This is a genomic window from Thioclava sp. DLFJ5-1, from assembly GCF_002020115.1.
Classification (GTDB): domain Bacteria; phylum Pseudomonadota; class Alphaproteobacteria; order Rhodobacterales; family Rhodobacteraceae; genus Thioclava; species Thioclava sediminum.
Genome location: NZ_MPZU01000008.1, coordinates 111,810 through 166,627, shown reverse-complemented (window position 1 = coordinate 166,627; position 54,818 = coordinate 111,810). Strand labels below are relative to the sequence as shown.

General features: G+C 59.5%; 41 protein-coding genes and 1 pseudogene (1 of these 42 only partly in view). 16 read left to right on the top strand and 26 right to left on the bottom strand.

Translation table 11 applies throughout. The features are described from left to right. From BMI86_RS21405 to BMI86_RS21115, 3 genes are all read left to right on the top strand, one after another. Positions 1-218, top strand: a 218-nt coding sequence (locus BMI86_RS21405; RefSeq protein WP_210402744.1) for a hypothetical protein, incomplete at its 5' end; no start/stop codon positions are given. Between the two features lie 254 nt (positions 219-472). After that, positions 473-1,930, top strand: coding sequence for a site-specific integrase (locus tag BMI86_RS19970; RefSeq protein ID WP_078542885.1), 1,458 nt, complete (start codon positions 473-475; stop codon positions 1,928-1,930). 132 nt (positions 1,931-2,062) lie between these two features. Beyond that, a complete protein-coding gene (locus BMI86_RS21115; protein ID WP_143594890.1) occupies positions 2,063-3,679 on the top strand; it encodes a hypothetical protein in 1,617 nt (538 codons plus the stop codon). A 2-nt stretch (positions 3,680-3,681) separates the two neighbouring features. Here BMI86_RS21115 and BMI86_RS19960 read toward each other — a convergent pair whose 3' ends face one another. Both BMI86_RS19960 and BMI86_RS21110 read right to left on the bottom strand, forming a co-directional pair. Continuing rightward, complete coding sequence (locus tag BMI86_RS19960) at positions 3,682-4,476, bottom strand: hypothetical protein (protein WP_078542883.1); 795 nt, start codon at positions 4,474-4,476, stop codon at positions 3,682-3,684. Next, positions 4,469-4,801, bottom strand: coding sequence for a hypothetical protein (locus BMI86_RS21110; RefSeq protein ID WP_143594888.1), 333 nt, complete (start codon positions 4,799-4,801; stop codon positions 4,469-4,471). The genes BMI86_RS19960 and BMI86_RS21110 overlap by 8 nt, the downstream gene beginning before the upstream one ends. A 902-nt stretch (positions 4,802-5,703) precedes the next feature. On the opposite strand from BMI86_RS21110, the gene BMI86_RS19950 reads away from it, so the two are divergent. After that, on the top strand, positions 5,704-6,951 hold the full coding sequence (locus BMI86_RS19950; protein WP_210402743.1) for a multidrug effflux MFS transporter: 1,248 nt from the start codon (positions 5,704-5,706) through the stop codon (positions 6,949-6,951). 452 nt (positions 6,952-7,403) lie between these two features. Here BMI86_RS19950 and BMI86_RS19945 read toward each other — a convergent pair whose 3' ends face one another. Together BMI86_RS19945 and BMI86_RS19940 are read right to left on the bottom strand one after the other, a co-directional pair. Beyond that, positions 7,404-8,135, bottom strand: a complete 732-nt coding sequence (locus tag BMI86_RS19945; RefSeq protein WP_078542881.1) for a hypothetical protein — start codon at positions 8,133-8,135, stop codon at positions 7,404-7,406. 410 nt (positions 8,136-8,545) lie between these two features. Continuing rightward, positions 8,546-9,648 (bottom strand): IS3 family transposase gene (locus tag BMI86_RS19940; protein WP_143594887.1). Its coding sequence is split into 2 segments (ribosomal slippage): positions 8,546-9,387 and positions 9,387-9,648, totalling 1,104 coding nucleotides; the frame shifts between segments, so codons are not numbered across the junction. 97 nt (positions 9,649-9,745) lie between these two features. Here BMI86_RS19940 and BMI86_RS19935 point away from each other — a divergent pair. The 3 genes and pseudogenes from BMI86_RS19935 (at position 9,746) to BMI86_RS19930 (ending at position 11,286) form a co-directional block, all read left to right on the top strand. Beyond that, positions 9,746-10,313 (top strand): annotated as a pseudogene (locus BMI86_RS19935) (integrase core domain-containing protein). Positions 10,314-10,466: 153 nt separating this feature from the next. After that, positions 10,467-10,643: a hypothetical protein gene (locus BMI86_RS21355; RefSeq protein WP_168173897.1), complete on the top strand. Its 177-nt coding sequence runs from the start codon at positions 10,467-10,469 to the stop codon at positions 10,641-10,643. 64 nt (positions 10,644-10,707) lie between these two features. Then, entirely contained in the window at positions 10,708-11,286 is a 579-nt protein-coding gene (locus BMI86_RS19930; RefSeq protein ID WP_143594886.1) for a hypothetical protein, read from the top strand. A 288-nt stretch (positions 11,287-11,574) separates the two neighbouring features. Here the strand turns inward: BMI86_RS19930 and BMI86_RS19925 are convergent, their stop codons facing one another. The 3 genes from BMI86_RS19925 to BMI86_RS19915 are packed head-to-tail and all read right to left on the bottom strand — an operon-like array spanning position 11,575 to position 19,106. After that, a complete protein-coding gene (locus BMI86_RS19925) occupies positions 11,575-12,888 on the bottom strand; it encodes an HlyD family type I secretion periplasmic adaptor subunit (RefSeq protein WP_078542879.1) in 1,314 nt (437 codons plus the stop codon). Then, complete coding sequence (locus tag BMI86_RS19920) at positions 12,881-14,635, bottom strand: type I secretion system permease/ATPase (RefSeq protein ID WP_078542898.1); 1,755 nt, start codon at positions 14,633-14,635, stop codon at positions 12,881-12,883. Before BMI86_RS19920 ends, BMI86_RS19925 begins: the two co-directional genes overlap by 8 nt. 13 nt (positions 14,636-14,648) lie before the next feature. Continuing rightward, positions 14,649-19,106 (bottom strand): calcium-binding protein, encoded by a 4,458-nt coding sequence (locus BMI86_RS19915; RefSeq protein ID WP_143594885.1) that lies wholly within the window; start codon positions 19,104-19,106, stop codon positions 14,649-14,651. Between the two features lie 63 nt (positions 19,107-19,169). Between BMI86_RS19915 and BMI86_RS19910 the strand changes: the two genes are divergently transcribed. Continuing rightward, positions 19,170-19,886: a hypothetical protein gene (locus BMI86_RS19910; RefSeq protein WP_078542877.1), complete on the top strand. Its 717-nt coding sequence runs from the start codon at positions 19,170-19,172 to the stop codon at positions 19,884-19,886. A gap of 194 nt (positions 19,887-20,080) precedes the next feature. On the opposite strand, the gene BMI86_RS21520 is transcribed toward BMI86_RS19910, so the two are convergent. From BMI86_RS21520 to BMI86_RS19875, 7 genes are all read right to left on the bottom strand, one after another. Then, positions 20,081-21,376, bottom strand: coding sequence for an HlyD family type I secretion periplasmic adaptor subunit (locus tag BMI86_RS21520; RefSeq protein ID WP_246831778.1), 1,296 nt, complete (start codon positions 21,374-21,376; stop codon positions 20,081-20,083). Beyond that, the gene (locus BMI86_RS19900; RefSeq protein ID WP_246831776.1) at positions 21,376-23,061 is read right to left on the bottom strand and encodes a type I secretion system permease/ATPase; all 1,686 of its coding nucleotides are present in this window, start codon (positions 23,059-23,061) and stop codon (positions 21,376-21,378) included. Before BMI86_RS19900 ends, BMI86_RS21520 begins: the two co-directional genes overlap by 1 nt. 17 nt (positions 23,062-23,078) lie before the next feature. Beyond that, on the bottom strand, positions 23,079-23,600 hold the full coding sequence (locus BMI86_RS19895) for a toxin-activating lysine-acyltransferase (RefSeq protein ID WP_078542875.1): 522 nt from the start codon (positions 23,598-23,600) through the stop codon (positions 23,079-23,081). A 3-nt stretch (positions 23,601-23,603) separates the two neighbouring features. Continuing rightward, positions 23,604-29,594, bottom strand: coding sequence for a calcium-binding protein (locus BMI86_RS19890; RefSeq protein ID WP_078542874.1), 5,991 nt, complete (start codon positions 29,592-29,594; stop codon positions 23,604-23,606). Between the two features lie 1,096 nt (positions 29,595-30,690). Further along, positions 30,691-30,927: an anoctamin gene (locus tag BMI86_RS19885; protein WP_143594884.1), complete on the bottom strand. Its 237-nt coding sequence runs from the start codon at positions 30,925-30,927 to the stop codon at positions 30,691-30,693. A 39-nt stretch (positions 30,928-30,966) separates the two neighbouring features. Continuing rightward, complete coding sequence (locus tag BMI86_RS19880; RefSeq protein ID WP_078542872.1) at positions 30,967-32,058, bottom strand: AAA family ATPase; 1,092 nt, start codon at positions 32,056-32,058, stop codon at positions 30,967-30,969. A 334-nt stretch (positions 32,059-32,392) separates the two neighbouring features. Next, positions 32,393-34,657 (bottom strand): adenosylcobalamin-dependent ribonucleoside-diphosphate reductase, encoded by a 2,265-nt coding sequence (locus BMI86_RS19875; RefSeq protein WP_078542871.1) that lies wholly within the window; start codon positions 34,655-34,657, stop codon positions 32,393-32,395. A gap of 159 nt (positions 34,658-34,816) precedes the next feature. On the opposite strand from BMI86_RS19875, the gene BMI86_RS19870 reads away from it, so the two are divergent. After that, positions 34,817-35,242 carry a DUF1489 domain-containing protein gene (locus tag BMI86_RS19870; RefSeq protein WP_078542870.1) on the top strand — a complete coding sequence of 142 codons (426 nt, stop codon included), beginning with the start codon at positions 34,817-34,819 and terminating at the stop codon, positions 35,240-35,242. Here the strand turns inward: BMI86_RS19870 and BMI86_RS19865 are convergent. The 7 genes from BMI86_RS19865 to BMI86_RS19835 all read right to left on the bottom strand — a co-directional run bounded on the left by BMI86_RS19865 (position 35,239) and on the right by BMI86_RS19835 (position 41,857). Further along, positions 35,239-35,559 carry a hypothetical protein gene (locus BMI86_RS19865; RefSeq protein ID WP_078542869.1) on the bottom strand — a complete coding sequence of 107 codons (321 nt, stop codon included), beginning with the start codon at positions 35,557-35,559 and terminating at the stop codon, positions 35,239-35,241. The two genes, BMI86_RS19870 and BMI86_RS19865, sit on opposite strands and share 4 nt — an antisense overlap. 129 nt (positions 35,560-35,688) lie before the next feature. Beyond that, a complete protein-coding gene (pgi, locus tag BMI86_RS19860) occupies positions 35,689-37,296 on the bottom strand; it encodes a glucose-6-phosphate isomerase (protein ID WP_078542868.1) in 1,608 nt (535 codons plus the stop codon). A 16-nt stretch (positions 37,297-37,312) separates the two neighbouring features. Further along, on the bottom strand, positions 37,313-37,984 hold the full coding sequence (gene pgl, locus BMI86_RS19855) for a 6-phosphogluconolactonase (protein WP_078542867.1): 672 nt from the start codon (positions 37,982-37,984) through the stop codon (positions 37,313-37,315). Next, positions 37,981-39,435, bottom strand: coding sequence for a glucose-6-phosphate dehydrogenase (gene zwf / locus BMI86_RS19850; RefSeq protein ID WP_078542866.1), 1,455 nt, complete (start codon positions 39,433-39,435; stop codon positions 37,981-37,983). The genes pgl and zwf overlap by 4 nt, the downstream gene beginning before the upstream one ends. Positions 39,436-39,541: 106 nt before the next feature. Continuing rightward, positions 39,542-40,042, bottom strand: a complete 501-nt coding sequence (locus BMI86_RS19845; RefSeq protein ID WP_078520092.1) for a DUF2478 domain-containing protein — start codon at positions 40,040-40,042, stop codon at positions 39,542-39,544. Positions 40,043-40,106: 64 nt separating this feature from the next. Further along, positions 40,107-40,649: a PIN domain-containing protein gene (locus BMI86_RS19840; RefSeq protein WP_078542865.1), complete on the bottom strand. Its 543-nt coding sequence runs from the start codon at positions 40,647-40,649 to the stop codon at positions 40,107-40,109. Beyond that, entirely contained in the window at positions 40,649-41,857 is a 1,209-nt protein-coding gene (locus tag BMI86_RS19835) for a class I SAM-dependent rRNA methyltransferase (RefSeq protein ID WP_078542864.1), read from the bottom strand. The genes BMI86_RS19840 and BMI86_RS19835 overlap by 1 nt, the downstream gene beginning before the upstream one ends. Before the next feature lie 240 nt (positions 41,858-42,097). Here BMI86_RS19835 and edd point away from each other — a divergent pair, with 240 nt between their 5' ends. Continuing rightward, the gene (gene edd / locus BMI86_RS19830; RefSeq protein WP_078542863.1) at positions 42,098-43,903 is read left to right on the top strand and encodes a phosphogluconate dehydratase; all 1,806 of its coding nucleotides are present in this window, start codon (positions 42,098-42,100) and stop codon (positions 43,901-43,903) included. A gap of 133 nt (positions 43,904-44,036) precedes the next feature. Next, the gene (gene eda / locus BMI86_RS19825) at positions 44,037-44,678 is read left to right on the top strand and encodes a bifunctional 4-hydroxy-2-oxoglutarate aldolase/2-dehydro-3-deoxy-phosphogluconate aldolase (RefSeq protein ID WP_075775624.1); all 642 of its coding nucleotides are present in this window, start codon (positions 44,037-44,039) and stop codon (positions 44,676-44,678) included. 8 nt (positions 44,679-44,686) lie between these two features. Here eda and BMI86_RS19820 read toward each other — a convergent pair whose 3' ends face one another. Beyond that, positions 44,687-44,953: a hypothetical protein gene (locus BMI86_RS19820; RefSeq protein ID WP_078542896.1), complete on the bottom strand. Its 267-nt coding sequence runs from the start codon at positions 44,951-44,953 to the stop codon at positions 44,687-44,689. A 15-nt stretch (positions 44,954-44,968) separates the two neighbouring features. Next, positions 44,969-47,743: a glutamine-synthetase adenylyltransferase gene (locus BMI86_RS19815; RefSeq protein ID WP_078542862.1), complete on the bottom strand. Its 2,775-nt coding sequence runs from the start codon at positions 47,741-47,743 to the stop codon at positions 44,969-44,971. 123 nt (positions 47,744-47,866) lie between these two features. On the opposite strand from BMI86_RS19815, the gene BMI86_RS19810 reads away from it, so the two are divergent. The 5 genes from BMI86_RS19810 to BMI86_RS19790 all read left to right on the top strand — a co-directional run bounded on the left by BMI86_RS19810 (position 47,867) and on the right by BMI86_RS19790 (position 52,624). Beyond that, positions 47,867-48,334: a YbaK/EbsC family protein gene (locus BMI86_RS19810; protein ID WP_078542861.1), complete on the top strand. Its 468-nt coding sequence runs from the start codon at positions 47,867-47,869 to the stop codon at positions 48,332-48,334. Positions 48,335-48,461: 127 nt separating this feature from the next. Then, positions 48,462-48,917 (top strand): DUF2852 domain-containing protein, encoded by a 456-nt coding sequence (locus tag BMI86_RS19805; protein ID WP_078520098.1) that lies wholly within the window; start codon positions 48,462-48,464, stop codon positions 48,915-48,917. A 139-nt stretch (positions 48,918-49,056) separates the two neighbouring features. After that, positions 49,057-49,887 (top strand): arginyltransferase, encoded by an 831-nt coding sequence (locus BMI86_RS19800; protein ID WP_078520099.1) that lies wholly within the window; start codon positions 49,057-49,059, stop codon positions 49,885-49,887. A 234-nt stretch (positions 49,888-50,121) separates the two neighbouring features. Then, entirely contained in the window at positions 50,122-51,219 is a 1,098-nt protein-coding gene (locus BMI86_RS19795) for a TRAP transporter substrate-binding protein (protein WP_078520100.1), read from the top strand. A gap of 292 nt (positions 51,220-51,511) precedes the next feature. Continuing rightward, positions 51,512-52,624, top strand: coding sequence for a TRAP transporter substrate-binding protein (locus BMI86_RS19790; protein WP_078542860.1), 1,113 nt, complete (start codon positions 51,512-51,514; stop codon positions 52,622-52,624). 75 nt (positions 52,625-52,699) lie between these two features. Here the strand turns inward: BMI86_RS19790 and BMI86_RS21350 are convergent, their stop codons facing one another. The 3 genes from BMI86_RS21350 to BMI86_RS19785 all read right to left on the bottom strand — a co-directional run. Beyond that, entirely contained in the window at positions 52,700-52,867 is a 168-nt protein-coding gene (locus BMI86_RS21350) for a hypothetical protein (RefSeq protein ID WP_158522199.1), read from the bottom strand. 99 nt (positions 52,868-52,966) lie between these two features. Next, complete coding sequence (locus BMI86_RS21345; protein ID WP_098411498.1) at positions 52,967-53,137, bottom strand: hypothetical protein; 171 nt, start codon at positions 53,135-53,137, stop codon at positions 52,967-52,969. Positions 53,138-53,213: 76 nt separating this feature from the next. Further along, positions 53,214-54,818, bottom strand: partial view of a TRAP transporter large permease subunit gene (locus tag BMI86_RS19785; RefSeq protein WP_078542859.1) — the 3' portion only. The gene runs 147 nt beyond the window's last position; 1,605 of the gene's 1,752 nt are visible here — the last part of the coding sequence; its start codon lies off the right edge, out of view; it ends in the stop codon at positions 53,214-53,216.

Below are 54,818 nucleotides of genomic sequence, written 5' to 3'. Positions count from 1 at the left end.
CCGCCGCCGGTTGGGTGGGTTCAAGTCACCCGGAGATTACGCCGCCAAACAATTTCCACCACCCGCGCGACACGACCGTTCCGGAGTTTTACGACCTTGTGGGAGTAAACCTAAAAGCGTGGCAGGCGCCTCCACCCAAACCCGTCAAATCGCGCACTGCGCCGGACCCTGGAGAACTAGAACCAAATGATCTCGGCGATGCAGGCTCGCTGCCGTAAATCTAGGGCGTGCCCGCGAGGCGTGCTGGTCAACGAGGCTCCTGTTGCGCAAATCGCGTGAGGGTTTCATCTCCTGGCAGGCCAATGGCGACACTACGAATTAAGCTCAAATTGTGAAGATAAGCAGAAGAATATGCAGGAACCTACCCAGGCTGATACGGCGGAAGCCGTTCTACTCGACTATGTTGAGCGATATGGCTTAACGGAGAGAGCACGAAGATACTTCCTCAACCTTGGCCAAGAGGAAGCATCCGATGGATCACGCGCCGAAGCTCGACACCCAAAAGACGATCAAAGCTCTTCCTGAAAGACGGGAGCCCTACTGGAACATTCTCGAGTATTGCCGCCACATTGGCCTCGAGAAGAGACCAGCCAAACCTCTTCATTGGGTCGCTCGGATCCGCAAAACGGATGGCCGCTATAGGCAGCGGCGGCTCGGACCCGCAGCTTCGGAAAACTCAACGGGCCTTTCCTACGAAGCGGCGATTGCGCTCGCGCGCGCCTGGTTCTCCGAGCAGGAATTGCAGGGCATCGCCTCTGCGAGCTATCCGGTGGGAACCACACAGCATCTGCGATATTCGAAGAGCGAAACTGGCTTCACTGTGGGCGACGCCCTGATCGACTACGTGGAGTGGAAACGGATCGCTGCCACGAAGACGACATTTGAGACGCTTGTAGCGCTGATCAACTTTCATATCCTGCCGCACCTTGGAGCGGTTCAACTCGACGAGCTGACCGGCAACACAATCACCAATTTCTGTCGTGTCATCCTTGAGACGCCACCCAAGCGGGGGAACCAGGCGCTAAAGGCAAGGGTAAAGATTGAAAGCCTCGACCCGGATGCATTGCGCCGCCGGAAAGGAACACTGAACACGCTGCTGGGGATATTGCGAATTGCCATGCAGATGGCATGGGAGAACGGCCACACCGCCTCAGAGCGGTCTTGGCGCTGCATCCACCGCGTTCCGAATTTGGAAGTTCCTCGTCAGATCTTCCTCACACGCGCGCAGTGTCGTGAGCTTATAGCCGCATGCCGCCCAGATCTCGCGGACTTGGTGCGGGCAGCGCTTTACACGGGCTGTCGCGTGTCCGAGCTTTCAGCGCTTCGCGTGTGCGATGTCGGAAAAGACATCTTTGGCATTTACGTTTCCTCCCCCAAAGGCTGGCGACCACGCTATGTGTATCTCCCCGAGGAAGGGATGCGATTTTTCTTGGCCAAATGCGCAGGGAAAGCAGACGATGACATCGTCTTTCGCACTGGCGCAGGCCAAATCTGGAAAACCCGTCACAAACATCTCTTCAAAGCAGCTGTCGAGAAGTCCGGGCTGCCGAATGAATTCGTGTTCCACGGGTTGCGGCACACCTATGCCAGTCAGCTTGTGCAAGCCGGTGCGCCGCTTGCCATCGTCGCGCGTCAACTCGGCCACGCGAACACTGACACGGTGAGCCGGACCTACGGCCATCTGTCTTGCGAAAGCATCGAGCGTGAGCTCGCTCTACGATTTGCCGCGTTAGAAGATCAACCTCGTGAGCATGATGAGCGTATGCGCACTTTACGGAAATCGCTTCAAGCTGCGCCTCCCCCGGTCCCCGCCTCTTCGTGGCCGCGAAGCAACTTCGCGCGGTGCCGAGGCGACGAGCTTAAGTTCATGAGCAGACGTGCTCGTAAGTATACTTCTGCTATATCCACCCAACAATGCGCAGACACATAGGTATTCAGTGGTGCATAACGAGGGGCGAGCGAAAGTCTGCCCGTGAAAGCAAGGGACTCGGTCTCTGATAAATCCTACGAGCACGATAAAATCGGCAAGACGCGATAGACTGGTGAGTTGAGTTTCACTAGGTTGAAGCTGCCAGGGTTCCGTGAGGATGGAAGCCTTTGGGCGAAAGTCGAACTTCTGAATGTTGAGCGTATTAAAGTGAAAAAAAGAGTAATAATACATATCGGCCCGCACAAGACGGGAACAACATCTGTCCAGAAGTTCCTGCTTGGCAATAAGGATAGCTTATTCCAAGAAGGCTTTCTTTTTGTGCACGACGAAGACACCCACGAAGCGGCCATCTTGCTTGCGAAGGAGAAATTCGAAGACGCTGAAAGAAAGCTTGAGGAAATTTCTGAAACAATAACGAATTCAAGCTGCAACACGATTATATTAAGCCAAGAAGATTTTTGTGGGGACATCCCTGGCCGGTCTAAGAGACGAGAGGTATACTCAAAACTCACAAAGAACTTACGCATAATTATGCGTGCCCTGCGGCCTCACGATGTATGTTTCATTTTCTTCGAGCGCAACGAAGAAGATTGGTTGAAAAGTTGCTATCACCAGTCATTAAAATATCGCACGGACTTTCACGACTTCCGAGATTTCCACGCGAGGTTTTCGACGAACTTTTCCTGGGCGCAAAAACTCGAGAAACCGCGGAGCGTTTTTGGCGAGCGGCTCGTAGTAGAAGATTACTACAAAGATGTGGGCGACGGAATCAGCAAAGTTCTCAAACTTGCAGGAGCGTCGAATATACATCTGCCAACCCCCCCTCAAAGAGTAAATTCGGCACCGTCCATAGAAGCATCTCAGCTGTTGGAGCGTGTCAATAAACTCTCGAGCTTTAAGGCGACGGCTTGGTTCTCGAAGAAACTCATTTTGGCTAATTGGAAGCCACGCCCGTCATATGAAACATCGTCGCCGCCTGCTGCCAAGTCAAATGAGCTAGCTGCGGTAGCGTTTCCGGCACTTTCGATGAGATCTGCTTCTAGGTTCGCACCACAAGATGTTATCGATCTTCTCCCCGCACAGGATATCGACCTATCTCAATACCTATTCGATATCCTTCCAACTGAAGTCGAGCTTCCCTCGGAATCTCGTGTGAACATGGCAGATCAGTCACGAATTCTTGACTATCACCTCAGAGGAAAATCCAGACTCGCCAAAATCAACGCTCTTGCTATCAGCTATTTGCGCCGCGATACGCAACACACGCAAAAAGCTTCAGTGATTTTTCACCGAATTTGGCGCGAGCATGGAATTCAGTTAGTTAATGAATTGTCAACGCGCTGGCTGATATCCACTCTCCAAACCTTTTTAGATCATGGATTAAATGAAGCTCAGAGACAGATTGGCGCAAGCGGCTACTTTTATGCAAACATGATTAAGATCTATGAAGGCGAGCGCGCGATCGAGGGCGCTGAGCAAAACGCGACATACTCAGAAGCATCACCGCAAACACCAAACGAATTTCGCGGCCTCGATCGGTATAGCGTAGGTGGCACAGACCTTCTACTAAATACCAACGCTCTCCTGTTGGACCTCGCTAGAAGCGATGATGTCGCTGGCTTAGTAATGATGGAGTTTTTGCTTCGAGTTAAGAGCTCAGGAAACGTATTTACTAGAATGGACAAAACGCGGAAAGAGAAAGACATATCCGTTAATGGCTTTGAGGACACCTGGTCGTTCTTTGAGTGAAGCTAAGGGTAATAACTAGGAACTTGCGACATCTGGCTTGGCGGACGAACGAGAGTAACTCCCTCCATTTTAGAAAGCCGCTGCAAATCGAGTTCATATTGAACGTCGAGCCTCTCAATGGTTTCAAATGAAAGACCCGGCAAAGATTCGCTATCCAGAGGACTTTGACGCTCTGGAAAAGCGGAGGCAATCAACTCCTTTAAATCCAGAATAAGATCGAAATCGTCTACCCGCAGCAACTCTCCGATAAAGGACAACGCGATTTCCCTGGGGCGCTCAAAGTCCCAAACCATAATCTGAAATTCCGGCACAATTTCTTTTATTCGCTCGATAAGACTCGACCACGAGGGCACGGTCCGCGCCTCTGAGAGAGCATCAATATTATTTTTGGAGCGAACGAACTCATAAAAGTAGTCAAGCTGACTCGTGATCGCAAAATGAAGCATCACAGAGTGACCAGAAAAAATCTCCGCGACCCGAGAAACTCGAGCCTCGGTTTGCGGAAGAACTTTGTCTTTCAGGAAAGAATCTTCTGCAACGCCAAGCAATGCATCCTGACTTATCGCAACGGTATTAAACTTCGAAAAATCAGAAAGAATTTCTTCAACGGCGCTCCAAGCTTCGGTATCCAACGCGGCCTCACGCCACCTCGTATTTATTAGCTCTCTGAATCGCTTTTTCCAGATGGGGCGCGAAATGATTGCCGACGAACTTTGGTCTTCGAGAATTCTCGACTTATCAACAGAATGCAGTAGGTCAGAAGCAACGCCCGGTATTCCAGCGTGTAGGTTAAACATCCACGGATTTCTCGCCACTAAACTCAGGGAAACCATGCGCCGCAATGCTCTCTCTTCCACTAGCGATTGCTTCCAGGAGTTCGGCGCGGCGCGTAGCGCTTTGAGTTGCCGCTTGGCACATCAGATCCATAGCTTGCCAAGCGCGATCTCGCTCTGCGAGCTCTTCATCTGTCAATCTGCACAGTGTATCGTCTGCCGAAATAAGAGCGATCAGGAGTGGCAGAACTTCTTCTGCTCTTTCCAACAATGTTTCGGTGTTTAAATCGGTGCGCGCAAAATCAATCACTAATCGAGAACCGGTGACTTCCAAGTCGACTTTTTTCACTTCGACACGCTCCTTACCTTGAACGTTTACGCCCTGCATCGCTACCTGTCGGCAATCTAGCGCGAAGTCAGGTGAATGGCCACCTTAGGGCACCTATCCTCAAGGGCCGCGGCATCGTTGCCGTTTATGCTGCGACCACCTCAGGAGACCATAGTGATGAACTAGTCCACGAATACGCGCAACGCACGGTTTGGGGACGACGGAGGCTCCTCTGGGCTACCCGCGATCAGAGACCGGTCTGGATTGCGATGCCTCGCGTTTACTGTCGGCGAGTAGCGCCTTGTTGACCTCCGCTCGTTGCGCATCTCGGTTATTCGTGTGCTGCGAAGCGAATGGCTACAGCCTCTTTGAGCGGCCGCCTCATCATCTCTTTACTCATCCGCCGTTTGCCGACCAACGGTCTGGGAGCCTTCGTCGTGAGTTAAGTCACTTCTCAGCCGCCCCAGGTTCTCTCCAGCAGCGCCACAACCAGTTGCCATGCGCAAGTCTCCCGATCAGCGGCTTGTCATAGCCATGTGCGCGCATCGTCTCTATCAGGCACGGCAACCTCGTCACCTCTCCGAGGTCGGGCGGAATAGCCGCTCCATCGAAATCCGAGCCGAACCCCATGCGGCTCTCGCGCAATGTCTCGATTAGGTATCGCGTTGGCGAAGCGCCGGCTCAATCCCAGCGAAAGGTTCCCCCGGCAGTTCTCGCGTAGAAGTCCCAGCCCGTAGTGAGGCCGACGATGCCGTCGCTCTCTCGGGTCATTACAAGCTGTCGGTCCATGAGATTGCGCGACGAAGGACGACGAAGGACGGAGCGGGCGTTCGCCGATCGCATTGCGCATTCGCCGTCGGGTGGACTTTCCGAGCGTTTCCAAATCTAAAGGATCAAGATGTTATCGCTAACAGGAGGTCAGATTGCCCGATCACAAGACGACGAACGGGGACGGACGGGCGCCACTGATCCTTTACGCGCTTCTGACTTCGCTCACCGCCATCAGCATCGACGCAATACTTCCCGGACTTCATTCCATCGAAGAAACCCTCCGGGCCCAGCCACCACTTCGAACGCAACATGTGGTATCGCTGTTCGTCTTCGGAATGGCGTTCGGCGAGCTTTTGATTGGCCCGGCCGCCGACGCCTTTGGACGCAAGACCGCGCTGATCGCCGGCCTCGTCGTTTATGTCGTGGGCACAGTGCTCGCGATGACGGCCGGTTCCCTCGACGTCCTAATCATGGGCCGCATCCTTCAGGGCCTTGGTGTATCCGGCCCCAAGATCGCGACGCGGGCAATGATCCGCGATCAGTTTGAAGGTGACGCGATGGCCCGCGTAATGTCGTTCATGTTCACGCTCTTTATCCTGGTCCCCATGATCGGGCCCGCGCTTGGTCAGAGCATCGTCGCCTTGGCCGGATGGCGAGGCGTGTTCGTCATGTATCTTGTGCTGGCCCTCGCGCTCGGCTCATGGATGGTTCTGCGACATCCCGAGACACTCCCCCCGGAAAGGCGGATTCCCATCCGTCTCAAACCTCTGGCTTCGAACGCCCTCCGCATCCTGACGAACCGCCGCGTCGCTCTCTTGATCATCGCGACCGGGTTCGTCTTCGGGGCCCAGCTCTTCTATCTGAGCGTTGCGGCGGAACTATTTTTGGACGCCTATGGTATCGACCGGGCCTTCCCGCTTCTTTTCGCCATCCTCGCAGGGGGGATCGGTCTGGCATCATATACGAATGGCATACTCGTCGAACGCTTCGGGGCCAACGCAATGGCACGCTCGGGCTTCGTGGGAATGTGCGCCTCGAGCGCAGGCATGCTCATGGCCTGCCTTCTGACCGATGACCAGCTGCCTCTCGTGATGTTCATGGTGCTTGGGTTCGGGATGTTCTTCGCGATCGGCATCCTGTTTGGAAACCTGAACGCGATGGCAATGCGCTCCCTCGGCGACGTTGCCGGGATCGGATCATCCTTTCTCGCATCCGGTTCGAGCCTCGTCGCCACCCTTTTCGCCCTGGCCGCAGGCAGTTTTTATGCAGGAAACGTCGTCATCGTCCCTGTGGCTTTCCTGTTGGCGGGAGGTGCCGGCCTCTTGCTTACCGTGCTCGCCTTGCGGAGTGATGGAACGTCGATCTCGGCAGCCAGGCCGGGGGCTAAGAGGGACGGATAGGGAGCGAAGCGGATTTGCGATGGCGCGGCGAGGCTCTCCCGCCTCTGCCGACGATACTGCTCGACACTCTCGGCCCTGAGCTGCTATTCTTGGCCGTCGCCACTGCTGCATCGCAGCTTCTCCAAAGCAGCCATCGGCGACGTCATGCAGCATCATCTGGTGATCCAAAGTCGGCTGCTCTGAACAAAGCTGTCGATTGCTGCGGCTGGCTTGCGCCCCTCTCGGTGAATGCGCGCATTCACCTGTCGGTCAACGGGAAGCGTGGCGCTGCTGTGACGAACTTGTCCCATACGGCATTCTTCCATTCCTTCGAAAAGATCGCACCATCAAACCCTGCGATCAAACACCTAGTGCGGAATAGTAGGCGATGCGGTCGCCTGCATCGGAGTGTGCTTGAAAAATATTGAGTTGTTCGGAAGTCAATGTAACAGACATGCTATACCTTTGCGAATTTACTTGGTTCTTTTATCGTTTTCGGGAAAATACTTTGGGTCGACGGCGCAACGCAGCATAGTGCGGGTTGCTTCTTCGATTTCATGCCAATGGGGCAATTGCGAGAGACGATACCGAACTTTTGCATCAAGCCCTTCCGCGCGGAATTCCTGCTCACAGCTAGGGTAAGGGACCTCTGTATTGCAGGAAATGACGGAGCGGATCGATCCATCCGGTAAGCGTTCGACATAAAGCGCGTCGGGCAAGGTCGCACGCTTCACCGGAATGCTGACCTCGTGCAGCCGAGTATCGAAAGAGGCAGGGGCTTCGGTGATAAGCGGGCGGATGGCTGCCCGTTTTTCGGGGGGCCAGAAATATGGGTTGCCCGCATAGGCTTGTAACAACTCATCAAGTTCGATTACATCATGCAGAACGACGGCAATGCTGCGTTCGTTTCCGGCGCGAAATCGCTCAACCTGATCGCGCGAATTCAGCCCTTGCCAAGTGTCGAGATCCAGCCAGAATCTCTCTCCGCTGCGCTCTGGTCCGGTCGATAAATCCTGAATCGCTGCGCGGGTTCGGTAAAAATTCCTAGGCAAGGTGATCGGCACCTTGGTCTTTTCCAGCTGCATCTGGATCACATGATAGTAAAGCCGCGTATCCTCGTGAAACATCCGACAGGGATCAACGCCTTCCGCCCCGAGCGGCAAGCTCGACATAAGAAAAGCAGATATAATGTTGCGCAGGACCATTATCCTATACCTAAAGTTCAAAAGTGCTTTTAACCGACCGCTGTGTCGATAGCCCTCTAGTCTTCCCACATTCCTTAGCTGAATGCCTGCGTGTGACGAAAGCCTGAGATGATTTTGCATCGGCGGCTTTTGACCGGGATCCGCCCCTTGCGCCGAGGTGGCCTTCCTGGTGCTGCGAGCAAGTCCGGCCCGAAGTCAACCTTCGCCAAACCGGCCATCGCTGCGGCGCGGCTGCCCCAAAACAGCCATTCGTGACATCGCGGAGCTCCGACCCGCAGCCCGTCTCAGCTATGCGGGACAGAGCGGCTGACCTGCCACGGGATTTTTCCTCCACCATCGATTAGAGTCCGACCCAACTTGATCCGCACCCCAGAGCTCTACCGCCCTTAGGCAGAGTTTCCCGGCTTTGCTCAGGGTGACGGGCTGGTGACGCCCCCTGATTTCGTCAGCGTGATCGGAGCCTTGTTCCCGATCGCGCCGTGTGGCCGTTCCTCATTGTAGTATCTACGCCAAGCCTCCAACTTTTCGGTCGCATCCGCAAGGGTGAGGAACCAATGCTGGTTCAAGCACTCGGTCCGGAACCGGCCGTTGAACGCTTCGATGAATGCATTGTCGGTCGGCTTGCCGGGGCGCGAGAAGTCGAGGGTCACGCCACGCTGATAGGCCCAGAGGTCCATGTCGCGAGACACGAACTCGGTGCCCTGATCGACTCGGATAGTCTTCGGATAGCCTGTCTGTCGGCACACCCGGTCCAGCGTTGCGACCACATCCTCGCCGCGGTAGCTGAACCGGACATCGAGCACTGGCACGTAGCGTGAGAAGGTGTCGATGACTGTCAGAACCCTCAGCTTCTTGCCTGTCGCAAGCTGATCGTGAACAAAGTCCATTGCCCAGACGTCGTTCGGGCCGACCGCCTCGGCGCGGTCGTCACGCAGCTTGGCCTTCACACGGCGCTTCGGCGTCTTGTTCCTGAGTTGCAATCCCAACTCCCTGTAAATCCGATAGACTTTCTTGATGTTGATGTTCCAGCCCTCACGTTCGAGCAGGACGTGAACGCGCCGGTAGCCATACCGCACGCGCGTTTCACAGATCTCCCGGATCCGCTTGGCGACAGCAGCCTGATCGGCGCGGCGAGACTTGTAGTGGAACGTCGAACGGTCGAACCCCATAGCCCCACAGGCCTTTCGGATCGAGACCGCCCAATCGCTACACATCCCGCGAACCAGTTCGCGCTTGCGATCAGGCTTCAGAGCTTTCGGCGGATGACGTCTTGCAACATCTCCCGATCCAGCGTCAGGTCCGCGACGATCTTCTTCAACCTGGCGTTCTCATCCTCGAGCTGCTTCAGTCGTCGCATCTCGTCAGGCAGAAGGCCCGCGTATTTCTTCTTCCAACTGAAGTAGGTCGCCTGGCTGATCCCTGCCTTCCGACAGATCTCCGCGACCGGCGTGCCTTCCTCGCCTTGCTTCAAAATGAACGCTTTCTGCGCGTCCGAAAATTTGCTCGCCTTCATGCGACTCCACTCCTCTTCCAGCCAAGGAAGCGTAGCGGAAAACTCCAGCTTCAAACGGTCCAGTTTCCGGGGATCAGATCAAACTTGAGGACGGACAATGAAGCGAATGAGATTCACGGACGAGCAGATCATCGGCATCCTGGCCGAACACGAGGCAGGCGCGAAGTGCGCGGACTTGTGCCGCAAGCACGGCATGTCGGAAGGGACCTTCTATAACTGGAAGGCGAAGTTCGGCGGCATGACGGTGCCGGAGGCAAAGCGGCTGAAGACGCTCGAAGACGAGAACGCCAAGCTGAAGGAGCTGCTGGCCGAGCAGATGCTCGATCTCGCCGCGATGAAGGAACTGGTTTCATCGCGCCGGGCAAGCCAATGCAGAACGGTTTCGTGGAGAGTTTCAACGGCCGGATGCGCGACGAGCTACTCAACGAGACCATGTTTCGTAACCTGGTTCATGCGCGCGTCGTGATCGCCGCTTGGCCTGCCGACTACAACACCGAGCGTCCGCATTCGGCTTTGGACTACCAGACCCCGACTGACTACGCGCGAGCCCTGACCACCGCAATCGCCGCCCCGCTACGCGAGATGATAACTCCGCGCGTCGGGCGATTGCTCAACCTGCGCCGATCGGCGCAAACGCCAACCGGGCTCCGGTCGTGGCTGGATGAAAGACCCATAGCAGGTCACATCTCACATGGCATTTTTTCGCCTAAGTGCCGTAAATTTGCCAGGATTATGGATATTTTTTTAACGATCACCTAGTATCGAGGAACTAGGACAGATAAATAAGCGTAAGAATCACTCTTCTGAAGGAGGTGCGAATGGAAAGGCTATTCCAAGCAATCCGCGAGCAGCACCCCGGTTTCGATGTGCTGGACGTGAAATTGCTTGCTAACCAACACGAGGTCGCAGATCAAGATGCGACTGAACTAGACAGTGCGTTCGCAGTAGCTGTCAATAACGCTGAGGGGCCAATGGACTTGGCACATTTTGCGTAACTTAACTAGACTCGAAACTAAGAGTTGTATAAACCCCTAGCGTAGTTCGCTAGGGGTTTTTTGCATGAAGTATGTTGATCTTTCTCAACATTTACACGAACTGAGGGCGGATCGCTCAAAGCGCGTGGTCGGGGGCGCGATGCGTATGGGAGAAGTGTGGCAAGGTGTCCTTGACTCACACCATACCCCTATCGACAGAATCCTTTACTACGAAGCAAATCTGCCGCGCCCCTTTGACGGACTTTTTGTCCGCTTGGGCAGCACCACTGGCGAGGGAGAAGCCGCTGCAATCTATGTCTACAAGGATCTCCCTGATCACTGGAAAGAGTTCGTCGCGATCAAGGAAATGATGCACTGCTTCACTCCGGGCAAGCACTACACCGGGACTCCTCGGGAGGCTCAACTTTTGGTTGAGGCTCTGTGCAGCAAGACTTCCGGCCGTTATGGTGCCAGTGTCGCTGCTGACAATAGCGCAATCCTCGCCGCGGCGGAGGTTATCCTTCCGCACTACACCGTGGAAAGATACCTGAAGCAAGGCAAAGAAGTGGCGCAGATTGCTGTCGAGCAGGGCCTTCATCCTGATCTCGCCGAAATGATCTGCCGCTTCGATATGCTTCAGCGCCGCAAGAATGGGGAACTCTAGGCGCAGCCCCCCTTAGAGGGCAATGGCAGCGAAGCTCCCCCTGAGGCGCCAGACACATTTGATTTGCCCCCCCAAATGCACCGCTCTGTGAATTCATGCTCTCCGGCATTTACGCTGGGCACGGACAACGGCACAATGTGGCCCTTCATAGCTGATGAGGCGAACGTCCGTTTCCCGGTGGCAAAGCCCTCAGGTCAGCACCAAGAGGACAGTTCAACTCAGCCATCGGATCAATCGCGTCGAATTCACGAAACGACACCAGATCAAGATTGAATTTTGGGCGCGCCTTCACTCCTCGCGAAACGCCCGCCTGATCTGGTCCGCAAGCGGCTTGGTGAGATAGCTCAGCGCAGGGCGTGCGCCGATCTGGATATAAGCCTCCACGGGCATCCCTGGCACCAGCAGCTTATCCCCCAGTTTCTCCAGCTCCCCCAGCTTGGCTCTGGCCTCAATCCGATAGAACTGCGCCCCCGTTGCTTCGTCCACAACAGTCGAGGGAGAGATATTGACAACTTCGCCCGAGATCTCAGGTGTGGTGCGCTGCGAAAAGGCCGGAAAACGCAGCCGGACATCCTGCCCCAGATGAACCTGGTCGATCGAGGCCGGCGCCACACGCAGCTCGAAATCCAGCCCCCCTTTCGCCGGGATGATCTGCGCCACGGTGCCGCCGGGGGCCAACACCCCGCCAATTGTCACGATCTGCATTTCATGCACATAGCCTTCAACGGGCGCGCGAATATCGACCCGCTGCAACTGTCGCGCGGTGGAAGTGATCTGTTGTGTCAGCTCCTCGATCTGGGCATTCACCTCGCGCAGTTCGGTTACCACGTCCGCGCGGAACTGACGCTCCGTCTGGCCGATTTCGAGCTTTGCATCATTGATCGAATTTCCGATCCGTGCCGCTTCGGTCCGGTGCTCCGCCACCTGGCCGCGCAGATCGGCCAGATTGGCCTGGATGCTCAGCAACTGCCCTTCGCGTGCAAGCTGCTTGGCCTTGAGACCCTGCTGGCGCGCCAGATCCTGTTCGAGGATCGCAATCTGATCGGATTTCGCCGCGATCAACGCCTGCACCCCGTCGATCTGATTGTGGAACTGTTCGATCCGCTCGACCAGCTGCGCTTTCCGACCAGCTTGCAAATCGGCCCGGGCCTCGAAAATCATCCGCTCATCGGCCTCGAACGGCTCCATCTCGAGCCCGCCCAGCAGCGCAGGAGCCTCGGGAAAGCTTATGCGCCTGGCGCCATCGCGCTCTGCTTTGAGCCGCGCGCGACGCGTAAACGCCTCGGCCAAACGGTTGCGATAGATCTCAAGGTTCGCACTCAGAAGCGTGTCGTCGAGACGAAGCATCTCCTGCCCCTGCGCGACATGGTCCCCATCGGCGACGAAGATTTTCTGAACAATACCACCGTCGAGATGCTGGACGGATTTCGGCTTGCCCCCTGCCGCCACCGTGCCGGAAGCGACAACCGCCCCTGAAATCGGCGTCAGCGCCGCCCAAAGCGCCAGCATCGGCAACATCAGCGCGGCAACCAGCGCAGCGATCCGACCGACGCGACCTGGCGCGAGTTGCGGATGCTCTGCCGCCATCGAGAGATCAGCCATTGGACGCACTCCTTGCCTGGGCCGGACGCATCGCTTTCGCCAGAACCTCCTCTTTGTCGCCAAAATGGGCGACCGTGCCCGATTGCAGCACAAGGATCTTGTTGGCAGCCCCGATGGCGGAAGGCCGGTGCGCCATGACAATCACCGTCCGCCCTGCTTCGCGTAACGCACCGATCGCGATCGCCAGTGCCTCATCTCCCGCTGCGTCGAGATTGGAGTTAGGCTCATCCAGCACGATGAGCTGCGGCTTACCATAAAGCGCGCGGGCCAGACCAATCCGCTGGATTTGGCCTCCTGAAAGCGGCGGCGCACCGAACCCGATCTTCGTGCCATAGCCCGCGGGCAACGACAGGATCATCTCATGCACACCGGCGAGTTTCGCGGCAGCGATAACCGCCTCATCCGTCGCCTGGGCATCGAAGCGAGCGATATTGTCGCGCACGGTTCCAGCGAGCAGTTCTAGGTGCTGCGGCAGATAGCCCACGTGCCGGCCGAGCGCATCGGGCGCCCATTGGTCGAGCGTCGCACCATCCAGACGCAGTTCCCCTGCGTCGGGCTTCCAGACCCCGGCGATCAGCCGTGCCAAGGTCGACTTCCCCGAAGCCGAGGGGCCGATCACGCCAAGCGCATCGCCCGGGCCAATCGCGAAACTGACTTGCGCGAGGATCGGAGGCCGATCGGCTTGCGCTGCCTGCCCGGGGGCGAACTTGCACACTCCGCGCAACACGAGCCGGCCTTCGGGCGCTGGAAGATCAATCGCCCTAGGCGCTGCACCACAACCTTCCATCGCTCCCATGAGCCGCCCATGCGCTTCTCTTGCCCGCACGACGCTCCGCCATTGCCCGATTACCTGGTCAATCGGGGCCAACGCACGCCCTGCAATGATCGAGGCTGCGACGATCATTCCGGCAGAGATTTCCTGGTGCAACGCGAGATAGCCGCCTAGCCCCAGAAGGGAGCTTTGCAAAAGCATTCGGAAGGCTTTTGAGGCGGCCGCGATCATCTCCGATCGGTCCCCGCCCTGCTGGCCGCGCGAGAGCCCCGCATCATGCATCTCGCGCCAATGCGCCGCGACCGGCCCTTCCATCCCCAGCGCTCGCAACGTCTCGGCATTGCGGTGCCCCTGTTCGACGAAAAAGCTCTCGGCGCCATCCATGCCCATCGCCTCGCGGTAGCTGCGATAGGTCAGTGCCTGACCGGCGAGCGCGAGACAGGTCACGACCAGCGCCCCCGCCAGCGTCAGCGCACCGAGCCAGGGGTGAATCAGAAAGGTCACCAACAGGAAAAACGGCACCCAGGGCAGATCGAAAAAGCCGAGCATGCCCGGGCTCGCGAGAAATCCCCGGATGGCCGACAGGTCGTTCAACGGGCGGGAATTGGCCGGATAGCCCTGCCCCGCCGCGCCGATCCAGAGTTTGAATCCGTCCTCCCCAAGGAGCGCATCGAGCTTGTATCCCGCACGCGACAGGAAGCGCACACGGAAGAAATCGTAAAGTCCGAGAAAAACGAAGCAGAGCACCACCACCAGATAGAGGCCGATCAGCGTCGGCACCGACCCCGAGGACAACACCCGGTCATAGACCTGAAGCATGAACATCGGCCCGGTGAGCATCAGGACGTTGACGCCCGCGCTAAGAGCGCCCACGGCGATCAAGGTTCCCCGCAATTGCCGCAGGGCTTTGCGATAAGAATTGTCGAGACTGCCGCCTCTCACGGCGGCAGTCTTCTGCTTGGACGAAAGCTGCATATTGGGCATCACCTCAATAGATCGAGGCCTGATCGCCATCCAAAGATGCGAGTTGCGTCGCGCTCAAAAATGCATCGCCGATCGCAGCGCCATCGACTAGCACGCCACTTTCTCCCGTGTCGGCGGTTTCGAAGCTTCCCCCACTGCTATCAAGCGCGTCGCCGTCGATCTGGCTCGAAAGCTGGGCACTCGATGTCGCAGCCGCGACCTGTTGCTCTTCGCTGGGCGCGAGATTGAAACTGTCGCCAGATGGATCGGAAGCAAGAAGCATCGAAGCCAGAACCGGATCCGGCTCGACAACAATAGGATCTGGAGGCGTCAGCGGGACATTTGCCTCCGTAACCGGCGTCATTGCTGTGGTGGGCGCAAGCCCGTTCGTGCGATCCGCGATTCCTTGTGCGTCCAGAACACCATCGGAGAACACGATCGCCTCAATATTTCCCCTCTCATGCCCGACTTCGTAGCGCATCTGGTATTCTAGTCGGATCGTGCCATCCGGCGTTGTAATCAATGTATCGTAATTTCCCGAACGTGAGAAACTGACCTGATCTGAGCTGTATTGCGAAAGAACGAGCGTGTCGGTTCCAGAGTTACGCTCCTGATACCCGAGGATGACGTCATTCCCGCCTTCATAAAAAATGACATCATCGCCGAAGCGAGCGGCGATTGTGTCGTTACCGAGGCCTCCGGCTATCATGTCATTCAATCGGGTGCCGATGATCTCGTCATCTCCTGCAGACTGCTGCCCGGTAACGGAAACACTCTTGATTTGACCAGCGTCGAGACTGCCACCATCTGCGAAAACGATCGTTTCAATGTTACCGCGGCTGTCTCCGGGTTCATGTCTTAGCTGATACTCCAGCCTTATGGTGCCTCCCGGCGTCGTGATCAGCGTGTCAAAGGTATCATCGACAGTGAAACTTACTTCATTAAAGGTATATTCACCAATGAAGAGCGTATCAGTGCCGTAATTGGTTTCTTGATACCCCAAGACAACGTCGTCACCGCCACTATAGACGATAAGATCGTCACCGTTGCGAGCCGCGATTGTGTCGTCCCCCAAGCCACCCACTATTGTGTCCGCGAGCTGGGTGCCCGTAATCTCATCATCTCCATCGGAAGACTGCGTAGAGACTGATAGAGTTTTCAGTGCCTCAGCATCGTAGGAGCCATCGGCGAGAATCAGAGTTTCGATATTACCTCGTTCGTCGCCCGTTTCGTATCGCAGTTGATACTCAAGTGAAATTGAACCATCCGGAGTATTTACAACCAGATCATAGCTATCCTTGATACTAAACTGAATTTCGTCGAGGTTGTATCCACCAAGATAAAGAGTGTCTGCTCCAGAATTAACAACTTGGTAACCCTCGATCAAATCATCCCCACCGGAATACATTATAAAGTCATCGCCCGAACCGGGAATAATTGTATCATTTCCGGCGCCGGGAACAAAACTACTGTCCGCGCTCCCACCGTCAATCTGCTCACTCTCTGCACTACCAAAGAAATCATTTACAACCGCATCCTGCCACGCGAGCAGCGAAACGCCCTGCAAACGAATATCTTCTTTGCCTGCCTTAGAAATAACGGTATCTGCACCATCTTGAAGCAACGTTACATCAGAAACGGGGGAGTTTGGATCAAGCGCACTTCCATCATACACGAGCGCCATTCCGAGTGCCGGATCGAACCCGAAATAGGTAGTTCCGGCTACGATATCAGTAAGAAGCTTAGAAATTATGATTTCCTGTTCATCCGGTGGGGCTGGCGCATACGGATTCTCAGGTGGAAGAAAATCGGGATAATTTGGATAATCATAGTGGGCTAGTTCGTCGATGAGAACATATTCAGAAGGTGAGATACCTGTGAACCCTACACTTCCCCAGTCAAATGCTTGCCCGTCCGGCGTTAGATCTGCGTTCTCATAGGAATCGAACAACGGAGCAAACTGAGACCCTATGACATCGCCAACTGGCAAGGACATCACACTTCTCTCAACTGAATTTCCCGTAATCGGATCCGCAGTAGTTATACTATAAACGTCAAGGCCGTGATCGTGCTCCAATTCGACGTCCTGCAACCCAAAATCACCCATGACAAAATTTATGCGCCCATCATAATAACCATTATAAAAACCGCTCTCATTTAAAATCGACTCGGAGACATTTTTAATGAAGCGCCCCTCCCAAACGATGCTAGCCTGTGTTCCATCAAAATGAGCTTGCACAAACGCCGGCCGAACCATAATTGCCCAGTCGCTAGAAAGGAGGTTATCGCGGGCATTTCCAAAACGATAAAAACCGTCCATCCCGAAAAGCCTTCCGTTCCCAGAGACATCAATCCCATCTATATTCAGCGTATCCAGGACATCCCCTGAGGCAGTGGACCCAAGCCCACCGATCAACGTATCCGCCCCGGCACCTCCGAACATCTCGCCAGCACCAGATACAGTCAGAATATCATTTCCGGTTCCGCCGATGACTTTCCCTTGCGTGGCGAAAAGAACATCGTGACCATCGCCACCGTTTATAAGACCTGACAGGCCGTGGATTACGTCATCACCACGCCCACCTGACAAATTAACGTTGTCAACACCGCCCGCATCTAGGACATCGTCACCATCACCGCCGAAAAGCGACTTTATATGCTCATACGCCGTTAGGTCATCATCGCGTTGCGAACCAATTATTTCCGTGAGATCTGGGAACTCAATGCTCTTACCAGCCATGTAGAGCGTGCCCCCGCCATCATAATCGACGCCGGCTTCGCTCGCAGAAAAGTCTACTGTCTTCGCACCCGATACAGCCTCAAAATTTAAGAGAACATCAGTTACATGGCCAGACTTCGCCAAGAGCAGCGTCCCATCACTACCGATATACACTGTCGATGAAACTGAAACGGTATCGTAGCCTTCTCCGCCATCAATGATGTCGTGCCCAAACTGGACATCTTGAAACACAGGCTCTGAAGGGCCTTCCACGAACGAGATTTCCGGGACAATACCTCCATCATCGCCGGAATAGTCGATTGAAGCTCTGATAACGTCATTTCCCGCGCCGCCGAGAATTACATCTGAGCCTCGTCCGTCGGCTAAAAAGTCTTCACCTTCGCCTCCGTAAAGTAGATCATCTCCTTCGCCGTCATAAATTACGTCATCTCCGCCCCCACCATCGATAATATTACCACCGCTACCGCCCTGAATCGTTTCACGACCACTAGACCCTAAGACTTGCTCAAAGTCACGGATAGCTATCTGCCAACTCAGAGTATCGAATGTGATCGAACCATCTCTAGTTTCATCTCCCAGATCGACATAAGCAGAGGATCCGTATGCAGTTCCAGTAAACTCAGAAAGGTCAACAATATCCACCCCGTCGCCAGCGTTAACCATTTTGAGAATCTGAGAATGCTTCGACGGGTCACCTTGAATCACTAAGCGATTTTGCCCCGAGCTCAATAGAATCTCTTCGACGTCATAAACTCTTGTGCGATCGTTTCGCTCGCTAACAACATCGCCAACATATGGAACAGTTCCGCGATCTGCTCGCAAGAACAAGTCCATCGACAATGCAACGTCATCTCCGTAGGTGAAAAAGGCTATGTCGCTTCCTCTTCCACCATCGACAAGGCTCTCGCTGGCGCCCGCATCGATCTCGTCATCACCGGCACCTGCCTGGATAATGCTAGGGGCAATCGTGCTAAAAGCTCCAAATCTTTCATACTCCCCATCAGAGAGCTCTGAGCCTACGAACAGATTACCACTAGCAGAAACTGCCGAAATATAGCGAAGCCATTTATCGGCAGACAAAGTCTCGAAACCGTAGCTTTGTTTAAAATATTCATTTGCATCGCCAAGAGCATCATCGATGGCACTAAAGCTATACGCAAGCGTTTGGAACGATCCGGCACCTGCACCGACGAAATTCCCAAGGCCTGCGTCCACCAAAGAACGAAGTGCAACAAGAAGAGAATAAGTATCTCCACTATTCAATAAATTATCTTGAAAATATTTTATCTCACCAAGGCCAACGAATAAAATGTTCCCCGACCAAACATCGTAATTAATATCATATCCCGGATAAGCGTCATTGAGGACATCAACCACCTCGAAGGCATCTGTATTGCCAATTTGTATGAGCGTTGGGAGTTGGGCGTTCTGGATGTGGTTTTCGTAAATGTTTCGTGCGATCGCATCGGAAGCCGCCTGCATAACGTCAGGAGAAATAGAAATTCCAAAACGGTTCGAAAGCTGGGCCGAAGTGTAATTCCGGATCAAGGCGGATGCCTCACCCAAACCAGCATTGGCTTGAGCCGCAGCGGCGAACCATGCTTGAATCCCAGGCTCTGGCAGCTCCCCATCAGCATCGGGAACAGACAACACGGTTGCCAACTCTGAATAGAATTCGGCCCATCGCTCTTTTTCACCAAGAGCTTGAATTGCCTGAAGATCAGGTCCGGAAATTTTATACATTGAAACCTCAACAGAAAAATGCAAATCTCGATGTTAAAATCACATTAACGAGAGCACTCGAGGATGCAAGTGAAATTTCAGATATTTCTTGGCTTTTTCATTGCTTGGAGCTCAACAAGTTCGATATCTCTTTCCGAGCCAGTTAGTGAATGCCCACCTCCACGCGTCATCATTGACGCGGCCCCTCTGACCTACCAAGTCGACAATTTCTGGGTGCGAACGTGCTACAATCAATTCAGAAATTTCACCGGGCCTATAGACTCTACCCTGATCTTTGCGAACCCTGAGGCCATCCCTGACCTTGGCGAGGCAGAGATCCCTCTTAGAGGAATGTTTTTTTACGCAGATAGAGGCTTTGAACTGCCCCCGCCGTGGAACCTTGATGGCTTCCTCGGCCCAATTGTAGGCACGGAGGTAGCAGGAAGTGTCGAGTTTGACATCCGTTTCAAGGGCGCGCCGTCAAAGTCCGTTTACTGGCTGTCGGACGATCCGCCGATGCGTGTGGCCTTCAGTTTCACGACTGCCCCAGATCCTTTGAGGGCAGACTACAACGACATTTCCTACATCAACATTCAACAGCCTTGGAAAGATGGAGTGATTGCCTTTAAATTCAATTTTCCAGAAAAGAGCTCATATTTTAAAGGCGATGCGTCCCGTCGTGCTCGAGCAATCGGAGCCACTGAGGCTGCGCTAGATATGCGACGGCTGATGAACTGGGCGGATTTGACCGAGACACTGAACGATGAGAAGGATTTTGAATCCGGCTCCACGAAGCCCTAGGGACTGGACCCATTGATTTGGCTGCGATTGACCTGCTGCGGGTCTTTCATCCAGCAGCGACCAGAACCTGGCTGGTGCTGCTCTACCTATGTTCTTTGGACCGCCCGCCATCAGAGTTTCTTGCCTTTGTCCTGACGGCGGGCTGGTCGCGCCGTCGGGAAAGTTCCAGAAGGTGTTGCCTGCACGACGCACACTCACTCTTCCCGCATTGCATAGGCCCAATAGTCGGCGACAGGCTTGATCAGGAACGACGCCGGGCTGCGGGCATCGGTGCGAATGAAACTCTCGACTGGCATGCCGGGCTTGAGCTCAACCTGTCCCAGCGTGTCGCGCCCCTTCGGTGTCAGTGAGAGCTCCGCGAGGTAGAAACTCCGCCCCGTCGCACTGTTCGCGACCGCATCCGCAGAGATCGAGGCAACCGTCGCATCGACCTCAGGCGTGGTGCGGGAATTGAAGTTCGGAAACCGAATCCGAGCTTCCTGTCCGGGATGGACACGATCGATCTGCCGAGGATCAATCTCGACCGAGAATACGAGCGGGACATTCGCCGGGACGATTGAGGCAATCTCGGCGCCTGCAGGCACGACACCGCCAACGGTGTGAACCTGGAGGCCCAGAACGGTGCCGCTCATCGGAGCGCGCAAAATGAGGCGTCCGATCTGAATGTCGATCAGCCGAAGGGTCTCGCGCAGTTCCGCGGCTCTCGGTTGCAGATCGCGCAACTCACTCTGCACAGCCTCGCGGAAGCTCGCCTTCTGGCGCAACCGCTCCATCTCGAAACCGGCTATCGAGCTGCGCGCCTCGGCAATCCCCGCTTCCAGTTCGCCAATCTGCCCCTCGAGCCGCGCTGCCTCACGGCGAAAGGCGAGAACGCGGGATTTCTCGGTCAGGCCGCGCTGAAGAAGGCTTTCCTTCGCATTAAGTTCATCTTCGATGAAGGCCAGTTGGCGGCGGGAGGCATCAAGCTGACGCGCGCGACCCGCGACAACCGCCTCCGTTTGCACCTGCCGCTCCGCAAGCTGCTCGTCTGTCTGCTTCAGCGTATCGCGACGGGCCTGGAAGAGAGCACTCTCCTCTGCAAGGATCGCATCGAGGCCAGCAATATCGCGCCCGATGTCTCTGAGTTCCTCGCTGTATTCCACATTGCCGGCGTCTGAAATCTCCGCGTCGAGCCTGTTCATCCGCGCCAGCGTCTCGACCAATGCGCGCCGTGTTGTTGCCTGCTGGGTGCGCAATTCCGCGCCATCGAGGATCAGGATGGGATCGCCGGCCTGAACGGTGCTTCCATCGCGCACGAGCACGGCATCGACCAGGCCACCATCGGGGTGCTGGATTGCCTGCCGCCTCGCTTCGACCGTAACCTGCCCTCCGGCAACCACCGCACCATCGACCTGCGTCAGGAATGACCAACCGAGAAACCCGCCCAGCCCCAGAGCAAGCACCAGAGCGCCCTTCAATAGAGGTCGCGTAGGAGACCAATCCGTGCGCATCACGAAGCCCCTCCACGGCCCATGCCTGCAACCGCCTGAACGGGCTTCACGAAACGGTTCAGGACCTCGTCGCGCGGACCAAAGGCGCGCATCTGCCCACCTTCGAGGATCATCACCTTGTTGCATTCCGCAAGCGCGGAGGGGCGATGCGACATGACCAATACGACTTTTCCAGCCGCCCGAGCATTTGAGATCGCGAGATTGAGCGCCTGAACGCCTGGATCATCGAGGCTGGCATTGGGTTCGTCGAGGATCAGGCAAACCGGATCGCCAAAGAAAGCTCGCGCAAGCCCGATCCTTTGCCGTTGTCCGCCGGACAGCCTGCCGCCACCTTCCGAGACCTGCGTATCATATCCATCGGCGAGCCCAAGGATGAGCTCATGCGCGGCCGCCTGCTCCGCAGCGAGAATAACATCTTCCGAGCGAGCTTCCGGATCGAAGCGCGCGATGTTATGAGCGACCGTTCCGGAAAATACCGCCACATCCTGTGGCAAATAGCCAAGAGACCGCCCCAGCCGGTCAGGATCGTATTGCGCAAGCTCTGCCCCGCCCAGCCGGATTTCCCCCTGGGTTACCGGCCACAAACCGGCCAGAGCCCGCGCGAGAGTGGACTTCCCCGAGGCCGAAGGACCAAGCACCGCAATCGCGTCGCCGGGCTCGGCGAGAAAACTCACGTCGCGAAGCACAGGTGCGCTCTCTCCAGGCGGTGCGACGGAGAGATTGCGGACGGACAGCACAGCGTTCGGACGCGGAAGCTCGGTCTGAACCTCCCGGTGCGGTTTCGCCTCAAGAAGCTTGCCAAGTTCTTTCCACGCAACCATGGCACGCTGGAACTGTGCCCAGTGCCCGATCACCTGCTCGATCGGGGCAAGAGCTCGCCCGAGCAAAATCGATCCGACGATCATGACCCCGGGAGTAAGCTCGCCGCGGAGAACGAGTAGCGCGCCGAGACCGAGAATGGCAGATTGTAGCAAGAGCCGTGTGGCCTTGGTGCCGGAAGACATAGCCCCACCTCGGTCCGCCGCGTCCATTGCCCCTCTCAACGCAACCTCGCGTGCGGCCTCCCATTGCTCGCGCAGCGACTGAGTCATCCCCAGTCCGCGCACCGTCTCAATTGATCGGCGCATACTCTCAACCTGGGCGTCGGCAGTCGCGACATGCCGGGCGGCCTCTGCCTGGAGCCTCTTCGTGCGAAGTTGATTGAGCGTGGTCAATCCGAGGATAAGCACTGCGCCCGCAACGGCGAACCAGCCCAGCCAGTGATGGAACAGGAAGAGCATCCCGACAAAGAGCGGCGTCCAGGGCAGATCGAACACCGCCCCCATGCCCGGTGAGGACAAGACGCCCTGGATCGTTGCGAGGTCGCGCAAACCGGCGGCCGGGCGCTCCCGCAATGCGAGATATTGTGCCTGATGGAGAACCGCTTCGAAGACGGGCCGGTCCAAAGCTGTCTGAAACCCTGCCCCGACCCGCGCGAGGGCGCGGCCACGATAGTGATCGAGAAACGCCATCATCGCGAACAGGAAAACGACGATCGCGAAGAGCACGGCCAGAGTCGCCGATGAGCGGCTCGCGAGCACACGATCATAGACCTGAAGCATGAAGAGCGGGCCGGTCAGCATCAGAATGTTGATCACCGCGCTGAAGACCGCGACCCCGATGAACGAACCTTTGAATTTCGTCATCGTTTTACTTGGCAAGGTCATTTCTTTAAAACCACATCCCCAGACAACTCGACCGTCGGGCTCAAACTGCGGTCGCGCGCTGCCGCAAGCGCGTCGACGCCATGACCGTAGACGATCCGGATTGTCCGGTCGCCTTTCCGAACCCGAAGGAACCTCGCAACGTCCCGTGCGAAGATCTCGTGGCGGATGTGCTGAATTATGCGTTTCCCGTCTCCGAAAGGCGCTATGAGATCCAGGAGCCACAATCGGTCGCCGCTGACCCAATCCTTAGGCTGCAAGCTGCGCGTATTGCGCACGTAAGCAGTCTCCACATCTTTTGACATGCGGGCCCATGTCAGAAGTCCGACCGGTCTTCCATCGCGACGAAAGATCTTGAATTGGTTATGCAAAAGCGCTGGCAGAAGCCATTGGTGGATGGAACCGACCGGCCATGTTCGATGCAACTCCGACATCGAATACAGCCACGTCATCTCCCCGAGCATGGCAACCTGCGACGTTTGCGAGCTCTCGCCTTTCGATACGATGCTTTTCTGTTCCATAGTTTAAGCCCAAGCGCTTTCAATTGCCGTCAGAACAGCATCAGGGGTCTCCCCGGGAAGGATCCCGTATGCAGTCGCGCCATCGTTCAATTCGGGAATGTGCTCATCCATAGCGTCGACCAGGGCATTGACCTGACTGTAACTCAGCCATTTTTCTCCTGCGGCGAAGCCTTTGACATACGCAGTCGGCTCGGTGCTGTAATACCAATCCTCGAACTTTAGCGTATCGTCTGCTCCGTGGATACGAACGACGAGGTCGTTATCGATCCTTTCAAACCAAATATTCTCCGCTTGAATTCCATCGTCGAACACAATGACATCCGAGCCTGCGAAGTCTGCATTCCCTTGGTAGACATCGTTCCCGTCACCGAGCCCAAAACGAATTTGGTCCTGCCCGGCACTCGCTACGATCGTATCGTTCCCGATGTCACCAATGATCAAGTCGTTCCCATTTCCCCCATCTAGAAGGTCATCCCCTGACCCGCCGGTGAGAACATCGTTTCCGCCCCCGCCAGCGAGCACGTCATTTTCGGCTCCGCCCGCGATGATGTCATTGCCATTCCCACCCTTCAGCGCGTCGTCACCGGTTCCACCCGACATGATATCATTGCCATTTCCGCCAATTAGCGTGTCGGCACCCTCACGCCCGAAGATATAATCATTTCCATCCGCACCATTGATGGAATCATCCCCTGCAAAACCGTCCATCCAATCGGCAGCCGCAGACCCGTTCAAAATATCGGAAACCGGCTCGCTTTGATCCTCGCTCGAAACGTCTTCGCCCAGAAAGGTGTTTTTGATAGCCGACACGTCAAAATCGAGACCATTGTAGAACTGGAGAACCTCAATGCGATTTGCGCTATCACTCCAATTCTCAACTGTAACGACATCAGTAAGCTCGCTCAACGCGACGTTTATATTGGTCTGATCGGCGACGAATAGCTTCATATCGGCGCCGTCGCGCTCCAAGATCAAATCTTCTATAGTGATACCGGCACCGAAAAGAAGCTTGTCTCCACCGGGATTGCTTGTTTCGCCCACAAGTGAGCTTCCGATATCAAAGACGGAATCGGCACCATCGCCGCGAGCAAACACATATGTATCGTTGCCCTCGCCCCCTTCCATTCGGTCAGCATCGACGCCGCCCATAAGGAGGTCCCCGCCTTCGCCGCCTTGCAGCGTGTCTTCGCCTGCGCCGCCACTGAGCCAGCCTCCGTCGCCATTCAGGAGAGCAACATCGGCCAGATTCAATAGGTTCGCGCTGCTGTCACCTGTCTCAGCGTAGCCAATTTTACTGATATCAAGAAGAAAACCGTTTGCGAACTGAAGTGTTTCGACTCGGAACTCCGGCGCCTGCCAGTGCTCGATTGTAATGCTGTCTTCAACTACTTCACTCCCTTCAACAATCGGAAGTAGTTCGATGATCAGGTTAGTCCCATCTTCATGGGTATCTGTCGAAATTATCAGATCGGCTAAATCAATCCAATTTCCGAACTGTATGACGTCGTCGCCGCCAGCAAGTGCGTCGATTGTGTCGCCCGTTCTAATATCGCTCACCCATGCATCGAGCCCTTCCAGGAAACTGTCTTTACCGGCGACCTGAGCTTGAAGGTTATCAGCGAAATCATCGAGACCGCCACCGAGGGTATCCTCGGGCAGATCCGCGTAGTCGAAGCTCTCATCGATAGTGTCGTGACCATCGCCACGGTTGAAGATGTAGGTATCGCTACCAAAACCACCTCTCAGCGTATCATTGCCCTTTCCAGCGTAGAGGACATCATCGCCCTTCCCAGCATCCAAGATGTCTTCCCCGTTTCCACCGAGTAGATAGTCCCGCCCTTCGCCACCGAATAGCAAATCATTTCCATCACCCGCATACAGATCGTCATCGCCCGCATCGCCAGAAAGGGAGTCGTCGCCTTCAGCTCCAACAAGCACGTCATCGCCCCCGAGACCTTGGAGAGTATCGCCACCGCCACCGCCGGATAGGAGATCCCCGAGACCAGCCCCCGTCATGAAATCATCTGACGCTGACCCAGTCTGAAAATCGCCGAATTTCGAGATGTCGATGGCGAGACCGTCTGCAAAGCGGAGCTCTTCAACACGTCCGCCGACACTGGCCCAATCGGTTATTCTAAGCACATCATCGAGGAGCTCGAGCGCAAGAGGGTCTCCATTTTCGTCAACCTGGCGCACGCCAACGACCAGATCTTCTCCTTGCAGTTCGAACACCAAATCTTCGAGACCAATCGAGTAACCGAATTGCACGACATCCCAATCTGCCGCCTGCGGGTCAGGCGCAATCTCGCGGTATCTGAATACGTTGAGCGCCTTAAAAATCCATGCCCAGGAATCCGCGCCGTTGAAAGCGTCGGAAAGCACGTTCGGGGCCTCCTCGGTCGTATCCGCTTCAACAGCAGCCTCTAGTTCGACGATCTTATCATGGCCGTCGCCGCGGAAATAGAAATAGACGTCATCCCCTGCGCCCCCGCGTAGCGTATCGCTCCCGGAACCGCCGAGCAGCGAGTCATTGCCCGCCCCACCATTAAGTTGGTCATCGCCTTGATCACCTGACAACACATCATTGCCAGCACCACCGTCAAAGCTATCAGCTCCTGCACCCGCGACGATGTAATCATCCCCCGAACCACCGTCGCCCAGGTCGTCCCCATCGCCGGCGAAAACGAGGTCCCGCCCATCGCCGCCGCTAAGGCTATCACTCCCCTCTCCGGCGATCAGCACATCATTCCCTCCGAGACCGACGATCGTGTCATTTCCGCCTCCGGAGTTTAGCCAATCACCATATTCAGAGCCTGAGAAATCATTTGCTTCGCCATTGCCGAATTCGCCTGAGACAATCTGGCTCGTGTTGATGACCACCCCGTTCGCAAAAACAAATTGTTCGATACGGCTTTGCTGATTGGCCCAATCAAGAACCGTTATGCTGTCGTCGAGAGCGAGGCTATCGCTCTCATCAACGTCGGTCTCCGCATCGTCTTTGTTTCGGAATTCTATGAGAACATCGCCAGCTTCAGTCGAGAACAGAACGTCCTCGACACGAATTCCATATCCGAACTCAAGCGTGTCGATACCGCCATCAATCTGCCCCGAACGTTCGACAAATCCAGTGCGAAGTTCGTTTACATACGTCGCTTCTTTGCCCGCGAGCTCGTTCAGATTTTCTTTGAAAGAACCTTCGTCTTGCGGGATTTGCTCTTCATATTCGTAACGCTCAAGATAGGTTCCCGTCGCGATATCATGGATCAGGTCGTGCCCATCACCACGCCAGTAGAAATAGCGATCATTTCCCTCCCCGCCGAGCAGCGTGTCATTCCCTGCGCCGCCGGCGAGCGTATCCGAGCCATCGCCGGCATCGAGCAAGTCATTCCCGGTGCCGCCCGAGAGAAGATCGGCCCCGGAGGCTCCCGATAGGCTATCGTCGCCCTCGCCTCCCGACAGGGCATCGTTCCCCCCAGCGGCGCCGAGCGTATCATTGCCACCATTCCCAGCGAGGTAGTAGCCGGTTTCGTCGTCAAGGCCTACGAGAAGGTCATCCACGTTTCCGGCATTGATGGATTCAAAGCCGATCGCGCTCAAATCGGAGACCGAGAGCGCAGCGTCCTCAGCCATCACCAGTTGGTCGTAACCTGTCCCGCCCTGCACATCCCCCGCACTGACGTCATCCTCAGCGTCAGCAAAAACGATATCGTCACCCGCGCCGCCATCGATCGCGTCAGCTCCATCTCCGCCAGAGAGGAGATCGCCACCGGCGCCGCCAAGAAGACTGTCATCGCCCGCGCCGCCATCTATCGCAACAGCCCATTCGGCTTCGGATGCGTCCAAATAGTTGGCCCTCTCATCGCCGGACGCTCCGATATACTCATCGGCAGCAAGGTTCACGTCCGGAGTGCTTAAACCTTCCGCATTCCAATATGACAAGGTCGAGCCTGTTTCGAACTCAATGCGATAACCCGTCTCAGTCGCCACTTGCCTCCAACCATTCTCGACATAAGAGAGAGCGACATCTCCAACTCCGCCAGCAACAACTTCACCATTTCTCACGAATGACGCCGAGCCATGCAGCGTGCTTCCAAAGAATTCGAGGTCATCGTCTGTCTCTTCAAATCCGGAGCCGTCATCGTAGGAGAGATTGATCTGAGTGATACTCCAGTCATCGAGCGTTCGCAGCTCCGCTTCATCGACCTGGCCATCCTGATCAAGATCCTGAAACACCTTCATCGACGCCCAGACATTATCACTCGCGTCGAGAACGCCGTCCCCATTGCTGTCAAAGATCAGATTTCCATCGACATCTGTTGCCTCAGCCAGCGCCTGGAGGTCTGTCGCACCCTCAGCGGCCCAAACGGCAAAGGCGAGCTCCGCCGCCTGATCGATAATGCCATCTCCGCCGATTTCGGAGATGCTTCCATCGGCGTCCAAATCGATAACGAGAAACCCATCGTCTGCAGCAGCCCAGGTGGTATTCTCTAGGAAACCGTCTCCATCGACATCGAACCCGACGCCGTTGCCAATACTCAACTCAAGACCATCACCATCGAGGTCCAGCGCTACCGGATACAAGCCACCAGCGGAGAGCGACCCAAAGCTCGCGTTTTCAGATGGAACGCTAACGGTTCGACCGTCTGATGTTGTAAGGTCTACCCGTCCAGTGCCCTCACCGGAGGTGTTAGTTGGCAAATCGCCACCCAACGTAAATTGAGCTCCACCATATCCTGAACTGACGGTGCCCGCTGGGGAAGATTGGGCACCTGATAGCCAGTCTATCGCTGATAGCGGTTCGCCGGGGGCACCTCGCCCACCGAAAATGCTATTTAAAACAGTTCCGACAATATGGAATGGGGTCGTTAGGATATCCGTGAGAGTATCGAGAGCGCTACCTTCCGCGATGCCCAGAGCGTCATCGATACCATCGTTGATCGCGTTTCCAATTTCTCCAAGCCATCCAGAGTCGTTGTGGACGCGCACACCGCCTGCAACATAAGTGTGTAGATCCTCGACCTCGAAATTGTAGGTCTGCCATCCGCTGACTGCGTCGGGTTTGAGGGCAGCGCTACCTGCAACCATTCCTTGCGCGCACGCTTCTTCGAACAAATGCGCGGTCTCGGCGCTGTAGACGATGAGTTCAGCAGTGACTTCTGTCAGTTCGCCTGAAGCGAGGACGACCGTCGCTTTGCCATTCTCAAGCATTTCCTCAATCGTCGTGAAATTGCCGAAACGGTCGAGGAAATGGTGGCCCGGCGTAGCGATCAGTTCTTTCTGCTGGCCACCCTCAGACCACGTCAGCTTCACCCATTCCTCTGTCGTGTTCCGATACAGCCGCACCACTTTGCGCGGCACCAAGTCCTCCTGGCCAAGCCCCGCCGCAGGGTCATAGGCAAGAACCGTGTCGCCAACGCGAATGTCAGAAATGGGGCGAGTTTCGGTCAGCGAGATCGCGATGGGGGTCGCGGCGGGGAAACATTTGGCGTTTAGGAAGCCACTTGAGAGCTGCTTTGCAGTCTGTTCATCCATCTCAAGCCATTTTGTCGGACCAAGTGGTTTCCCATAAACGTCCACTTTTGAAACCTGCCACCTCCACCCAACAGTTGAGCTCCCAACAGGTTGATAGCGTTCATACCCGATAAGATTTCCGTCATCATCTTTTAGTTCATACTGACGGTAACCGTGCGCCTCCATATTTGTTGTCGGGTTATCTGAGCGAACATCAAAATAGAGACCAAACGAGTTGCTTCCGATTGTGAAGCTACCATATAGGCCGTCTTCTTTCCAAGTCTCGCCGATGGTTGCCGGGCCTACTGGGATTGACCATCCGTAACTGTCGGGACCAACCGAAAACGGGCCCAGGGAGCCTTCAACGCCCCCGCTCCATACACCTGTTTGGTCCATGCCAAACGAAAACGAGCCAAAAGAAAACCCTATTTCTCCCCGACTTGGGTTCGTGTAACTACCATCGCCGTAAGAAATGTCGCCCATAACAATCCCCTATTTATTCAATACTCGATCGAGACCACCAAATACAGATCTGCGACAAGACTCCAGATCAAGTATCCGTTGCTCGATGGGTAGCGAAATGCTGATATAGTTCAGCCCTAATCTACCAGTTCCGACGGAGCATATGTTTGCCGGCCAAGTGCTCGCCCGATCACTTAGTGCCACTACTCGGTCAATTGGCAGGGAAGCCTCTAACTGACTGATATGTAGGAGTTCTTTCTCCGAAAAGCCTTGCCCGAGACAATCGAAGGCCTCTCCGTATCTGTTAACGAAAACAATGTCGACGTCAGCGCCGACTGATCCAACGATCTCGTTTGCTGTATCTACGTAACCCTTCCAGACTGTCGGGCAGGCGGGAGTAACCCCATTGGCGTTAGCGGAGAACGCCAAAAGCAGAGGACTCACGCAAACGACAACGGTTGCAAGAATAATCTTATAAAATCTACCTTCATTCATCGCCCTGCCCTCAAAACAAATTAATCGCGCAATCTCTCCAAGCACACCCTATCCCATCATTTCGAATCCAGCGGCCGTGTTTTCCCAATACGCTCAAAAATTACCAGCCCCTTGCAGAAACTCTGGGAGGCCTCACCGCTGAAGTTCACTGCAATCCGAGGAAGGCTGCCTACGCGGTCGATATGCCGTGTGCAGCAGTGAAGTGATCCTGACTGACCTTGAAACGATTCGAATCTCAAAATCACCTTTTATTTCTGGCAGTCGCGTCAGCAACGAAGTTGCTCCCACAAAATGGCATTCACAAACACGCTTTCTGAAACTATTCACATCATGAGACCTATCGATTCAGACAGGTCGGAAATAAGATATCCAAGTTGTAAACCGCACTTGGCGGATCACACAAGAATTTTCTTAACGAATTCGTGATCGTTGCTTCAGCGACGCCGGGCAGCTTGTTGGGTTGGAGGAAATTCAAGCCTCGAACCACCTCGTAGCGGCGCGTGTTACGTTGACGGCAAGTGCAGTTATGGTCGCGTAGCCCGGTCGGTATCGTCCGAACGTTCAGTGCGCAGACCCCACACGTCATGCGGCGCAACCCACTGAAAAATTTTGACAAATGCACTCACGTCTCCTCATTTGACTTGCGATCGCTTTCACTCAGTTCCCCGCAGGGTTCCTTCACCTCAAGCTCGTATTCCTTCTCCAGCTGCTCCACCTGCGCATTGAACCACCGGACCTCCTCCTCGCTCAGCGGCGCATTGGATCGTTTCCACGAGCGCCGCTCAAAACAAACGGTCGCCCATAGAGCGATGATCACCAAGACACTAAGCCCTTCGGCCACCAAGATCGCCAAGTCCAAATTCGGGTCCCTACAATCCGCCATTTCGCCCTCCCTCCTTCACTGCACTCTCGGACGGTTCTCGTGCGCAACGAGACCATCGATCAGCTTGAGCACCGCGCGCAGATCCCAGCCGCGCTCGGCGCCTCGCAGCATGTCCGCCAGCGCTTCGACCGTATCCGCCGGCAGGCCGCGCACTGCCCCTTCGCGGCGCGCGAAATACGCCAGATGCGCACCAGAGAGCAGCGCGATGTCGACCACGCGACAGCGGCTTAAAAGCGGCGCTGGAACGGCGCGGCGGTTGTTCGAGGTCAGGATCCAGCTGATCCAGCGCATGTCAAAACGCACCCGGAAATAAGGGCAGTTCCAGGTCCGGGCGCTGAGGGGTTCCAGCAGCGGCAAGAGCGCGTTGCTCAGCGCAAAGCTGAAGCCTCGATCTGAACGCACATCGCCGACTTTATCCACCTCGTCGATCACGATGACCGGGCTCCCGACACGCTCGCGCAGAATGAGTTCCACAGGACGGCCGGGTTGGGCCGTCGCCCAACCTCTTTGACTGCCCGCAACCGCGAAGCCCGCGGGTTCGTTCGCGGCGTCGATCAGTTCCGAGGGCGTGCCGATCAACTCCGCCAAGCGACGCGCCCAATGGCTCTTGCCGATGCCCGGAGGTCCGTCGAGGAGGAGCGGCGGCAGGCGCACCGCTGGCGCTCCAGCGCGCACACACTCTCGCATGGCATTCCAGGCGATCTCGGTCGCGCGTCCCATCCAGGGCATCTCTTCGTGCAGAGCTGCAGCGATCTCGTCGGCACGGTGTTCGCTCGCGAGCCGCACCATGCGCACGCCGTGCTTGAGCCCCGCCAGCGTCTCCCGTGCGTCACGACCCAGATGCGCCATTCCAGACGCACTGAGCCGCCGATCCGCGAGCGCAGAGGCCCGACGCCGGATCCTGTCGCCGTCCTGCAAGCTGGGGCGACAGGAGCGCATCGCGTCGTCCCAGCGATCATCATCGCGCACCGCGTCGAAGTCAGCCGGATCGTGGCCCTGCGCCACCCAACGCAGCTTGCGCAGAAATTTGGTGAGTTCGGCCTCGATCTTCGCAGGCGAGGTTTCGAGATCGAAGCGAAGATCACAGATCGGGAAATGCTCGGACATGGCAGGCTCCTTCTGGTCAGGCGGCACGCGCCGTTGACGCCCCTCGCAAAACGGCTGTTCGCGAGGCGGTGATGATGAGAAACCCGGGTTTGGAGGGAGATAGGCCAGCTTGTCGGCAAAGGGTCAAGTCAGGCTCGGCGGCGCTTCAGAAGCCGAAAACCTCGAGACCCATCGAAGCGCTCAAACCACCGCAAGATCGTAAGCCATTGAAAAGTAAAAGCCTCTGACCAGAGCGCTGGCCAGAGGCAGATTTTACCGTAACAAAGGTGGGTCAATTTAACCCAAAAAGGCTAAACTTTGGGGGTCCGGACATTTATATCAAAGCCGGATCAGCTCAGCCGCATTTGGAGTGGCCGCAATCGGCGCAGGTCATGCAGCCTTCGACCATCCGCAGGGCGTAGGAGCCGCAGGACGGGCAGGCTTTGCCGCGGGGGGCTTCGCCGATGGCCATGCGGTCGGCCTCGGGGTCGGATTTCAGGCCCAGCCCTTCGCCTTCGAGGAAGCCGATCGAGATCATGTGACGCTCGATCACGCCGCCGATCGCCGCGAGGATGGAGGGGATGTATTTGCCCTGCATCCAGGCCCCGCCGCGCGGATCGAACACGGCTTTGAGCTCCTCGACCACGAAGGAGACATCGCCACCGCGCCGGAACACCGCAGAGATCATCCGGGTCAGCGCCACGGTCCAGGCGAAATGCTCCATGTTCTTCGAGTTGATGAAGACCTCGAAGGGACGGCGGTGGCCGCCTTGGACGATGTCGTTGATCGTGATGTAGATCGCGTGTTCCGAACCCGGCCACTTGATCTTGTAGGTCGAGCCTTCGAGCGCCGCCGGACGGTCCAGCGGCTCGGTCAGGTAGACCACATCGGCACCCTCGTCGACTTCCGGCGCGTCTTCGGATTTCTCCGACACGCTGAGAACCGAGCCCGTCACGTCGTTCGGACGGTAGGTGGTGCAGCCTTTGCAGCCGGTGTCCCAGGCTTCCATGTAGACCGATTTGAACGCCTCGAAGGGGATATCCTCGGGGCAGTTGATGGTCTTGGAGATCGAGCTGTCGATCCATTTCTGCGCAGCGGCCTGCATCCGGACGTGATCCATCGGCGCGAGCGTCTGGGCATTGACGAAATAGTCGGGCAGCGGTTTGTCCCCGAACTTGTCGCGCCACATCTGCACCGCGTAATCGACCACTTCTTCCTCGGTGCGCGAGCCGTCGGGCTGCAGCACCTTGCGCTTGTAGGCATAGGCGAAGACCGGCTCGATGCCCGAGGACACGTTGCCCGCATAGAGCGAAATCGTCCCGGTCGGCGCGATCGAGGTCAGCAGCGCATTGCGGATACCGTGTTCGCGGATCGCCTCGCGCACGTCGTCATCCATCTGCATCATGTTGCCCGAGGCGAGGTATTTCTCGGCATCGAAGAGCGGGAACGGACCCTTCTCCTTGGCCAGATCGACCGAGGCGAGATAGCTCGCCCGCGCGATCTGCTTCATCCAGGCTTCGGTCTGCGCGGCCGCCTCTTCCGAGCCATAGCGCAGACCAAGCATCAGAAGCGCGTCGGCGAGACCGGTCACGCCCAGACCGATGCGGCGCTTGTTCTGCGCCTCTTCGCGCTGCTGCTCCAGCGGGAAGCGCGAGGCGTCGACCACGTTATCCATCATGCGGATGGCAAGGCGCACCATCTCGTCGAGCTGCTCGGGGTCCAGACCCGCATCCGCCTCGAACGGGTTCGTCACGAGCCGCGCGAGGTTGATCGAGCCCAGCAGGCACGCGCCATAGGGCGGCAGGGGCTGCTCGCCGCAGGGGTTGGTCGCGGCGATCTGCTCGACATAGTTGAGGTTGTTCATCTTGTTGATGCGGTCGATGAAGATCACGCCCGGCTCGGCGTAGTCATAGGTAGCGCGCATGATCTTGTTCCACAGATCGCGGGCGTTCAGCGTGTGATAGACCTTGTCGCCGTATTTCAGATCCCACGGGCCATCGGCCTTCACAGCCTCCATGAACGCGTCGGTCACCAGCACGGACAGGTTGAACATCCGCAGCCGCGCCGAATCCTGCTTGGCGGTGATGAAGCTCTCGATATCGGGGTGATCGCAGCGCATCGTCGCCATCATCGCGCCGCGCCGCGAGCCCGCCGACATGATCGTGCGGCACATCGCATCCCAGACGTCCATGAAGCTCAGCGGGCCGGACGCATCGGCAGCGACGCCCTTCACTTCGGCGCCACGCGGACGGATGGTCGAGAAATCGTAGCCGATTCCCCCGCCCTGCTGCATCGTCAGAGCGGCTTCCTTCAGCATGTCGAAGATGCCGCCCATGTTGTCGGGGATCGTTCCCATGACGAAGCAGTTGAACAGCGTCACCGCGCGGCCGGTGCCGGCACCTGCCGCGATCCGGCCTGCGGGCAGATATTTGAAATCTTCCAGCGCGCCGTAGAATTTCTCTTCCCATTTCGCGGGCTTATCCTCGACCTCGGCCAAGGCGCGCGCGATCCGACGCCAGCTATCCTCGACGGTCGCGTCGATCGGGGTCCCGTCCTGTTCCTTCAGACGGTATTTCATGTCCCAGATCTGTTCGGCAATCGGGGCGGCAAAACGGCTCATGAGGTCCTCGCTGGCAGCAGTTCGAGTGAGGTAAAAATCGAGCGCCCCCTCCGCATATCGTGCGTCGGGGGCGGGCTGACACTATACCTAAGGCCTCTTCGCATGACCAGACGCAAATCGGACATTGCCGTCGCGGGAGCGAAAACCTAATTAAGAGGCATGGGTGACAAAGTGGTGAATCTGATCAAACTGTGCGTCGGCGCCGAGAAGGTCGAGGACCTGATCGCGTGGCAGGCCAGCCGCTATGGCAAAGGCCCGGCCATGCATGTGACGCGCATGTGGCCGAAACGCGCGGATGAGATCCTGAATGGCGGGTCGCTGTACTGGGTTTTCAAGGGCGCGGTTCTGGCGCGCCAGCGTGTGCTTGAACTATCCGAAGTGATGGGCGCGGACGGGATCGCGCGCTGCGCCATCGTGCTCGACCGCGAGGTCGTCCGCACGGAGGCCCTATCGCGCCGCCCCTTCCAGGGCTGGCGTTACCTGAGCCCCGAGGATGCGCCCCGCGATCTGCCGAAAGGTCGCGACCGCGAAGAGGCCCTGCCCCGCGAGCTTGCCGTGGCGCTGTCCGAGATCGGCCTGCGTTAAGAGGCGAGCCAGCTTTCCGCGTCTGCCTGCGCGGTGAAGATGCGGAACGCGCCGCCCTCGCCCTGCATGCTCGCCTCGGAGCGCATATCCTCCGGCACGACCAGCGCGCAGCGCCCGGCCTGACCGTCTTCGCAGCTTTGGCGCAACCCGCCGATCAGTTCCGCCATGTAGCCATCGAAGCGCGGCGCGACGACGACCATCATCCGATCCGCAGACCCGACGAGGCGCATCGCCTCGGTCACATCATGTTTAAGAACAGTGCCGGAGGCGATCAGACCGACCACGCCTTCGGGGCTTTTCTCCATCGACTCGATCATCGTGGAATTCCTTTGTTCGAACACCAAAAGGCGAGGCGCTGCGCCCCGCCTATAAGCTGAACGGAAGGATGATCGGCGCGGTTCCGGCCACAGGCGCGACCGTTACCACACCGTTACCACGTGACAGGCTCAGCCGCGCAGCGATTGCACCCGCGCGACAAGCTGCCGGGTGGAGCCGTCCTTGCCCTCGCCCGCATCCTCGCCCTTCAGCACCGGAGCCAGCGCAAGCGCGAGCTCCTTGCCCAGCTCAACGCCCCATTGGTCGAAGCTGTTGATGCCGAGAATGACGCCCTCGACGAAGACACGGTGCTCATAAAGCGCGACAATCCCGCCGAAGACCTCGGGGGTCAGTTTCGGATAAAGCAGCGTGGTCGACGGTCGCGAACCCGGGAAGACGCGGTGCCGCGCCTGACGGTCCAGCTCGTCTCCCTCGAAGCCTTTCTTGCGCATGATCTCGGTCGCTTCGGCCAGCGAGCGCCCGCGCATCAGCGCCTCGGATTGCGCCAGACAGTTGGCCACGAGCAGCGTATGCTGATGCGCCAGATCGGGCTCGTGCCCCTCGGCAGCCACCATGAATTCGCACGGAATGACCCGCGTGCCCTGGTGGATCAGCTGATAGAACGCGTGCTGGCCGTTGGTGCCGGGCTCGCCCCAGACGACGGGGCCGGAATTGTAGGGCAGGTCCTTGCCATCCATGCTGACGCGCTTGCCGTTGCTCTCCATCTCCAACTGCTGGAGATAGGCCGGCAGACGCGCAAGCCGTTGATCATAGGGCAGAACCGCGCGGGTCGCGTAGTCGCAGAATTGGTTGTGCCAGATGCCGACAAGCGCCAGCAGCACTGGCAGGTTGTCCTTGAACTCAGCGTCGCGGAAATGCGCGTCCATCGTGGCGGCGCCCTTGAGGAACCCCGCGAAACCCTCCGGCCCGATCGCGATCATCAGCGACAGCCCGATCGGCCCCCACATCGAATAACGCCCGCCGACCCAATCGGCGAAGCCGAAGACGCGAGCCTGATCGATCCCGAAGGCGGCGGTCTTCTCAGCCGAGGTCGAGAGCGCCGCGAATTGCTGCGCCGGGTCCGAGACCTTCTCGGCCATCCACCGTTTCGCGGTCTCCGCATTGGTCATCGTCTCGATCGTGGTGAAGGTCTTGGAGGCGACGATCACCAGCGTCGTCTCCGGGTTCAGACCGGCCAGCGTGTCATGGATATGCGCCCCGTCCACGTTGGAGACGAAATGACAGCGCGGCCCGTCGTGATAGGGCGCGAGCGCCAGCGTCGCCATCGCCGGGCCCAGATCGGAGCCGCCGATGCCGATATTCACCACATCGGTGATCGCACCGCCCTGCCCCGTGAACTTGCCCTCACGGACATCGCGCGCGAACGCCTCCATCCGGGCATGGGTCGCGCGGACCTCGGGCATGACGTTCTCGCCATCGACGAATACATCCGTGTCGAGATTGCGCAGCGCGGTATGCAAGACCGCGCGGCCCTCGGTGTCGTTGATCTTCTCACCGGCGAACATCGCTTCCGCGCGCGCCGCGACATCCTTCTCCTCGGCCAGTTTCACCAGCAGATCGAGCGTCTCCGCATCGATATTGGTCTTGGAGAAATCGAACAGAAACGGCCCGGTTTCGCGGCTGAAACCGCCTGCGCGATTGTCCTTTTCGAACAATTCTCCGATTCCGCGGGATTGCACGGATTGCGCTTTATCGAGGAGGTCTTGCCAGATGGTCATCGCTTGCTCTGCCCAGTTATTCAGCCCAGTGAACGGTCGCGTCCTTGAGAACGGCGCGCACCGGCGCCTGTTCCACGGGGAGCCTCTCGGCCGCTTCGATCGCCGCGCGCTTCTCCGCGCCAGTGATCAGGATATGCGTATACATCGCGTCGCGCAGCACGGGCGCGGACAGCGTGATACGCGGCTCGCCCGCAGCTTCGGCCCGCATCGGCAGCAAGATCGGCGCATCGTTCGACAGCGCCTCTTTCAGCCGGTCGGCGCCCGGAAACAGGCTCGCCGTGTGCATATCTGCGCCCATGCCCAAAAGGAGGACGGAGATCGGCAGATGCGGCGCGATGCCCTCGGCCAATTCCGCCATCTTGTCCTCAGGCCGCTCGGCCTCGGCATAAAGCGGCACGAGCGTCGCCGCTGCCGCCCGCCCCTTCAGGAGCCGCGCACGGATCAGACGCGTGTTAGACCGCTCCGAGCTCTCGGGCACCCAACGCTCGTCATTGAGGAGCACCGCGACCTTGGACCAGTCCAGATCAATGTCGGAAAGGATGTCGAAGATCGGACCCGGCGTGGAGCCGCCGGGCACCGACAAGGTCGCGCGGCCCTCGTTGTTGATCGACGCGCGCAACTGGCTCGCGATGCGGTCCGCAAGCCCCATCATCAGCATCTCGCGATCGGGATAACTCTCAAAATTCATTCACGAATCTCCCGCCAGCGGCGTCCGTCGCGATGCATCAGCATCAGCGCGTCATCCGGCCCCGACGCGCCGCTGTCATAGGTTTGAGGTTTGTCGCCACGCGCCTCCCAACCCTCGATGATCGGGTCGGTCCAGGCCCAGGCCGCCTCGACCTCGTCACCGCGCATGAACAGCGTCTGGTTGCCCCGGATCACATCCATGATCAGGCGTTCATAGGCGTCGGTGATGTCGGCCTCCTCGCCCAGAGCGTCCGCGAAGGACATGTCGAGCGGCACCTGCACGAGGCGCATCCCGCCCGGCCCCGGCTCCTTGATCATCATCTTCAGGTTCATGCCCTCATTGGGCTGCAGCCGGATCACGAGCACGTTCTCGCGCCACTCGCCTTCGGCTTCGTCGAAGATCTGGTGCGGCGGCTCCTTGAAGGTGATCGCGATCTCGGAAGTGCGCGCGCGCAGCCGCTTGCCGGTGCGCAGATAGAAGGGCGTGTTCACCCAGCGCCAGTTCGCGACATGGCATTTCATCGCGATATAGCTCTCGGTCGTCGACTCCGGGTCCTCGGCATCTTCGAGATAGCCGGGCGCATCCTTGCTGGCCGCGTATTGACCGCGCACGATATCGGCAGGCTGGACGGGCTGGAGCGCGCGGATCACCTTGAGCTTCTCGTCGCGCACCGCATCGGGATCGAAGTGATAGGGCGGCTCCATCGCGATCAGGCACAGAAGCTGCATCATGTGGTTTTGCACCATGTCACGCATCGCGCCCGACTTGTCATAATACGACCCGCGACCGCCGACGCCCACCGTTTCAGCCACGGTGATTTGCACATGATCAACAAATTGGCTGTTCCAGAGCGGCTCGAACAGGATGTTGGCGAAGCGCACCGCCATCAGGTTCTGCACGGTCTCTTTGCCGAGGTAATGGTCGATCCGGTAGATCTGCGTCTCGTCGAAATACTCCGCCAGCGCCGCGTTGAGCGCTTTGGCCGAGGCGAGGTCGCGCCCGAAAGGTTTCTCGACCACGATCCGCGCCTCCGGACCCGCGATACCGCGCGTGTGGAGTCGCTCGGCCAGATCGCCGAACAGCGCCGGAGCCACCGAGAAGTAGAACGCATTGACGGTGTCGTCGCGGACTTTCGACTTCAGATCGTCCCAGCCACCATCGCCTTTCGCGTCGATCGCGACATAGTCGAGCATCGGCAGGAAGCCGTCCAGCGCGCCTTCGTCGTCGCATTTATTGCCGCCGAATTCGGCGATCGCGGCGCGGGTCTGGTCGCGGAACTCCTCGGGGGTCATCTCCGAGCGGGCAGCCCCGATGATGGTGGACCCATCAGGGATTTGCCCCGCGCAATAGCGGCGAAACAGGCCGGGGAGAATTTTGCGATTGGCGAGGTCGCCAGTGGCGCCGAAAATCACCAGGTCGAAACGATCGACGGGAATGACGCGCGAAACCATGGGCTGCTCCGTGTTTGGGGTCCGTTAGCGCTAACGACCCCCTTTTACTCACCTTACCTGAACAAGTCTAGCATGGGAGCGACACGAGACAACGCGAGGGCGCGGATTAAGCGCTCTCACGCGAAAGAAATGCCTCAAGCGCCTGAATTTCCGGCACGATTTCTTCGGCCATACCATCTGCGAAAGTCATGAAATCGGCGCGCGTTTCGGGCGGAACGGACAGAAGGACCGGAAAATCGGAGGCCATTGCCTGCGCGATCAGGTCGCGACACCCGCGCCCTGCGGCCTCCTGTTTGCCGAATTTGTTGAGGATCACGATGGCACCCGGCTGCGCCATCTCAAGCGCATGACCGACCTGCGCGACGACCTCTTCGAGCGCGCCTGCATCGAGCGAACAGGCCCCCGCGCCCTGCCCCAGATCCTGCGAGATCGTGCGGGTTTCGCCCTCGGGCAAAAGGCGCAGATGCATTTCGCACTCGAAGCGCTGCGGCACCTCGGCGCGCACCATGCCGATCACGTCGCGCCCCTGCGACAGCAGCCTGTCGGCGAGCTGGGCAAGGAGCTTGTCGGCCGCGCCGCGCTCTTGGCATGTGATGAACCCGATCATTGCGCCTGTTTGGCGAGGCTTTCGCGGGCGGTCAAGGGGCGACACCCGGACACGCGGCGCGAGATCACGCCGCCAGCGCCTTGCCGAAGCGCGGCAGACGCGCGCGTTTCATCAGCGCGCGGATCGGCTGCGGCTCGCCCGATAGGCGCTCGGCCTCGGCGCGCACGGCCTCGGTGATGGCGCGCATCTGCTCGGGATGTTCGGAGAGAAGCTGCCAGAGGAAGCCGTCCGGATCGCGCCGTTCCAGCCCCTCGCCCGCCAGGGTCCCGCGCGGAAAATCCTGCGCGTTGAATGTGAGGATCGCATCGGCACTGCCCGCAATCGCCACGGCCAGCACATGAAGGTCATTCTCGTCGGGCAGCACCAGCCGCGCCTCGATCCCCGGCTGGGCAGAAATCTCGGCCTTCGGAAACCCCGCGCGCAGCAGCGCGATCTCGCCGCGTGCGATCGCCTCGTCGGCAGGCGCGCGGCGGGCTGCGGCGCGCGCCCATTCCTCGAGGATGCGCGCCGACCAGAGCGGACGGTAGAGCCCCGCCTTCGCCGCCCCGATCAAGATCTCGCGCAGCACCGTCGGATACAGCACGCAGGCATCGAGCACGATCCGCATCAGTCGAGCCGGAAGAACAGCGATTTCAGATAGCCCGATTCTGCCAGCTGCGGCAGCATCGGATGGTCGGGCCCGGCATAGCCGGTGTGGATCAGCTGCGCGGAGCGCCCTGCCTTGCCGATGCCGCGCGTGCAGGCTGCGCGGAATTGCGACAGATCGGCGGCATGCGAGCAGGAGCACAGCACCAGATAACCGCCCGGCTCGACCAGCGGCGCGGCCATACGCGCGATCCGCTCATAGGCGCGCAGCCCCGCCTGCAGTGCGGGCTTGGCGGGCGCGAAGGCGGGCGGGTCGCAGATCACCAGATCGAAGCGCTCCCCTTCCCGGCCCAAAGCATCGAGCGTGTCGAACGCATCGCCCTGACGCGTGGCAAACCGGTCCGCCATGCCCATCGCGGCCGCGCCCTTGGTCGCAAGTTCCAACGCCGGGGCCGAGGCATCGACCGATAGCGCCGAAGTCGCACCACCTGCCAGCGCGGCCAGCGCGAAGCCGCCCACATGGGAGAACACGTCGAGGACCCGCGCGCCCTCCGCCAGCCGTGCGGCAAAAGCGTGGTTCGGGCGCTGGTCATAGAACAGGCCCGTCTTCTGCCCGCCCATCAGGTCGGCAAGATAGATCGCGCCGTTCATCGGCACCTCGACCGGCACCTCGATGCCGCCGCGCAGGGTGAGCATGTCCTCGTCCAGACCTTCAAGCGTGCGCGCGCGTCCTGCCGCGTTCTTGATGATCGTCGTGACGCCCGTGACCTCGGCCAGCGCGGCCTCGAGATCGGCGATCATCACTTCCGACCATGCCGCATTCGGCTGGATCACCGCTGCATCGCCGAAGCGGTCAATGATGACGCCGGGCAGCCCATCCGCCTCGGCATGGACCAGACGATAGAACGGCGCATCGAACAGCCGCGCGCGCATCTCCAGCGCGCGGGACAGCTTCGCCGCGATCCAGTCGCGGTCGATCACCGCCTCCGCGTCGCGGCTCATCACCCGGCCGATGATCTTGGAGTTCGGGTTGACCGTCACCGTCGCGAGCGGACGGCGCTCGCCATCCTCCAGCGTCGCGATCGTGCCGGGCGCCAGCGCCTTGGTGCGCCGGTCGGTCACCAGCTCATCGGCATAGACCCAAGGAAAGCCGTGGCGGATCGCGCGGGCCTCGGCCTTCGGGCGCAGCCGAACGGTCGGGCGGGTGGCGGTGTCTTCGGACTGGCTCATCGGATGCTCCTTGCGCGCGCTGTCTCAAGCGCCGCCTTCCTAGCGCCAAGCGACGGGGCGCGAAAGCCCTCGCGCTTGCCGCACCCCCGCACTGCCCCAGATAATCGACAAAGGGAACGGGTTGCAGCGTTAGCGCTAACATGATAGCGAAGAGGCGACCGCGATCCGCGCCCGCTGCGCGAGCGGCCCGCTAGGGCTGCATGTTCCGCATCAGATGCATAGCAAGGAAAGGCCCCGCCGATGACCCTCGATGCCACAATCGCCCGTGTGACCGACCGAATCCGCGCCCGCTCCGAAGGCCCGCGCGGCGACTATCTTGCCCGGATGCAGGCGGCAGCCGATGCAGGCCCCGCCCGCGCGCATCTCAGCTGCGGCAATCAGGCCCACGCCTACGCAGCCATGGGCGAGGACAAAGACGCGCTCGCGGCAGAGCGCGCCCCGAATGTGGGCATCGTGACGGCCTATAACGACATGCTCTCGGCGCATCAGCCTTTCGAGACCTTCCCGCAGACGATCAAGGCGGCGCTGCGTGAAGTCGGCGCCACGGCGCAGGTCGCGGGCGGCGTGCCCGCAATGTGCGACGGGGTCACGCAGGGCCAGCCGGGGATGGACCTGTCGCTCTTCTCGCGTGACGTGATCGCGATGGCGGCGGCGGTTTCTCTTAGCCACAACACCTTCGACGCGGCCCTCTACATGGGCGTCTGCGACAAGATCGTGCCCGGCCTGATCATGGCGGCGGCGACCTTCGGGCATATCCCGGCGATCTTCATCCCCGCCGGGCCGATGACCACCGGGCTGCCCAACGACGAGAAAGCCAAGGTGCGCCAGCAATTCGCAGCCGGCGAAGTCGGTCGCGATGCGCTCATGGCAGCCGAGATGGCCTCCTATCACGGCCCGGGCACCTGCACCTTCTACGGCACCGCAAACACCAACCAGATGCTGATGGAGTTCATGGGTCTGCACCTTCCGGGCGCGTCCTTCGTGAACCCGAACACGCCGCTGCGCGAGGCGCTGACGGTCGCAGGCGCGAAACGCGCCGCCGAGATCACCGCGCTTGGCAACGACTACCGCCCGGCCTCGGAAGTGCTCGACGAGAAAGCCTTCGTGAACGGCATGGTCGGTCTGATGGCGACGGGTGGGTCGACCAACCACGTCCTGCACCTGCCCGCGATGGCACGCGCCGCCGGGATCGTGCTCGATCTGGAAGATTTCGACGAGATTTCCTCGGCCGTGCCGCTGATGGCGAAAGTCTATCCGAACGGCCTCGCCGACGTGAACCACTTCCACGCGGCGGGCGGGCTGCAATTCATGATCCGCCATCTGCTGGGTGCGGGCCTACTGCATGAGGATGCGAAGACCGTCGCGGGCGACGGCCTCACCCGCTACACCCAGGAGCCGAAGATCACCGAGGGCGGTCTGATCTGGGAAGAGTCCGACCCCGAAAGCCAGAACGAGAAAATCCTCCGCAAGCCCGCCGATCCGTTCCAGAAAACGGGCGGCCTGAAGCAGCTCGAAGGCAATCTCGGGCGCGGCGTGATCAAGGTCTCCGCCGTCAAGCCCGAGCGCCATGTGATCGAAGCGCCGGTCCGCGTCTTCAAGGAACAGCACGAGGTGAAGGACGCCTTCAAGAACGGTGAGTTCACCTCCGACACGATCGTGGTCGTGCGCTTCCAGGGGCCGAAGGCGAACGGGATGCCAGAGCTGCACTCGCTCACCCCGACCCTCGCAGTGCTGCAAGATCGCGGGCTGAAAGTGGCGCTGGTCACCGATGGCCGGATGTCGGGCGCCTCGGGCAAGGTTCCGGCGGCGATCCATGTCTCGCCCGAGGCCGCCGATGGCGGACCGCTTGCGAAGCTGCAAGACGGCGATATGGTGCGGCTCGACGCGACGACGGGCGAGCTGACCTGCCTGACCGAAGGTTTCGAGAGCCGCGCGCCGGTCGTGCCCGACCTCAGCGGCAACCAGTACGGCCTCGGCCGCGAGCTGTTCGGCGCCTTCCGCACCCATGTCGGCCCGTCCACCAAAGGCGCCTCCGTGGTGCTGTGAGTTTTCTTGCCTCCGGCGGGGATATTTGTACCAAGGCGAAGACAGGGTTCTGCTTTCGGCTTGGCGATAAATATCCCCCGCGGAGCGTCCTGCCCTCTCCGCCCGCGCGGGCGGCCCAGACTGGAGTGATCCGATGACCCCTAGCGAACAATCCGCATCCGCCCGCAAGATCTGCGAACTGGCCCCGATCGTGCCGGTGATCGTGGTGAAGGATGTGGCCCATGCCGCCCCTCTGGCCAAGGCGCTCGTCGCGGGCGGCCTGCCTGCGCTGGAAGTGACGCTGCGCACGCCCTGCGCGCTCGACGCGATCCGCGCGATGGCCGATGTCGAAGGCGGCGTGGTCGGCGCGGGCACGCTGCTGACCCCGGCCGATGTGAAAGCCGCGAAAGCCGCGGGCGCGAAATTCGGCGTCTCGCCCGGCGCGACCGAAACGCTGGTGAAAGCCTGCGAGGACGAGGGCCTGCCGCTTCTGCCCGGTGCCGCCACCGCATCGGAAGTGATGAAGCTTCTGGAGATGGGTTACGACGTGCTGAAGTTCTTCCCGGCGGAAGCTTCGGGCGGCGCGCCTGCGCTGAAAGCGATCGGGGCCCCGATCCCGCAGGTGAGCTTCTGCCCGACGGGCGGCGTCAGCATGAAAAACGCCAATGATTACCTGAGCCTGCCCAACGTTCTTTGCGCGGGCGGCTCCTGGGTCGCGCCCGATGCGATGGTGCAATCGGGCGACTGGGCCGGGATCGAAGCGCTTGCGCGCGAGGCGGCGGCGCTGCCGCGCTAATCACCGTGCTAGGGACGACGCGCCCGCCAGCCGCCACGCCGCATCGGCGGGGCGCTTTCGCGGGTCAGACCTTCTTCGAGCACCCGGGTCATCGGGTGCTCGGGCGGCGCTTGATAGGCCGCGAGGACGGTGCGCATCGCTTCATCCGCATCCATCCCTGGGCCAAGGCTCAGCGCCCAATCCATGAAGATCGAGCGGCACTCTTCCGTGCTGATCCCGTCGATCTTGAAGCTCTCGCGGATCAGTCCTTTCGGGTCCGCCTCGCTCAATTCCATCAGTTTGCGCGCCATTCAGCCCTCCAGAGCTCTGTCCACGATGGCGGCCGTCTCGGTCGTGACCTCATTCAGACGCGCCGCCAGAGCATCGAGATCATCCAGCCCCGTCTCGCGCAACAGGAAAGCGCGGCCGCCCTCTCCGATCGCCGCCATATCCAGACGTTTTTCGCTCAGCAAGCGCCCGCCTGCCTGCAGTCGCCACAAGAAGCGGTAGGCGGCGGCGAGCTGTTCGCCCTCCTCGCGCGTCACGAACCCGCCGCGCGGTCCTGCGCGCAGCTGCGCCTCGACCTTGCGCGCCGGAACGCCTGCACGGAGCGCGAAGCTTTGCGCCAGAAGCTCGATATCCTGCAGCCGTCCGGGGCCGACCTTCGCCTCCCAATCGCCATCGGGGGCCTTGGCCGCGAAGATCCGGGCGCGCATCTGCGCCAGATCGTGGAGCACCGCGTCTCCGCCGCCTTTCGCCTCCAGCACCTTCAGGCGGATCGCCTCGACCCGGTCGGCCAGATCAGCGCATCCCGCGACGGGCCGCGCGCGGGTCAGCGCCAGATGCTCCCAGGTCCAGGCCTCTTCCATCTGGTAGCTTTCGAAGCTTTGCACCGAGGTCGCGACGGGCCCTTGTCGCCCCGAAGGCCGCAGCCGCATATCGACCTCGTAGAGCATCCCCTCCGGCATCGGCGCGCTGAGCGCGGTGATCAGGGCCTGCGTGAGCTTCGCGTAATAAGCCCTTGAGGCGATAGGCTTCTTCCCTTCGGAAAACTCCTGCCCGTCCGCGTCGTAAATCACGATCAGATCGAGATCGGATTGCGCGTTCAGGCGTTCTGCGCCGAGGCTGCCCATCCCCAGAACCACCGCGCCCTTGCCGGGGCACGGCCCGTAGCGGCGGGCGAATTCGCCCTGCACGACCGGCCAGAGCGCGCCCAGAACCGCGCCGGCCACATCGGCATATTGGCCCGCGGCCTCGGACGCATCGACGAGGCCGCGCAGATGATGCACGCCGACGCGGAACTTCCATTCCTTGGCCCAACGCCGCGCCGCGATCAACGCGGCCTCGTAGTCGCCCGCCCGCTCCAGCAGCCGCGCAAGATCGGCCTCAAGGGCTGGCTTGCCCGGCCATGGCGCGAAGAACGAGCCACCCAGAACCGCGTCCAGCACCCCGGCATTGCGCGACAGGTAGCTCGCCAGCCCCGGCGCCGTAGCGCAGATATCGACGATCAGATCGACGAGTTGCGGATTGGCCTCGAAGAGAGAGAACAACTGCACCCCGGCGGGCAGCCCCTTGAGGAAGCCGTCGAACTGCGTCAGCGCCTCCTCCATATTCGCCGCGCGGCGCATCCGGTCGAGCAGTTCCGGCTCCAGCCGCTTGAAGATCGCGCGCGCCCGTTCGGATCGCAGCGCCGGATAGCCCGTCCAGCCCTCGACGATCTCGCGCGCGGCTTCGCTCAGGTCGGGACGCTCGGCGGCGGCATCGGGGGCGAAGAAATCATTCGTCAGCCCTTCGACCCGCTCCAGCCGGTCGCGCAGCCGGTCGCGCCAGCGCGCCACATCCCCCTCGCCCATCATCGCGGCGATCCGCGCGAGCCCCTCTTCGTTGCCGGGCAGAATCTGGGTCTGGGCGTCGCCCACCATCTGCAGACGGTGCTCGATCTCGCGATGCTCGCGGTAGTGATCGATCAACTCCTCCGCCACATCCTCGGGCACCCAAGTCTTCGCCGCGAGCGCGCGCAGCCCGCCCACGGTGGTCCGGTCGCGTAGGCTCTCGTCGCGCCCGCCTGCGATCAATTGCCGGGTCTGGGTGAAGAACTCGATCTCGCGGATGCCGCCCTGGCCGAGCTTGATATTGTGACCCGCCACTTCGATCGGGCCATGCAGCCCCTTATGCTCGCGGATGCGCAGGCGCATGTCGTGGGCGTCCTGAATGGCCGCGAAATCGAGATGCTTGCGCCAGACGAAGGGCCGCAGCCGCTCAAGGAATTGCTCGCCCACCGCGATGTCACCGGCGCAGGGACGCGCCTTGATATAGGCCGCGCGCTCCCATGTGCGGCCCTCGGCCTCGTAATAAAGCTCGGCCGCGCCCATCGAGATACAGACCGGCGTGACGGCGGCATCGGGGCGCAGCCGCAGATCGGTGCGAAAGACATAGCCCTCGGCGGTGCGGTCGTTGAGCATCGCCGCCATCTTGCGCGTCGCCCGGATCAGCGCGCTGCGTGCCTCCATCGCATCGTCGGGATCGTAGCGGCTTTCGTCGAACAGGCAGATCAGGTCGATATCGGAGGAGTAGTTCAGCTCCCCCGCCCCCATCTTGCCCATCGCGAGCGCGACCATCCCGGCGGCACTATCTATATCATCGTTGGTCGCCCCGGGGATTTTGCCGCGGCGGATTTCCTCGGCCACCAGCCGCTTCATCGCCAGATCGACCGCAATATCGGCAAGCCGGGTCAAGGCGCCGGTCACTTCTTCGAGACACCAGACACCGCCCAGATCGGCAAGCCCGGCCAGCAACGCGACGCGACGCTTCGCCCGACGCAGCTCTGACGGCAGATCGGCGAGGCTGACGGGCGTGATCCGCGCGAATTCCTCGGCCAGCGCGGCTTCGGGATTGCCCGAAATCGCGGGGCGCAGCCACTCGGCCTCTTTCTCCATCAGGCCTTTGAGATAAGGGCTGCACCCTGCCGTCCCCCCGAGCAATTCGCGCAACTCCGGCGCGAGATCGGAGAACAGCTCTTCGGCTTCGGCGGCGCGGTCGCGCTCGAAAGGCAGGGGCGAACGGGTGAGACGCGAGGCAAACGGCATGGCGCCATGCTTACGCCGCCACGCGAGCCGGTCAATGGGGATTGCTGTCGCGCGACATCTGGCCATAACTACACCCCGCCCCGGCGCCTCCGCGCCCGACCTCAGATCCTCCGGAGCCTCGCCATGAGCAAATCCCTCAAACGCGTCCGTGCCGCCCTCGAAGCCGCAGGCGTGCCCTTCGAGATCACCGAGCCGGGCGAGGCCCGCACCGCCGAGATGGCCGCACAGGCGGTAGGCTGCGAGGTCGACCAGATCGCCAAATCCATCATCTTTCGCGGCGAAGACAGCGGCCATGTCGTGCTGTTCATCACCGCAGGCGGCAACCGGGTGAGCGCGGAGAAGGCAAACGCGGTCGCGGGCCAGCCCTTGGGCAAGGCCGATGCGGCGCTGATCCGGGCGGAGACGGGCTTCGCGATCGGCGGCGTCGCGCCCCTTGGCCATGTCGGCCCGGTGACGGCTTTCCTCGACCCCCGACTGTTCGAATTTGATACCGTCTGGGCTGCAGCAGGCACGCCACGGCATGTTTTCGCCATCGCCCCGGCCGATCTGGAGCGGATCAGCGGTGCGAAACAGGCCGATTTCACCGAATAAAACAAAGAGAATCCAGTGATTTGCGAGAAAAATGTAAAAATCATTTACATACCCCCTTGCAAGAACCGCCCTGACTTCCGATCTTGGGTATGTGAAAGGAATTCACATGCTCAACCCGGAGGTTCAAATGTCCGCCTATTCCACCAACTCCATGCCCGTCGCGGTTGGTAACTGGTTTACCCGCGCCGTTAACTGGATGGATGGGAACGGCCCCGGCGCCTGGATCGCGCTGATGGTGGCCGGTTTCATTTTCGCAGGCCCCCTCGGCCTCGTCATTCTCGCTTTCATCCTGTTCACCGGCCGCTTCGGGCGTCGCTGGCGCACGGGTCAGGCGGTTCAAAAACGCAGCTTCGGTTGCTCTGGCGTCGGTGGCGTCCATGTCTCGCGTTCGACCGGCAACGCGGCGTTCGACGCCTACAAGGCCGACACGCTCGACCGACTGCAGCGCGAACAGCAGGAATTCGAAGAGTTCCTCGGCCGTCTGCGCGAAGCCCGCGACAAGGCAGAGTTCGACCAGTACATGGAAGAGCGCGCCAAGGAAGCGGCTCAGTCAGAGGACACCTCCGAGGACGCGAAAGCCTAACCATATAGACAGTTCGCAATGCGATTTCGGCGCCCCGGTTGACGTAACCGGGGCGCTTTCTATGTCATCAACATGAAACACTTGGCGGGTGCGCGCTCCTTTGCTAGCCTGCCGCGACCCCTCCCCGACGAGGCTACTAATGCGCCATTCGCTTCCGCTTGCACCGCAGTTCTACGTAACCGCGCCGCAGCCCTGCCCCTATCTGGACGGCAGGTCGGAGCGGAAATTGTTCACCGCATTGCAGGGGGAGTCGGCCGAGAAGCTCAACAATGCGCTGTCGCGGCAAGGCTTTCGGCGCTCGCAGAATGTGCTCTATCGGCCCTCCTGCGCAGATTGCACCGCCTGCCTGTCGGCCCGCATCCGGGTCGCAGATTTCAAACTGTCGAAATCGCAGCGCCGGGTGCTGAAGAAAAACGGCGACCTAAAGCGTACCGCGACCTCGCCCTGGGCGACGGAAGAGCAATTCGCACTGTTCCGCCGCTATCTCGATGCGCGCCACGCCGATGGCGGCATGGCTGACATGGATATCTTCGAATTCGCCGCGATGATCGAGGAGACGCCCGTGAAGTCGCGCGTGATCGAATATCGCGAGACCGCCGCCACGCCAGACAGCATGCGTGCCCTGATCGCGACCTGCCTGACCGATGTGCTCGATGACGGGCTGTCGATGGTCTATTCCTTCTACGAGCCCGAGCGGATCCGCGACTCCCTCGGCACCTACCTGATCCTCGACCATGTCGAGATCGCGCAACGCGTGGGTCTACCCTACGTCTATCTGGGCTATTGGGTGCCCGGCTCGCCGAAGATGAACTACAAGGCGAACTTCTCCGCGCTCGAGATCTACAAGGGCGGGCAGTGGACCGATCTTGGCGATCCGGCCACGCACGAGACCGAGACTCATCCGCTTTCCGTGCCGCCGATCGCGGAACAGGTCGCCCGGATCCAACTGCCGGACACACGCAATAGTTGAGCAACACCCAGCTACGGACGTCACTCTCGCAGGCAATTGCTCAACCGTTCGGCAGACACCATCTGTCAACTCATTTTTTCAAAACTATTCCGTGACTTCCGTCGATTACGCGCGCGTGAACTCTGGACACTCCCGGCCCGTGGTGAAACGGTCCCGACAGACCCGCCGCGGAGGATACGAGGCGGGCGGCGAGGCCACGCCTCGCGAACCGGAGTAAACATGGGAGGATCCTTAATGGACCGTCGTTCCTTTCTGACGAAAGCCGCGCTGGGTAGCGCGGCCGCGAGCACGCTGGCAGCCCCCGCGATCGCGCAGAGCAACCCGCAAATCACCTGGCGTCTCGCCTCGTCCTTCCCGAAGTCGCTCGACACGATCTATGGCGGCGCGGAAGTGATGTCGAAGATGGTCGAGGAAGCCTCGGACGGTAACTTCAAGATTCAGGTCTTCGCGGCTGGCGAGATCGTTCCCGGCCTTCAGGTCGCCGATGCGGTTATGAACGGCACGGTCGAAGCCTGCCACACCGTTGGCTACTACTTCTGGGGCAAAGACCCGACCTGGGCGCTCGGCGCAGCGGTGCCCTTCTCGCTCAACGCACGCGGCATGAACGCGTGGCACTACCACGGCGGCGGCATCGAGCTCTATAACGAGTTCCTCGGCAAGCAGGGCCTCTATGGTCTGCCGGGCGGCAACACCGGCGCACAGATGGGCGGCTGGTTCCGTAAGGAGATCTCGACGGTCGAAGACCTCAAGGGCCTCAAGATGCGTGTCGGCGGTTTCGCGGGCAAGGTGATGGAAAAGCTCGGCCTCGTGCCGCAGCAGATCGCCGGCGGCGACATCTACCCGGCGCTGGAAAAAGGCACGATCGACGCGACCGAATGGGTCGGCCCCTATGACGACGAGAAGCTCGGCTTCTACAAAGTCGCGCCCTACTACTACTACCCCGGCTGGTGGGAAGGTGGCCCGACGGTCCACTTCATGTTCTCGAAAGAGAAGATGGAAAGCCTGCCGAAACAGTACCAGCAGCTCCTGCACACCGCATCGCAAGCGGCCGATGCGGACATGCTGCAGAAATACGACATGAAGAACCCCAAGGCGCTCAAGACGCTGGTCGCCAACGGCACCCAGCTGCGCGCCTTCTCCCCCGAGATCATGCAGGCCTGCTTCAAGGCAGCCAACGAGGTCTATTCAGAGATGGAGGCGAACAACGCCGAATTCGCGAAGATCTGGGGTTCGATCAAGGACTTCCGCAAGGACTGGTTCACCTGGGAACAGCTGGCCGAGTTCAACTACGACTACTTCATGATGAGCGAAGCCAACAAAGGCGAGCTGTAAGCCGCCCAAACTGGTCAAGCCAGATAACCGAAGCCCCGGCGCCCAGCGCGCCGGGGCTTTTTCTATGCGCTGACGACCGACGAAACCCAACGGATATTCTGCGCTTGCATTGCCACACTGCAGCAAGCTTTCGAAACTGTGACCATATGCGACATAAAATTACTTGCAGGCCGGTTTACACGTGGAACCGGTCAAGTATTGTGACCGCAATGCCCACACCGGAGGGAACGCAATAAATGGAGCGGTGTGGTCAGAAAAATTGACAGACATCCACGACTTGGGAGGAAACCATATGGATCGTCGTTCTTTCCTGCGCAAAGGTGCGCTTGGCGGGGCAGCCGCAGCTGCAGGTAGCGCGCTCGCCGCACCGGCTATTGCGCAAGAAACCCCTACTGTGACGTGGCGCATGACCTCGTCTTTCCCGAAATCGCTCGACACGATCTACGGCGCCGCCGAGACGATGGCGAATTACGTCAAGGGCATGACCGACGGGAAATTCAACATTCAGGTCTTCGCGGCGGGCGAAATCGTCCCCGGCCTGCAGGCAATGGACTCGGTGTCGAACGGCACCGTCGAGGCCTGCCACACCGCCTCCTACTACTACTGGGGTAAAGATCCGACCTTCGCCTTCGCGACCGCAGTGCCCTTCGGCCTGAACATGCGCATGCAGAACGCCTGGTTCTACTATGGCGGCGGCAACGACCTGATGAACGAGTTCTACGCGAACTACAACATCACGGCCTTCCCCTGCGGCAATACCGGCGCCCAGATGGGCGGCTGGTTCCGTAAGGAAATCAATACCGTCGAAGACATGAAGGGCGTGAAAATGCGCATCGGCGGCTTCGGCGGCAAGGTCGTCGAGAAGCTCGGTGTGGTTCCGCAGCAGATCGCGGGTGGCGACATCTACCCGTCGCTCGAGAAAGGCACGATCGACGCCACCGAATGGGTCGGCCCGTACGATGACGAGAAGCTCGGCTTCTACAAAGTCGCGCCCTATTACTACTACCCCGGCTGGTGGGAAGGCGGCGCCTGTCTGCACGCCATGTTCAACAAGAACGCCTATGATCAACTGCCCGAGGCCTACAAGGTCGCGCTGACGGCGGCGACGCAGGCGGCGAACTCGGACATGATGGCGTCCTATGACTACAAGAACCCGAGCGCGCTGAAGAAGCTGCTGGGCCAAGGCGCGCAGCTGCGTCCGTTCAGCCAGGAAATCCTGGAAGCCTGCTTCAACGCGGCGAACGAGGTCTATGCCGAGATCAACAGCTCGAACGCAGCGTTCAAGAAGATCTACGACAGCCAGTTCGGCTTCCGCAACGACGCCTATGGCTGGTGGCAGCTGTCGGAGTTCAACTCTGACTACTTCATGATGCGCCAGCAGGCTGCGGGCAACCTCAAGCTCTGAGCAGCGTCTCGTATGAATTGAGAAGGCCCCGGGGTTCGCGCCCCGGGGCCTTTTCTATTGGTCTGGTTACAAATCTTACTTCGTCGTGGCGGCGCCAACCGTGGCACCCGCCACGGCGCCAACCGGACCTGCAACCACGAGGCCGCCGACACCGCCGGTGGCTGCACGTTCGGTCGCGTTGTCACCACATGCCGCGAGCGAAACCAGCAGGCCGCCCGCCATCAAGATCGTCGCAATTCGCATCTTCTCGTCCTTTCGATAGCAGCCACAATGCGCGGCTTCCTCAAGGACAAGACGCCGAAACGCCCGCCGCGGTTCCCAAGTACCGCGATTAGCTGGCCGTCAATTCTTGCGCGTCACGACGCCCAGCCCGGCTCCGACGACCGCTCCCACAGGTCCCGCCACCACGAGACCGGCCACGCCGCCCGTCGCCGCGCGCTGTTCCTTGGTCTCGCCGCAGCCCGCCAGCGCAAGCAACGAAACCCCGACAATAACGAAAAGAGGATACCGCATCCCTCGCCCTCCACTCTCTCTCTATAAAAAAGGGGCGGCCCCTGAAGGCCGCCCCGATCTTTCATTTTCCGGTCGATCAGTTGCTGCCCGGTGTGGGAAGCGGGGGCAGCCCGCCCGGAGCCGCGCTTCCCGAGCCCGACCCGCCAGAGGTCGAGCCCCCCAGAGGCGCCAGCGACGGCAGGCCACCGAGGCCGCCCCCATCGCCCATGCCCGGCATCTGCGGCAGCTTGATCTCGACATCCTTCAGATCCACCTGCGGCCCCTTGTAGTGCATCACCATGGCCGGGAAGGCGATCACGATGGCAATCATCGCAACCTGAATGAACACGAAGGGAATGGCGCCCCAGTAGATCTGCGAGGTCTTCACCGGCTCCATCTTCTTGCCGGTGACCTTGTCGATATAGGGCACCTTGGCCGCGACCGAGCGCAGGTAGAACAGCGCGAAGCCGAATGGCGGGTGCATGAACGAGGTCTGCATGTTCACGCCCAGGATCACCCCGAACCAGATCAGATCGATCCCCAGCGCCTGTGCGGCAGGCGCCAGAAGCGGCACGATGATGAAGGCCAGCTCGAAGAAATCGAGGAAGAAGGCGAGGAAGAACACCAGGAACGACACCACGATCAGGAAGCCCAACTGGCCGCCCGGAAGCGAGGTCAGAAGATGCTCGACCCAGACCTGCCCGTTCACCCCGTAGAAGGTGAGCGAGAAGACCCGCGCGCCCAGCAGGATGAACAGCACGAAGGCCGACAGGCGCGTCGTCGCCGCCAGCGCGTCACGCACGACGGGGAAGGTCAGACGCTTCTTCACCGCCGACAGCACCAGCGCGCCGACCGCGCCCATTGCGCCGCCTTCGGTGGGCGTCGCGACGCCGAGGAAGATCGTGCCCAGCACGAGGAAGATCAGCGCCAGCGGCGGGATCAGCACGATCACCACCTGCTGGGCCAGACGGCTCATCAGGTTGGTTTTCAGCGCCTTGTCCAGCAACGCCACGATATAGATCGCGATCACGGCCACACCGGCTGCGAGGATCTCGGAGTTGTTGACGCTCGACCCGCTCGCCTCGAAATACTTCTCGGCGAAGATGAAGATCGCGACCGCACCGGCCAGCGCCACCAGAAGCGACATCACGCCAGAGCCCAGAGTGCGCGCCTCTTTCGGCAGAGCCGGCATCGACTTCGGCTTGATGATCGACATCACGAGCACATAGCCGAGGTAGATGCCGGTCAGCACCATACCGGGGATCAGCGCGCCCTTGTACATGTCGCCCACCGAAACGCCCAGCTGGTCAGCCAGAACGATCAGCACGAGCGAGGGCGGAATGATCTGCGCCAGTGTCCCTGACGCCGCAATGACACCTGTGGCCACCTTCCGATCATAGCCGTAGCGCAACATGATCGGCAGCGAGATCAGGCCCATCGCGATCACTGAGGCCGCAACGACGCCCGTTGTCGCCGCCAGAAGCGCGCCCACGATGATCACCGCATAGGCGAGACCGCCGCGCACCGGGCCGAACAGCTGACCGATCGTGTCGAGAAGATCCTCGGCCATGCCCGATTTCTCGAGCACGATGCCCATGAATGTGAAGAATGGAATGGCAAGTAAGGTCTCGTTCGACAAGACCCCGTAGAACCGTTGCGGCATCGCATTCAACAACGGCCAGTCAAGATTGATCGTCCCGCC

Coding starts and splice junctions, on each gene's coding strand:
- BMI86_RS19970 (WP_078542885.1), top strand. CDS start 473: ATGGATCACGCGCCGAAGCTCGACACCCAAAAGACGATCAAAGCTCTT.
- BMI86_RS19960 (WP_078542883.1), bottom strand. CDS start 4,476: ATGTTTAACCTACACGCTGGAATACCGGGCGTTGCTTCTGACCTACTG.
- BMI86_RS19945 (WP_078542881.1), bottom strand. CDS start 8,135: ATGGTCCTGCGCAACATTATATCTGCTTTTCTTATGTCGAGCTTGCCG.
- BMI86_RS21355 (WP_168173897.1), top strand. CDS start 10,467: ATGGAAAGGCTATTCCAAGCAATCCGCGAGCAGCACCCCGGTTTCGAT.
- BMI86_RS19930 (WP_143594886.1), top strand. CDS start 10,708: ATGAAGTATGTTGATCTTTCTCAACATTTACACGAACTGAGGGCGGAT.
- BMI86_RS19925 (WP_078542879.1), bottom strand. CDS start 12,888: ATGGCTGATCTCTCGATGGCGGCAGAGCATCCGCAACTCGCGCCAGGT.
- BMI86_RS19920 (WP_078542898.1), bottom strand. CDS start 14,635: ATGCAGCTTTCGTCCAAGCAGAAGACTGCCGCCGTGAGAGGCGGCAGT.
- BMI86_RS19915 (WP_143594885.1), bottom strand. CDS start 19,106: ATGTATAAAATTTCCGGACCTGATCTTCAGGCAATTCAAGCTCTTGGT.
- BMI86_RS19910 (WP_078542877.1), top strand. CDS start 19,170: ATGCAAGTGAAATTTCAGATATTTCTTGGCTTTTTCATTGCTTGGAGC.
- BMI86_RS21520 (WP_246831778.1), bottom strand. CDS start 21,376: ATGCGCACGGATTGGTCTCCTACGCGACCTCTATTGAAGGGCGCTCTG.
- BMI86_RS19900 (WP_246831776.1), bottom strand. CDS start 23,061: ATGACGAAATTCAAAGGTTCGTTCATCGGGGTCGCGGTCTTCAGCGCG.
- BMI86_RS19895 (WP_078542875.1), bottom strand. CDS start 23,600: ATGGAACAGAAAAGCATCGTATCGAAAGGCGAGAGCTCGCAAACGTCG.
- BMI86_RS19890 (WP_078542874.1), bottom strand. CDS start 29,594: ATGGGCGACATTTCTTACGGCGATGGTAGTTACACGAACCCAAGTCGG.
- BMI86_RS19880 (WP_078542872.1), bottom strand. CDS start 32,058: ATGTCCGAGCATTTCCCGATCTGTGATCTTCGCTTCGATCTCGAAACC.
- BMI86_RS19875 (WP_078542871.1), bottom strand. CDS start 34,657: ATGAGCCGTTTTGCCGCCCCGATTGCCGAACAGATCTGGGACATGAAA.
- BMI86_RS19870 (WP_078542870.1), top strand. CDS start 34,817: ATGGGTGACAAAGTGGTGAATCTGATCAAACTGTGCGTCGGCGCCGAG.
- BMI86_RS19865 (WP_078542869.1), bottom strand. CDS start 35,559: ATGATCGAGTCGATGGAGAAAAGCCCCGAAGGCGTGGTCGGTCTGATC.
- pgi (WP_078542868.1), bottom strand. CDS start 37,296: ATGACCATCTGGCAAGACCTCCTCGATAAAGCGCAATCCGTGCAATCC.
- pgl (WP_078542867.1), bottom strand. CDS start 37,984: ATGAATTTTGAGAGTTATCCCGATCGCGAGATGCTGATGATGGGGCTT.
- zwf (WP_078542866.1), bottom strand. CDS start 39,435: ATGGTTTCGCGCGTCATTCCCGTCGATCGTTTCGACCTGGTGATTTTC.
- BMI86_RS19845 (WP_078520092.1), bottom strand. CDS start 40,042: ATGATCGGGTTCATCACATGCCAAGAGCGCGGCGCGGCCGACAAGCTC.
- BMI86_RS19840 (WP_078542865.1), bottom strand. CDS start 40,649: ATGCGGATCGTGCTCGATGCCTGCGTGCTGTATCCGACGGTGCTGCGC.
- BMI86_RS19835 (WP_078542864.1), bottom strand. CDS start 41,857: ATGAGCCAGTCCGAAGACACCGCCACCCGCCCGACCGTTCGGCTGCGC.
- edd (WP_078542863.1), top strand. CDS start 42,098: ATGACCCTCGATGCCACAATCGCCCGTGTGACCGACCGAATCCGCGCC.
- eda (WP_075775624.1), top strand. CDS start 44,037: ATGACCCCTAGCGAACAATCCGCATCCGCCCGCAAGATCTGCGAACTG.
- BMI86_RS19820 (WP_078542896.1), bottom strand. CDS start 44,953: ATGGAATTGAGCGAGGCGGACCCGAAAGGACTGATCCGCGAGAGCTTC.
- BMI86_RS19815 (WP_078542862.1), bottom strand. CDS start 47,743: ATGCCGTTTGCCTCGCGTCTCACCCGTTCGCCCCTGCCTTTCGAGCGC.
- BMI86_RS19810 (WP_078542861.1), top strand. CDS start 47,867: ATGAGCAAATCCCTCAAACGCGTCCGTGCCGCCCTCGAAGCCGCAGGC.
- BMI86_RS19805 (WP_078520098.1), top strand. CDS start 48,462: ATGTCCGCCTATTCCACCAACTCCATGCCCGTCGCGGTTGGTAACTGG.
- BMI86_RS19800 (WP_078520099.1), top strand. CDS start 49,057: ATGCGCCATTCGCTTCCGCTTGCACCGCAGTTCTACGTAACCGCGCCG.
- BMI86_RS19795 (WP_078520100.1), top strand. CDS start 50,122: ATGGACCGTCGTTCCTTTCTGACGAAAGCCGCGCTGGGTAGCGCGGCC.
- BMI86_RS19790 (WP_078542860.1), top strand. CDS start 51,512: ATGGATCGTCGTTCTTTCCTGCGCAAAGGTGCGCTTGGCGGGGCAGCC.
- BMI86_RS21350 (WP_158522199.1), bottom strand. CDS start 52,867: ATGCGAATTGCGACGATCTTGATGGCGGGCGGCCTGCTGGTTTCGCTC.
- BMI86_RS21345 (WP_098411498.1), bottom strand. CDS start 53,137: ATGCGGTATCCTCTTTTCGTTATTGTCGGGGTTTCGTTGCTTGCGCTG.